This window comes from Nostoc sp. ChiVER01, assembly GCF_034531155.1.
In the GTDB taxonomy this organism is placed as follows: Bacteria; Cyanobacteriota; Cyanobacteriia; order Cyanobacteriales; family Nostocaceae; genus Nostoc.
This window is the reverse complement of sequence record NZ_JAVRBS010000003.1, coordinates 439,685-495,608: the sequence shown is the minus strand read 5'-3', so window position 1 is coordinate 495,608 and position 55,924 is coordinate 439,685. Positions and strand designations below refer to the sequence as shown.

Genomic DNA, 55,924 nt, shown 5'->3' with positions numbered 1-55,924 from the left:
CCACCATTGAGAATATCATTGCCAGCACCACCACGCAGGACATCGGCGTATTGTGAACCAGTAAGTTCAAATCGCTCAATATTGCTGTAGCTGAGTAAAGTAGCGGTATTTACACGGCTGAAGATGGCATTCTGTCCATTAAATCCGACATCAACACCAGCCCCATTGCTCAACTGGCTGTAGTCTGCTACTAGAGTATCAGTACCAGCACCACCATCAACAATACCATCTGTATCAGTTATGATGTCATTGCCATCTCCACCATATAGGCTATCGAAGCCAGCGCCGCCATATAGGTTATCGTTGCCAGTTCCACCATCTAGGATGTCGTTGCCAGCTCCACCAAGTAGGTTGTCATTACCTTCATCGCCATAAATTTTGTCGTTCTGAGATTTACCTGCTAGGTAATCATCACCTCCTTTTCCAGAGAGCAACCAAGGTTGTCCATCATCGTCAGCTATAAATGTATTGTTAGTATTATCACCAGTGTATGTTCCCATTTGAATTTCTCCTTAATTCTTGAAAATAATGTTTTTGATGAGGCGATAGACCTCGTTTTAAGTTGGGAAATGTCCTGTTTTTGGGTAGTTTTCCCTTTCGTTTTTCAGGACTCCTCTACTTTAGGTTTGTAGCCCGATCGCGTCGATGAGGATAAGTTATGGAAAATTAAGGAGATAATTAAGTCGAATTCGTCTAAAAAATTAAGGTTGAAGCAGAGGACAAGCACGGTATCTGTAAAACCTCTCTCTGTATATCTCTCTACGGTGTACTTATAACCAATACGGTTCAGTTAAAAGTTATCGATGTAGATAACTGGTCTTTGAAGACCCGATAAATCGCGTCTCTACAAATGGTCTATTTGTCACATTGTTTTTTGCAATTGGTATAACTATTTTGACCTGCACGTTGATTGCATCGACCTGCATATCGATTGCATCGAACTGCACATTGATTGCATTAACTTGCACATCGATTGCATCGACCTGCACATTGATTGCATCGCCTTGCACATTGATTGCATTAACTTGCACATCGATTGCATCGACCTGCATCTTGATTGCATCGACTATTGTTTGTGTAATTTATAACTCAAATCTCGAAAGCACCTAAGACTTTGAGGACATCTTTTTGAGCTGTGGTGATTCCTGTTACGCCTGTAATGTTGGTTCCTTGATAAGGTCTGTCAGGATTGAGTGTTTTTAAAGATTCGCCCGTTTGGGCATCCCAAATCTGAATAGTTCCGTTTTGGCTGCCGCTAGCGATCGCATAATGTTCTGTATATTTACCAAATGCAATATGCGATCGCATTGCATGAGGCATGACAGGCAGCACTTTCAGGCAAACCCCTGTATGCCTATCCCAAATTCTCACTGTTTGATCTAAGCTGCTACTTGCCAAAATATCACCTTCTGGACTAAAAGCAACTGACCAAACACTATTACTATGTCCCTGAAAAATATTGAGGCATTCACCTGTATTAACTGACCACAGACGAACTGTTTCATCTTCACTAGCGCTACTGAGGATTTGCCCATCTGGACTAAAAGCGATCGCTTGGACTCTACTAGTGTGTCCTTCTAAAATTTGGAGACATTCACCAGTGGAAATCGACCACAGACGAATGGTTTGGTCTTCACTACTGCTAGCGACTATTTCACCATTGGGGCTAAAGGTAACACACCAAATCCAACTGGAGTGGCCTTGCAATATGTTGAGGCATTTTCCTGTACTGACAGACCATAAGCGAATGGTTTGGTCGTCACTGCCGCTTGCTAAGATTTGTCTATCAGGACTAAAGGCAACTGATTGCACCCAATTTACATGACCTTTCAAAATTTGTAGACATTGCCCAGTGCTAGCTGACCAAATCCGAACGGTGCGATCGGCGCTGCTACTGGCTAGCAAATCTCCATCTGGGTGAAACGCTACGGAAGTTACCCAGCCACTATGTCCGGTGAATTTTTTTAGACAAATCCCGGTATTGACATCCCATAATCTTACAGTTTGGTCTGTGCTGCCACTAGCAATTTGACCATCTCCATTAAAAGCAACTGAAAATACAGAGTTACTATAGCCTTTTAAGGTTTTAAAGCATCTACCTGTACTGACATCCCATAGTTTTACAGTTTGGTCTGTGCTACCACTGGCAATAGTTTGACCATCTGCATTAAAAGCAACTGAAAATACAGAGTTGGTGTGTCCTGGTAAAATATTCAGGCATTGCCCTGTATTATCCCAAATTCTCACAGTTTGATCGTCGCTGGCGCTAACCAGCATTTGGGCATCGGGACTAAAGACTACTGATCGGACGCGATCGCTATGTTCTTGTAATATATTGAAGCACTTTCCAGTACTAACTTCCCAGAGTCGAATTGTGAAATCGGCACTGCCACTGGCTAGGGTTTGACTATCTGGACTAAAGGAAAGTGACCAAATGCGATCGCTATGTCCTTCTAAAATGCGATCGCATTCTCCATTAATTTTCCAAAGTCGAATTGTGAAATCGGCGCTGCCACTTGCTAGAGTTTGACCATCTGGACTCCATGATACTGAGAGAATTCGATCTGTATGACCCGACAAAATTTTCTGACAGTCCCCAGTGTTGATATTCCATAATCTTATTGTTGGTTCATCGCCTCCACTAGCAAGGATTTGACCATCGGCACTAAAGGCAACTGACCAAATTGAACTTGTGTGTCCTGACAACGTTCTCAGACATTTACCAGTGTTGACATCCCACAGCCGAATCGTTTTGTCACTACTGCAACTTGCTAACAATTGCCCATCTGGACTAAAAGCAAGCGACCAAACCCAACCTAAATGTCCAGCAAAATTGACAACAAGTTTCCCAGTTGCAACTTCCCAGAGACGAAGTTCACCTTCTGCATCCCCCGTAGCTAATAATGTTCCATCTGGGCTAAAAGCAATACCAGCAAACACCATACCAAAGGTTTCAGCAAAAATACACTGACTCAAATCAGAAGATTCAAAATTAACATTATGCAAATTCACATCCTGTAAATAGGCTTGCCAAATCGTTAAATTTGAAAAATCGTAGTTAGTTAAAGTTGATTGGAGTTGACAAAGTAAATTTAAAATATTACCGCCTGCATATCCAGTTTTGAGTGACGATGTACCTCGTAGTTTGGTTAAACATTCACTGAGCAGGTTCTCAATTGCGACTTTTTCGCTAACTTCTATTAATAAACGATCTAGTAATAAGCGTTCAAGAATAGGCTTCAGGATGAAACGAACTTGTGTTTCTCGCACATAGTCTTGTGCAGTAGCTTTGAGTAACGCATGAGTTTTGAATAGCAGATTTTTTTGATTGGCATTCGCTTCTAAACCTGCCAATATTTCTTGACAAACTTGAGCAATTAATTTCTCGGTGACATATTCCATTACCATCGGCTGAAGTGAAAATGTCCGATGTTTTGCAATCAGTGTCAGCTTGTTTTTCTCAATTAGAGAGCGCTGCTCTAACGATTCTAGAACTTCAATTAAGTTCTGTGGTGATATAGGTGGAAAAATATCTGATCGCAGTTCTGCAAATGAAGTAGAATCACGATAGGTAGCCAGCCAATAAATAACTGTTTTTTCAGATTCAGAAAGCCGATCAAATTGTTGAGAAATTAGATTGCGAATATTACCAAAAACTAACGTTTCCTGTTTAAGAAAATCAGAAATACTGCCATCAAACAAGTTTTGAATCGTTGTTGCAATAATCTTCAACGCTAAGGGATTTCCTGCATAACCTTCAACTAGCCGATTCCATTCTTCTGTTGAACCTTGAAAATTACCTTTTAACTGTAAAAGTTCTTGTGCTTCTGTTTTCTGCAATCCGCCCAATTGAAAAGCTCGAACAGGTAAGCTTGCTCCTTCTAAAAGGCGAACTTCTGAAGGCTGATCTCTACTTGTTAGAATTAAACAGCTCTGATGGCGAATTTCTCCAATTTGTCTAAATATTTCGCCATAAGCTTCATAGCCTTCGATATAAGATGATTTAGATTTATCGTTGTGCTGTAAGATGGTTTCAACATTATCAAAAATTACTAAACAACGCTGCGATCGCAAATAATTCAGCAGACGCGAAATTTTGCCTTCAACGGTTTCTGGATAATCAATTTCTTGCTGATTAGATAAGAATTTTAATAACTCTGTTAATATCTCTTGTACTGGTGGCGCATTTCGCAGACTTCGCCAAATCACCCATTTAAACTCGCTCTGTAATTGTTGTGCCAGCTTTATAGAGAGGGAAGTTTTTCCCATTCCACCCATTCCTAACAAAGCTATAAGCCGACACTGATCAACCAAAATCCACTGCTGCAACTGAGCTAATTCTGTTTGCCTTCCGTAGAAAAAATCAACATCGATTGCATCTCCCCAATCTTGATGGGAAGTATTTGCTTCTGCAACTAGCAGAGTATCAGCAAATTTTGTTTGCATTTTTTCTTCAATATTATCAAAGATATTTTCTTGAACTTGATTTGATTGGGTAGTTGTATTCTCTATTTTAAATCTACGCTCAATTGCTGTTCTAAAACTTGTTTTATTAACTTTTTCTGCTAAAACTTCTGAAAGGAGTTTCCATAGTTTCGGGCCAACATCATGTTTTAAGTAAGTTGGAGAATAACCATAAATATCGGCAATGCGATCGTAACTTTGGCGTTCCAAAGACCAAGACTCACGCAACATAGCTTGTTGGAGATCGCTCAAATGAATTCTTGACTTGGCAAAAACGAGAGCGTCTGTAAATGCGAGTGCTTGCTCAATATCCATTGCTGCGATCGACAAAAGTTAAATATACTTTAAATTCTATAAGTAGAATGGCATAATTCATTTATCAGAGAATAACAAAAATAATACGCAATATTTTACAAATTCTTTACACAAGGTTTATGGTTCAGCCATTAATTAGTCGAATTTGGGAATCATTTTTACGCTTACTGTTGCAGAGGATTACTCTTGTACTCACAATTATGTTGTGTGGAGCGATCGCGATCGCAATTTCTAATATGTCTGCGCTTTCGTCGAGCTTAATTGAATCCCAAGCAGTTCAAAATGCTGCCTTGAATATCCAATCATTAACTCAAGCATTTGACCTCTACAGCGCCGCAGCCGCAGAGCGAGCTAAAGCCGTACCTGGAATTACCGTCACCCACGCTTACCTCAATACCAAAGGCGCAATCCCCCTACCCTCAACTTTTGCGATCGAACTTGGTGAGCAAATTAGTGAAAAAAATGCCGAAATGTCTGTACGCCTGTACAGTAACTATCCATATCCTTGGCGCAAAACCACAGGGGGAGCAAGAGACGTATTTGAGCGCGACGCACTCAACTTCTTGAGAGAAAATCCTCGTCAAAAATTTTATCGCCTTGAGAAGCAAAATGGAAACACCACCTTGCATTTTGCACAAGCCAGCCTTATGAAACCAAGTTGCGTAACTTGTCATAACACAGATATCAATAGTCCAAAGAAAAACTGGGAAGTAGGAGATGTTGCTGGAGCCTGGGAGATTTCTCAATCTCTCGATAATTTAATGACCAAAACCAACCAAAGTCTCCAAGGAACCTTTGCCATGTTAGGCGGTATGTCAGTCTTAGGAATCTCAGGATTGACACTTGTTGTTGGGAAACTCCGAGAAAACGGCAGAAATCTAGAACATCGAATTAGAGAACGAACCACAGATTTAGCAGAAGCCAATACTGAATTAGAAAAAAGAAACCAATTAATTCGCCAAGTTTTCGGACGATATTTAAGTGATATGGTTGTCGCTAACTTGTTAGAAAGTCCTGAAAGGTTAAAACTCGGTGGTGAACGACGCAAAATTACTATTCTCACCTCTGATTTACGAGGCTTCACTGCGCTCTCAGAACGCTTTCCGCCAGAAGAAGTAATTTATATTCTCAACCTCTATTTGGAATACATGGCGGATGTGATTAATCATTACCAAGGTACTATTGATGAGTTTATGGGGGATGGCATTCTGGTATTATTTGGTGCGCCGATCGCTAAAGAAGATGATGCTCTCAGAGCCGTTACCTGCGCCTGTGCCATGCAATTAGCAATGGGTGGCGTTAATCAAAAGATGAAAACCCTCGGCTGGCCACCATTAGAAATGGGGATTGGTATTAACACAGGTGAAGTTATAGTCGGCAATATTGGTTCCGAGAAGCGGACTAAATATGGAATCATAGGTAGTCAAGTAAATCTCACTTATCGCATTGAGTCGTATACTAGTGGCGGTCAAATTCTGATCTCAGAGCAGACTTTCAAAGAAGTAGAGTCAAGCGTCAAAATTATTGAGCAAAAGCAAGTTCAGCCGAAAGGTGTGAGCCAACCAATTACTATTTACGAAGTATATGGTGTGGGCGGACGATACAATCTTTATTTACCCAAAGAAGAAGAAATATTTTTCCCTGTTCCTCAAGAAATTCCGTTTATATACACTATTTTGCATGACAAGCAAATGGGTAACCCGGTTTTTTCAGGACGTTTAATTAAACTATCAGCAAAAGGAGCCGAATTACAAGTAGATATCCCTAATGAAGTACCTCATAAGTTAACTAATATTAAAATTAATCTTTTCATATCTCAAAACTCAACACAAGTGAGTGAAGATATCTATGCCAAAGTCTTAGAAAAACTAGCAAACACAGGAAGTTTCTATATTCACTTTACGAGTATTCCTCCAACACTAGTAACTCAGTTAGATAATCTCTATAAGATGATTTCTCAAAAACCTAATTAAGTAGAAGACAAATTAATGCACCGTAGCATAACTTTTCTTGCATTTAACAAAGATACAGGTTGCATTCATTATATAGCAGTCCTAAATTATTTGTGAAAATTATATATCTCTTTCTTCTTTCTTCCCTTTGCGTCCTTCTCTAACGAGACGCTACGCGATGGCGTTCTTGGCGGTTCGTTTCCTTATCTATATTTTTCACCTCTCATCATAAAATTAAACCACTAACTTCTAAAATCCCTCTGCGGGTTCATGAAAACTGAAAGTATTTTTTGTAACTTTGTAAACGCATACTGCCATTTTCGTATCTGTGCGTAAATCCTCATGGCTAAAGTTGAAGAATTGACACCCCAGCAACTCTCCGAAACAAACCTGAAACCACGAGGGAGAGTTTATCCGAGTCCTATCAATTGGCGCGACCAATTTTTGTACCAATTGATATTAGATAGATTCAGTGACGATAATGAAAATCAAAGGGAACTTTTTGACCGCAGCAACCCTTCAAAATTCCAAGTTAAAGACAAAGCCGACTGGATGGCAGCAGGGACAAAGTTTGTTGGTGGTACTCTTAGAGGAATTAAGAGTAAATTGGACTATTTGCAGCGATTGGGAGTAACAACGCTGTGGATTAGTCCACCTTGGCAACAACATTCTGAATTAGAAGCTTATCACAGCGATCGCATCCAAGACTTCTTAAATATTGACCCCCACTTTGGCACTCGTCAAGATTTAAGAGATTTAATTGATGCTGCCCACGATCGCAGGATGTATGTCATCCTTGATGTAGTATACAACCAGAACGCTGATAACTGGTTTTACAAAAATGATGCGATCGCAGCCTTAGCAAGAGTTTATCAATATTGGATTGCTCTTTCTGACTGCGATGGCTTTAGGGTAAATAGCCTCAAGCATGTTTCTCCAGAAGATTCCCGCAAATTCTGCACTGCAATTCGTGAATACGCTGAATCTATCGGTAAAGACAATTTTTTATTAACTGGGGAAATGACTTCCGGTAGTATGGCTGGTGCGTACATAGACATTATTGGTCGCAACCTCAGTGCTGTATTAGACAGCGTACATGCTCCTAACGAATTGACTGCATTTGCAAAAGGGTTAGTACATCCAAAGCAATTTTTCGATTTATATAGCGAAAAAAACCTGGCTGGAGAATACCGCCAAATTGGGACATATCATGTCTCCATTTTGGATGATTATGATATGTCATTCCGTACTCATAAGCAACGATTTGCCGCAAACAGTAATGTACTTAATCTTTATGAACAAGTTGCTCATGCTGTCGGTGTGCAATTAACTACGCCAGGAATTCCTGCTATTTATTATGGAACAGAACAGGCTTTTGATGGCAATGAAGGCTATCACGATAACAGCATAGAAGGTGGCAGGTTTGGCGAAGATAGATATATCAAAGAAGCAATGTTTGGCGGTGCTTTTGGCGCATTTCAAACAGCAGATTGTCATTTCTTCGATATTGACCATCCTACCTATTTGCGGATAGCTGCGATCGCTCGTATCCGCAACAGTCAAGATAAAATTGGTAAAGCATTGCGCCGTGGACATCACTACCTACGCGAAACATCCTTTTATGACTCCCCTTTCTCGATTCCCGGACAAGGTGAATTAGTTGCTTGGTCACAGACTTTATTTGACACAGAAGTGTTGATGGTGCTGAATACTAACGGCTTAGAAAATCGCGGTGCAGAAGTGACAGTAGATACTTATATGCATCCTCCAGACTCGACTATGACCTTTTTATACAAGAGTGATTGGAGTGATTCATATTTACGCTACCCTCCGCGCGGACAAACTGTAGCTGTACAACATCATGACGACCGTCGCGCAACTGTGCGAATTGATTTGCCTCCTTCAGGAATGGCAATTTTGGCGTAAGCAAGCACTAGTATTTGGGCAAAGCTTTGGAATAAAAAACCTGGTTTAAATTTATAAACTTTTACCATCAGCTTTGCCCCAAGAATGAGTAAATATCTCGTTTCTAATTTTTTATAAAAACTAGTATTTCCCGAAATTCGTCACAGGTAAAATATAAATGTGCGTCAAGTCCCTATCCGCTAACCGCAGAACCTACTATGAATCAAAAAACCTATCAACTTCCTCTAACCTTTGAGCAAATTCTTAATCTTGTCCTACAATTACCAGCACAAAAACAAGAAGAACTTATTCAAGAAATAAAGAAAAATTCTTCAAAAAATAAAGATGAGGATTTACTTAGTGTTTTTGAAAGAATCGGCAGAAATGCTCAAGCTAAAGGACTAACCGAAGAAATGCTAGAAGAACTACTTGCCGATGAATCATAAACTAATTGTCATTGACACAAATGTTTTACTTAGTGCTGCACTGAGTCCTGATGGAACAGCCCGTAAAGCCCTAGATAAAGTCTATAAAGAATTCTTTATTGCTCAAAGCGATGAAACTTATCAAGAATTAAAGACACGAATTTACAAACGTAAGTTTGATAAATATATCTCAGATGAAGAACGGCAGGATTTTTTGGATGTAGTTAAAAAATACAGCAAATTTATAGAAATAAAATCTCAAGTAAAAATCTGTAGAGATCCAGACGACAACAAATTTTTAGAACTTGCTAAAGATTCCAGCGCCGAGTTTTTGCTTACAGGAGATCAAGACCTTTTATCACTCAATATCCTAGCCGAATATGAAAACCAGATAATTACTCCTAGAGACTTTCTTGACCTTGGTTAATTCATGAGGAAAATCAACGATTACAATACAAGTTAAATTAAGGCTTAACTCTTTGTCAAAGCTAATTTTTTTAACGAACCGCCTTATTACGGTACTTATTCATCCCAAAGACTTATTTGTTGGGGACAAAATTAAACATATACCATATTGCAACTATTCTACAATTACAACACCCTGCACTTTAGGAGTACAGGGTGTAAGACAGCTATATTTTGTGTGATTCCCAGTTTCTATTTACCTCAAAGCCAATCTCGATAAGCTGATATTTCATTTACGCTGATTTCAAACGGCATCCCCTTGCCAAATGGCGGATAAACGCGGATTTTACCGTTGCTAGCAAACCGCTCTAATCTATTACCTAACTGAGCAATATTGCTGACTATATGCCAGTAAGATACTAAGTCAGGACAGTCAACAATTAATGTTAGAATACTAGCATTTGTTGTGACATACCACTGGCAATTAGATAACAGGACTCGCGTAATGCGATCGCAGGCTTGATAGAAGCATCTGCCTGTAGACTGTTCTAGCTCCATTTGCAGCATTCCATCCTCTTTTGTTACCTCAGATGGCGGTAAATCATCGGGAGGAAGCTGATATAGTTTAGAAGACATAATTTCGCACCTCTTGGTTGTAGCGCGTCAAACTCTCCAGGTTTTTTTGCATATCCGAAGACGAGGGTTTGAGTGCTAACGTACCTAAATTTAATTCGTCTTGAAATTTCTTGATTTTGTCTCGACAAGTCTCCACATCACCGATAATTGAGTTCTCAATCAAATAATCTTCGTCGAAACAAATGTTTGTGCGATCGAATGGTTTTTGGTTGGGATTCGCACTATTTTGCAATACTTCAGCCGAATTAGCTGTCATTTTCTTGCTAAATTGGCGGATGAAAGGTAATGCCTCACTCACTGCCTCATCAAATGTTTTGCCAACATAAAAAAAGCGTGCCAACACGAAGTTTTCTGCACCACTAGAATTTAAGGCTCGATATTTAGCAACAGTATCCTTTAATCTCTGTAGGGAGAATGGCGGCCCACCCATCAAGCTGAAGGAATGTTTAGCAGCAAACTCGATACCATCATCACCACCAGTGGCAACATACACTGGTATTTGACTCTGCAATGGTTTTGGGTAAATTGTTAAGCGATCGCATTGATAATACTTGCCATTAAATGATACATCAGTTTCATATAAAAGCTTTTGAACCAGTGCGATCGCCTCTAGCATCCTGGGACGGGATTCACTTGGGAGTGTCGCAAAATGCTTGTTTTGTTGGGGAAAGGGGCCGCCTTTGGCAACTCCAAATAATAATCGTCCATTGCACAGGTGATCCAGAGTGGCGATATCTTCCGCTACCCGAATCGGGTTATGGAATGGCAGTAATACCGCCGCAGTGCCTAATTGGATAGTTGAAGTCAGCCCCGCCAAGTGTGCCATTAACAGCAACATAGAGGGGCTGAGATTGGATTCACTAAAATGATGTTCACTCACCCAGGCTTCTTCAAAACCTAAACTTTCTGCCTGTTTTATCAGCGTGACTTGCTCAAAGATGGCACGACGAGCATCTTGGTGATGATTATCGTAATTGCAGAAAATTCCAGTTTTCATTACTTGCGTTAATACTTTGTGCTGGCTATTCTTGTGGTCGATAGGTTCGTAGTAAGCACTAAGCGTGCTTAAATTTTTGAGGAATAAAGTTTTCACCACAAACACCTTTACTCCTCTCAATTAATGCGCTCAAAGACTAATTTGCAACCCACTGCAACTCCAACCATAGACGTGGGTTATTGTGTTTGATATTCGACATCGGGTCGCGCAATAATCGTTTGGCATTCATGCAGACTACCTGTACTAGACCCATGTTGTCTGCTACTTCTCTGAGTATTTCTTTATGAGCTTGCACACAAGAAATCATTTCGTCAGAGCAATAAATTCCTATATATTGCAGGCGTCTCGCAGGTCGTCCCCAAAAACAGGTAATGACTTTCACATAACACCCGTCTAGTAATTCTCCAACTTTTGGGTAGTATTCGTTGAGGACTCTTGTGAATTCTTTGGCTAAGATATCTTCAGCAATCATTGGAACTGATATTTCTGTAGCGTCCATCACGCTATTTAATATAACATAATTTTATCAATTAAACATTACAAAATAGCCTAATAGGCTTAAATAAAATATTAAATACTACAAAAAAAAGAGGCATACATTGTTTAGTATTACCTCAGATTCGCGTAAAGCATCTTTATATTTAAATATGAAAGTATTGGTTGGAATACCCCTAGTCTAGGCGAATATAATTCGCAGCTATACGACATACATTTGGCTTTGTATAAAATTGTAGGTTGGGTTAAGTAAAGCACAACCCAACATTTCCGGGGCTTTGTTGGGTTTCGTTCCTCAACCCAACCTACTAGCTACTAGCGCTTAACCCAGTCGCTTGTTTTCTTAGTCAGCATAGGCGAACTTGGTTTGCAAGACTAAGCACGATTTATAATCTAGAAGGATATTTGCAAAAGGAAGATGCACCTAAATACTCTAATATCGAAAATTATGAATTCAAATAAAATGCATTTAAATAGCATATTTTAATATTGAATTCTAAATTTTGTCTTTTTAATTATTATCGAGCATTACGTTCACAAACTAATACCTCTGCTATAATATCCGGCACATTTACAAAGTCTGTAAATCCTTCATAATCACGGATTGGTGATATAAATGTATAGTTTGGATCGCACACTCCATTGTCATATACTTGAATAAACCATCGATCGGGAAATCCTTCTACACCTAATTCTACAGTGTACCAACTCTCGCCAATCAAACGAGAGTTAAAGATTGTAAACCATTCCCGATTCTCTTCTGAAATATTCCAATCTGCCATGAGCAGTTCTAAAGCTATCTGCCCTGCATCCGTTGAAGTCAACAGCATTTTTACTCCTTATTTGCAGCTTCAGTGTTTGCAACTTCAGGATTGGAAACTTCCGGGTATAAACCCAGTTCTTTAGCTAGCTCACGCGCTACAAAAAATAAAAACTTAGCACCATCTTGATTGCCTTCATGAGCAAACATAGTTGCTACTTGTAGCATTGTCTCTACAAAACCAGAATCAATTAATTCTGGCTTACTTTCCAAAACTTCTGGTTCTTGACCATTAGGACATTTAAGTAGCTCATCAATCAGATTGAAATACAGTTGTTGGCGTTGTTCTGACATAGTAAGCTTCTTAATTTTAGTGAGTTAATTGTGAATTAGTTACTGTTCGATACTGTGCTGCCATAGTCTTTCCAACATTTCAACTTGTTCTTTTAAAACAGCAGCACGATGAACAAGATATCTGTCGTAAAAAAGAATCCCTAACCCAATACAAATAGGGGTTAGCAAGAAGAACCATTGTAGGATCGTGGCAAATTTATATTGTTCAGCAACAGTCAGCATTTGATGAATCACATTACGGTCAGAGGATTGGATGCTAGTCTGAGGGGAATGTGTACCCTCTGTCCGGGGAGCCAAGATAGGAGCATTTCTACTAGTCTTGTTAACTTCGCAGGCTAAATTCTGGGATTTTACTAACTCCAAATGTCGCTCCCAAACTATGCCAAATACTACTACTCCTGGAGAAAGCACTACTAAGGTAACTACGCAAACTGTGAGAAGATTTAAAAGTTTTGCTTTCATCTCGGCTCTCCCTTGCTAGGTAGTATGCACTCAGCAAGAAAATATCTTTTGCTGTTTATTTTAAGTAGCTATACATTTCTACTTTTCAAACAGTTTTGATATTAAAATATGTGTAAATGGTAGTTTTACAATTGTTAGTTGCCAGTCATTTTTACAATTATCACTGACTACGGACTACTGAAAAGTTACCAAGCTTTTCACAAAACGTAGGATTAATCAGTCAGAAATAACGCGCTTAGATTTAGAGAACCTGATTTCATCCTCCTCTCAAAAGAGAGATTAAGAAGTCCCCCCTAGTTCACTAAGCTTTCGCCCAGGAATGTTGGGGGGTAGAGGGGAATCTCTGCGTAAATCCTATACGATTTATATCAGCCGCTCTCCACAAAACAGTTTACCCTAGCCCCGTTAAGATTATTAAATTCATTAGAATAGTACTCAAAGTCTGTAATCCCTGCCTGATAAGTATTGCAAAAATTAATTGGGGTATGGGTGCTAGTGTTTTTAGGATGGGGTTCTAGTGTTTACGAGGTGGGGCGCTGGTAGTTCTGTACTCAACCTCAAAGCAGTGTAGGCAAGGATTAAGGACTGTTTATAATGCATTTTTTAGAAGACAAAAACTGCACTCAAAAGAAAATATCAATGTCTTTTGATAAAGATAGACTAATAAATTAGAATAAACAATTAAATGTTATGCAAGTAAATTATATTTCTATAACATATAGAAGAGATTGAAAATAATGGTAAAAATTATGCATATATACAGAATTTATGCCCAATAAGCAATAGTCAGCAATTCCAAATGGTAAAATATAAGTATGGCAAGCTAGCCCTCTGCTGAAGTGAGAATCAAGGGGAACATCTGAAAAAGGTTCTTCCTAAACTTTCATATTTTGTAATTTAGTTAGAATACATAGTATATGCACTCATTGACACTAAACTGCAAATTAAATACACAAAAGCTTATTGTTATAAGTAAATACTCTGTACTAAGATTTAGGATTTTAGGAGCTAAATAATGCGGATTGCTCAAGACATAACAGAACTAATTGGACGAACTCCTTTAGTTCAACTGAACAAGATTCCTCAAGCTGAGGGAGTAGTAGCAAGGATAGTTGTCAAATTAGAAGGGATGAACCCAGCAGCTTCGGTGAAAGACCGCATTGGGTTAAGTATGGTACTCTCAGCAGAAGCAGCTGGTTCAATTGAGCCTGGAAAGACTATTTTGGTTGAGCCTACTTCTGGTAATACAGGAATTGCTCTAGCGATGGTAGCAGCAGCGCGTGGCTATCGTTTGATTTTAACAATGCCAGAGACGATGAGCCAAGAACGACGGGCTATGCTCAGGGCTTATGGTGCTTCTTTGGAATTGACACCAGGCGTTGAGGGAATGCGGGGAGCTATTCGCAAAGCTGAAGAAATTGTGGCTAATACTCCTGATGCTTTTATGCTGCAACAGTTTCGCAACCCTGCCAATCCTAAAGTTCACCAGGAAACCACCGCAGAAGAAATTTGGACAGATACAGACGGGGAAGTTGATATTGTCATTGCTGGGGTAGGTACTGGTGGGACAATTACTGGGGTTGCAGAAGTACTTAAACAGCGTAAGAAGACTTTTAAAGCGATCGCAGTTGAACCCAGCAATAGCCCAGTTCTCTCCGGTGGTGAAGCCGGGCCACACAAAATTCAAGGTATTGGTGCCGGATTTATCCCCGATGTTCTCCGCCTAGAATTGGTTGATGAAGTAATTAGAGTCAGCGATGAACAAGCGATCGCTTATGGGCGACGTTTGGCAAAAGAAGAAGGCTTATTGTCTGGGATATCCTCTGGTGCAGCTTTGTGTGCTGCAATTCAAGTAGGTAAACGTCCAGAAAATGCCGGACGTTTAATCGTGATGATTCAGCCTTCCTTTGGTGAACGTTACCTCAGCACACCCATGTTTCAAGACTTGTCTTTAGAAACTGCTGGGGTGCGGTAAAGAGACAAGAGGGACAACGCAGTAATGAACTTCCTGTCCCTCTCATTTAGCCCTAGCGTTTCATTCGGTGCAAGTCCCTTGTTAGCTTTGCCAATACCACATAAAAATTGCATGGGCGCTCGTGTCGCCCACCCCACAAGAAATGTACAATTTCAGATTATGCTGCACTAGATGTGGTTTAGCTACCATGCAAAACTCAGCTTACTGGCATGGCGGTAAAATCGTTAGCCTGGGCGGCCCGGACAGGACTCATTAGTACGGGTAATAGACCACCTAGCCCCTGTAAATCCTCTCTCGAAAGAACTGGGAGGAATAATCAGCCCAACCGTGCCGTTAGCTGTCCTACCATCTAAATAAATGTAGCGGGGTATAATAATGCCATTCGATCGTATTACGAAGTAGGTACCTGTAAAAATTATAGACCACGTAGCCCCTGTAAATCCTCCAGTGTAAGTAGGAGCCAGCCCAACCGTGCCGTTAGCTGTCCTACCATCTAAATAGTCGGGACCGGGTGTAGTGCCACAGGAGCGTATTGTGTAGTAGGAACCTCTTTTAACTATTTGCCACCTAGCCCCTGTAAATCCTCCAGTGAAAGTAGGAGCCAGCCCAACCATGCCGTTACCTGTCCTACCATCTAAATAGTCGGGACCGGGTGTAGTGCCAAGGGATCGTATTGTGTATATACCATTTGTAATTACACCATCTGTACTTTGTGCTTGCATAATCGTCTGAGTTTGTACTATACAAGCAATTCCGGCAACAAAACCGATCGCTACCTTTACAATTCGACGCCGAGAGAAACTATTAAACATACTAAACTCCTACAAATTAAGGATAGAGCCGAGATACGCACCAAATAGGACACGATTTTAATAAACTAGAACTTACGCCTTGACAAAATTTTGATTGTGTGGTGCTTACCATAGTAGACACAGATACCTCAACTTTGTCGGAGTTTTGAACTAGCGAGGACATCAGCCCTCGTTCTACTTCTTATATAGGTGTAAGTGAAATCAATTTATTCACTAGCGGAAGATGAAACGTGGATTGTAGATAGCTGAAGCTTTTTGCAGCCGCAGTGCAATTGACCCGCAAATACAGACAATAGATCTGTCCGCGTTCATTATGCATAATCCGATCTTTTTGTACAGTGCATAAGTTCTATAAACTAGCCCTTTCAAGGTGGTGAAATTTGAAACGAAGATTGGTTATTTCGACCTTCAAAAATCCCCAAATCTGAGTGGAGGATTCAAGGTGCTAGCACTGGAACAATGTATCTTCGTTTGTCACCTTGAAAGGGCTAGTTCTATAAACGTAAAGAAAAATCTAAGAGGATGTTTGAAAAGTATTTTTGGTAACATCAAAGCCTCGAAAACCTAACCCCCTAGCCCCCTGACTCTAATCCCCACTCCGTGGGGATACTGAGTTTCCTACAAGGCAATGGGGGTTTCAAAGCCTCTCTCCTTGTAGGCTATCCCTTACCCGGATCTTTCTTAACATTTGACAGAGTATTCATTCACATTTTTATAACCCTTATTCGTTCGTCGTTAATTCTTAATAAAAACCTAATTTTAGCGAGAATATTAAGAGCCAACTTGTCAAGTATGCCTGACACCTCAATGTTCAAGATGCTTGCAAAACAAGGGTTATAAAATTGTAATGAAAGATGTGACTAATAGATAGCCTTGTAGGAGAGAGGAATGGAAGCGAGGTTTTTAGTATAGATTTTGACTTTTCAAACATCCTCTAACGGCGCAGTAGGTAAACGCCCAACTTCCTTACATCGGCAGCGTAACACAAAGTGCAAAAGCTGCTCAAATCTGGTAGATATAGTCAGTATTAACTTTCGCTATCCTAAGCCATACTATCTAAACCGATGATAGTAGGTCATTGGTTTACATTGTACGTACCTGTTAACAGATAAAATAATACGCGTATTGAAAAAAATCATCTATTTAAGTTAACAAATTAAAATATTAACTATAAAGTTAATTTTCTAAGTAGATTTACTTGTAAATATTGGAAAAGTAAGGATCAACTTTATTTAATTGATACTCTCCTAAAGCAGGCAGTCTCCATCATAATTGATGCGTATGATAGTAGTTTTTTAGGCGATCGCACACCTTTAGAGTATGCAATCGCCTAAATCATTCCGACTACGCCGCGACTAACTCCCGTTCCGATACTAGTTCATACTCCAGCAGCCTCCGCCATTCCTCAGCAGAACAATCCCGCACTATTAGTTAGGGGCTGGGGGTGGGGTGTGAGGGACTTTTGCAAGAAATCTAATGTTTACAGTTGCCTTGTTTTTGGTGTTGTTGAGAACCGCGATCATGATTATGGTCTTTACCGTGGGAACAGTTTTGCAAATCTTGCTTCATAAGCTTGTCGCTGATTTCTTGCAAGGATTCATCCACAGCTTGTAAGCCAATCCAAGCATCAATTTTTTGTACATCAAACCCTACCTCGCGTTGTTCGCCTATTTCTAACAAAGGACGGCGAATCAACAACGGTTCTTTCAGCATCAGCGCCAAAGCAGTTTGTTCATCCACTTTTTCAGGAACCACCTCACCAGATTTTACCTTTGGGGCGGAAAGATTAAACCATTCGGCTATGGGGCGATCGCCGAAAAATGAACGCAACCGCTCAACTGTCCAAGGTTCAGTTAACAGGTTGTATGGTATCACCTCATGACCAGCAGCTGTTAGCAAAACTTTTTGCTTAGTACCACCTTTACAGCCTGGTTTGCTATAGAAAATTACTCTTGCCATTCAACTACCTCGCTGTAAAATTATTCGTTTTTAAGGGCGCACATTTGTGCGCTCCTACCGTGTGATGCTAAAAGTTTTTAGCACTACACTTAACCGGGTCAAACTCAAATCTCTCACTCGGATCAGTTTCGCCGTAAATGTTAAAAGTCACAGTTGGTTCATCACCCATTGCTTCTACACTGTGAATTGCATCAGGAGTAAAGCTAATAATATCCCCTGGAAATAGAGTTATCTCTCCCGTCTGTTCAATTTTGTCCTGAGATTCTGGGCTAGGAGTGTGTCGCCAAAAAGTATTTTTTTCCTGACCTTTTAACACCGCCACAACTCCCCACGTCCCATGATTATGAATGGTTGATCGGGTTCCCGGTGCAAATGTTACTGTCTGCACTGTTAACGGAAAACCCAATTCATCGTATAGGAGTAAAACAGAGGTTCCAGTTTTGGGCGAAGGTTCTAAATATTGACTTCGCACCCAGTAGGAATTTACTATTAAACGCCTTACAAGCATTCGGATTTCTGGCAGACGACTGGTTTGATCGTCCACACTATTGAGAACATCTTCGATTTCAGTTAAAAACCGATAAACACGATAGTTTTCTCTCAATAAATCCCATGCTCTTACAGCTTTACAGGCTTGATAATGACCGTCCCCCGTTAGCAGCCAATCCTTACCTTTCATAAGTTTTAAGTTGATAGCTGAGAAGATTGGATGATGATGATCGGAGAGACATTAGGAATATTAGTACCTCCAGGAAGTTGAGTAGGTATGGTGATAGGAGGAATGATAGAATTGCTATCAGTAGCTGCTCCTAATAGGGAGTATGAGGAATATGATGTGGTAGATAACCAATTGTTCATGATTGTTCACTAAAAGGGAATTGGGAATTGGGAATGGGGAATGGGGTATGGGGTATGGGGTATTCTCGTTATCTCCCCACTCTATATAGACGCGATGAATCGCGTCTCTACAATGCACATTGTCTTGTCGAGATGTGCATTGATTGATTAATCATCTTCTTCTGCTGGACGTGTCAAAATATCCAGGAGAATTCCGGCTCCAAAATCATGCTTTTCGTCTATCTCTTTGACTTTGGTGCTGATTTCTTTCGCTTCCTCGATTGCTCCTAACTTTGCTAGTACTAATCCAGAAGCAGCATAAGCATTTAAGTACAATCGAATTTGTGGGTCTTCTTTGCGATTGACTAATATCGGCTTAAGTTGCTCCCAGTCATCAGGCAAGTTTTCTATTTCTTTAATTTTATCTAATAATTTAGTTGTTGTTTGTAATGCAAGAGAATAATTATTCTTATAATAAAAAAATCTATATGCTGCTACCAAGACATCTGTATTATCACCAGTTTTGGCTAAAGCTTGTTGAATATATTTTTCTGATTCTGATGTGTTCTCCCAGGTTTGTGCAGCTAAAATTAATAGATTTTTGATGTCCTCTGGAACCTGGAACCATGAGAATTTATTTGTATTAGCTTGCATATTGGTAACTGGGGAGTAGGGAGTAGGGAATGGGGAGTGGGGGAAATGAGGGTGTGCTACATACCCTATTTAAAACAAAGTGAGAACGTAGACTAAGGTAAAAAGAAGAATAGCAATAGGGAGTAGGGAGTAGAAATATTCACCACTCCCTACTCCCCACTCCCCACTCCCCTTTAAAACAAAGTAAGAACGTACACCAAGGTGAATAAAACAATCCAAATAATGTCTACGAAGTGCCAGTAAATTTCTGTCATTTCGATGAAAGTATGATTGGTTGCAGAATATTCACCGGGAAGACGCGATCGCCACAATGCACGTAATATCAATAACAGTCCCACAAAAACGTGCAAACCGTGGAATCCAGTCATGATATAAAAGCAATTGGCAAAAACGTTGGTAGTCAGTCCGTATCCTAAAGTTGAATATTCATAAACCTGACCACCTAAGAAAATTGCCCCCATGATTGCGGTAATTGCGTACCACAGTTGCATTCCCTTAACGTTATTCTTTTTAATCGCCGTATCACCGAAGTGAATGACGAAACTACTAGACACCAGAATAATGGTGTTAATCGTTGGTACGAGTAGTTCTACTTCGCTTCCTTCTGGAGGCCAAACTGCTGTAGTACCCCGGAAAAACAAATAAGTGGCAAAAAATCCCCCAAACATTAGGGATTCAGAAGCGAGGAACGTCAACAATCCCCAGACTCTTAAATCTGGATGTTCTTCGTGTCCTGCACTGTGATCTTCGCTTGTGGTTGTAGCTATAGTCATAGATTTTTTGACAATACAATCTACTCTGTCTGTTGTGGAAGCTTGAATAAAGAATGAAGTCTGAACCAGCTAATACCAATTCGCAATTCGCAATGGGCTACGCCCCACTCCGCTAATAACGCAATTAAGAAACTTAGATGCAGCAAGACTTTCCTGATTTACATCTGTTGCTTCATTTTGGAGAATTGGTATAAATTTCTATTCTTTATCCAAAATCCTTGTTTAGCCAAACTCTTGAATTATTCAAGAATTTTCAAAATTCCGAGTTTCGTTTTCTGAATTCGGGTATCCGTTCATTGAATTCGGGCATCCGTTTATTGAATTCGGGCGTCCGTTCATTGAATTCGGGCGTCCGTTCATTGAATTCGGGCATCCGTTTATTGAATTCGGGCATCCGTTTATTGAATTTGGGTGTCCGTTTATTGAATTCGGGCGTTCGTGTTCCAAGCTTGAAGTTTCGTATTCCAAGCTTGGAGTTTTGAGTTCTCAAATCTAATGACTAGAAGTTTTAGTGACTTTGAGTGCGATCGCATTACTCACTTTATCTACCTAAGCATTAGCTTCCGGCGTTGCAGATGGCTGTATTTCAAGCCTGTTATCATGACCGTAGTCATAAGGGCCATGAGTTACAACCGGCAACACTTCCCAGTTTTCAATTGCAGGTGGTGAGCTAGTTGTCCATTCTAAGGTCAAAGCTTGCCAAGGATTATCACCAGCCAAAGGCCCTTTCAGCCAACTGTAGATCATGTTGATGGTGAAAGGAATTACCGATATCGCCAAAACAAATGAACCAAAGGTACAAATTTGATTGAGGTCGATAAATTGGGGGTCATACATTGCCACTCTTCGCGGCATTCCTTTTAAACCCAATTCGTGCATGGGTAAAAAGGTCAGATTAGTACCGATGAAAGTCAGGGCAAAGTGAATGCGTGCCAAGTTTTCATTCAGCATTCGTCCGGTCATTTTGGGGAACCAGTGATAAATACCGGCGTAAATGCCAAACACGGAACCACCAAACAGAACGTAATGGAAATGTCCTACTACATAATATGTGTCGTGGACGTGAACATCAAAGGGGGCTGTTCCCATTGTCACACCACTTAAGCCACCCATGACAAACATTGACAACAAGCCAATGGCGAAAAGCATCGCACCTGTGAAGCGGATTTTACCACCCCAGAGGGTAGCAACCCAGGCAAAAATCTTCACGCCAGTGGGAACTGCAACTATGAGGGTAGAGATAGTGAAGAACATCCGCATCCAGCCGGGTGTACCACTGGTGAACATGTGGTGTACCCAGACGAATAAACCGACAACGCAGATGGCTACACTAGAATAAGCGATCGCTTTATAACCAAAAATTGGCTTACGCGAGTGAACTGGAATTACCTCCGACATGATACCGAAGATGGGCAGAATCATTAAATATACTGCCGGGTGAGAATAAAACCAGAATAAGTGTTGATAAATTACAACGTTACCGCCTGCATCTGGTTTAAAGAAGGAGGTACCAAAGTTGAGGTCAAACAACAGCAGCACTAAACCGGCTGCTAATACAGGTGTGGAGAGAAGCGCCAGTAGAGAGGTTGCCAAGATTGCCCAGCAAAATAGGGGTACTTGATCCCATTTCATGCTAGGAACCTTCATCATCAAAATGGTGATCACAAAGTTCAGTGAACCCAAAATTGAAGAAGTTCCCACCAAGACGATCGCAAGTATCCACATAGTTTGAGCAATTGGTGCTGTTACCAAACTCAAAGGTGGGTAAGCTGTCCAACCAGATTGGGAACCGCCAAAAATGAAACTACCTAATATGAGTAATCCGGCTGGTGGATTTAACCAAAAGGCGATCGCATTCAGCTTCGGGAAAGCCATATCCCTAGCACCGACCATTAACGGCACCAAATAGTTACCAAACCCCCCAATGGCGCTAGGAACAATCCACAGGAAGATCATAATCGTCCCGTGATTGGTCATGAAAGCGTTATACAAATTGGGATCGAGTACGTCTGCTTCTGGTGTTGCTAATTCGACACGGATAGCAACAGCCATCAGTCCGCCGATGAGATAGAACACAAACGCCGTCACTAAGTATTGGATACCAATAACCTTGTGGTCAACATTAAATGTAAAATAGTCCTGCCATTTCCACGCCTTCGGATGGGAAGCGTGGCCAGCCACCATTTTCGGTTTCTTTTCTTCTGGTGGAGTATTCCGAGGAAATTCTACCTGTGTCATATTTTTATCCTTTGTCCTTTGTCATTTGTCTTTTGTCCGTTGTCATTTGCCAGTAACTAATGACCAATGACCAATACTTCGGCTACGCTCAGTACAAGTGACTAATGACCAATGACCAATGACTCTAGAGTTGCTGCACTAATGCCCATATCATGGGTGTGAGGAGCCAGAAACTCTGATGTTGATAAGTCGGCTGGATTAATTGCAACCACTTGATTGAGGTTTTCCCGTTGAGCAATTTGGTTTTCTGTCCGCCAGCTATCATATTCTTCTGGTGTGTGGACAATTACTTGTGTCCGCATTGAACCATGATAACCACCGCACAACTCAGCACAAACTACGGGATATGTACCTGGTTTTGTAGCGACAAATCGTAGTTCGGTAGGGATACCGGGAAGTGCATCTTGTTTCAAACGGAAGTTTGGTACCCAGAATGAGTGAATTACATCTTGTGCTGAAAGGTTGAGTTGGACATCAGCACCGACGGGTATGTGCAATTCCCCAGAGGTAATGCCACTATCAGGGTAGCTAAATAACCAGGCATACTGTATGCCTTTGACATCAACAACTAAGTCGGCTGGTTTGTTTAGAGTTTGAGGAGACGCGCCAATACCAATTGTTGGGGCAATTGTCGGGGCTGTTGTTGCTTCAGTATCGCTTAATGTGGCTGCGATCGCACTCCCCGGTATATGAGTAGCATGAGCTGCTGAATGAGGATGACCCGCAGGCTCAAAGCCGCCCATTCGGTTAAAAACATCTACACTGTAGATGCCCAAGAGGAGGACAATCACTGTTGGAATTGCTGTCCAAAAGACTTCTAAGGGAACGTTGCCTTCTACTCGCACACCATCGGTATCATCACCGCGACGGCGACGAAACTGAATCAGAAAAAGTACAATTGTTCCTTCTACCACTAAGAAGAGTGCGATCGCAATGGTAAACATGACGTTGAAAAAACCGTCTACCAAAGGTGCTTGTAACGATGCTTGCACCGGCATCAGAGTGTGATTCTGACCAATCCAAATACTAGTTGCTGTAACTACTATCCCAGCAACCAGAGTCCATAGTGAAACAGGAACTTGTTGCATACATGCTACCTGTGTAAACAGTCTTTAAAGATGTGATTTTCTGGTATTAGGTATTAGGCGCTGGGCATTATTATCTATTCCCCATTCCCCATTCCCCATTCCCTATTCCCTTTTCACTTATTAACTTTCTAACGTGCAGCCATAAAAAATGGGGGAAACTTCCAGATTTTTTCCATATCTTTCCCCCAGAAACTTACAAATTATATTTCAACTCCTATGAAAAAGGTAGCCCCCTGCTCCCAGAAAAGCTAGTTGTTCCAAGAGGGCACTGTTAGACCTAATATTGATTAGGCTATATTAGCAGCAAGTTTAATTTTGTTAATAACTGACATTTTGCGATTTACGCATTTGTTTACCGTGAACTTTCTATTAGTTGCAGTAAATATTTAATATTCCCCTCAAGTTACCTTGCCTAGCACATTTGCGCTTTATACAAACAGTGCCTCCTTGAATGAACAACAATTTTGACTAACTTCAAAAACCTTAGTTGTTTAATGCAACATGGGTGTAGCAATTTTTGGGGCAAATCCGTGAACACGCTTCACAACCAATACAGTTTTCTGGAGAAGTAACTGCCATTACTTTCCGTTCAATTTCATCATCATCTTCATCATCTACAAATTCGCCTTCTTCATTGAGCGCCTTCAAACCCAAAACATTGTAACCGCATACTTTAACGCATCTGCCACAACCGATACATTTGTCCTTATCAATTTCTTGAGCAAATTTTGGTGTCCAAGCCTTACCGCCAAATGTCAAACCTGTTAGCTGTGCCATGAATAATCCTTCGGCAATTTTGCCTTTCAATCTGTTTGTGCATTAATCATCATATTATCCTAATCTTTTATTCGTTTATATTCAAAAATTACTTTTTAGTCATTAAATTTCGATGACTTTGAACACAAAATTATATTGTTTTTAATTTCAAATTATAGATAAGGATTATTGATAATAATTGTCTAGTTGTAGGGAGCTAAAGTATCTAATTACTACTGTGTATGGATAATTATTATTTCTACAAGATACAAATATCTCTATAAGAGTGATGATATTTTTTTTCAATTATTTTTTGATTATTCAGATAAATATATCTAAATAGTAGTAATTAATACAAAAATAAATGTTCGTGAGTTACATTTTTATATATGCAATATGTATTTTAAAAGCCAACAATTTTGATTTTATTTTAATTAATCTATTTAGATAAATGATGACAAAAGAGATTATTCTTTTACATCAAGAAAGTAAAGTTAATTATGAAGGAACTGTAAACTTGGTAGCAGAATATTATCATGCATTAAATATTAAAATTATTAACAAATCAGATGAAATGTGATTACAAAAAGCTTAAATGTTTTCTAAAAGCACTTTATGGGTAAAGGAGAAATGTTCATTGAAGTAGATTTTCAACAAATATTAAGATTTTCTTTAAGCTCGATACGAACAAATTAATCATTATTTTTATGAAATGTATAGTTAATAAATAAGTTTTATCCGGCTCGGTTTTAAAGCCTTAAATAGCTTCCAATTGGATGCAAACTCAAAATATGGATGTGGGGAGTGAGTATGGTGAGAAAAAATTATTCTCGCCATAAAGATATGTGGTAGCGAGTCATGAATAAACAGGACTCATACAGGGGAGACCTGAGCCAGACATCTCAACGATTAGAGTGGGAAAAGAGCCAAATGCCTTATACAATTCCTAACAACAGTTGCGTTGGATGTGACAACTGCCGCCCCCAATGTCCTACGGGTGCAATCAGAATAGAGGACAATGAATACTGGATTGATCCTGGTCTTTGTAATAACTGTGAGGGCTTTTACTCAGAACCGCAATGTGTAATAGCTTGTCCAACTAATTCTCCGATTCCTTGGCAGTCGAAAAAGGGGAGATGCAAAATAGAACCGAGAGATGCTAGCAGTTTAGATTTGTTTTCTAACGGCAAGAATAATCCATTTGCTTCAGCGATCGCTATTTGGGAAGCTTGTAATGTATTAGCACAACGTACATCGCTACATTGGGAAACCGATGAAGAAGGCTATATAAGTTACAGCCGACAAATCAATCAGGGACGAGGTGCGATCGCTTTTCACATCCAAGATCCATTTAAAGTTAACGACAAGGCCACAGATTTAGCAGCAGTTGAGGGGATTGACATTAGGGCCGCTTGCATACATCTAATTTTTGCCGCTTATGCTACAGCCTTAGATCAACCTTGGGAGCAAGAATTTGCGATCGATGAGCGACAAATTGAGAAATATTTGGGGATGGAGAAACGCAAAGATTTAAGTAAAGCAGCCAAACTAGCTTTAATGAAAAATCTTGTCCAGCAAGCTTGTTCCCTAGTTATCTCCATCGACTGGCCTCAACAAGGTCGAATTAACGAATTCTCTATTACAGGTAGCCGCTTATGGCACTTAGTAGATATTCAGCACCACTTTCAAGAAGACAATCTTGGATGCAAATATCTTATTGGGTTAACTTTTAAAGTAAAAGCAGGCTTATGGGCACAATATTTCTTAAACAAACAAGCATGTAAAGAGCGAACCGCATTCTATCAATACGGCAGTCTCCCCAAAACGCTGCTAACCACAGTCATGAGCATTTGGCAGCAACATGAAGGCGCAGTCCGATTAATGCTGTGGTTGCTGTTTAAAACCAAAATGGGTAAAGAACAACGCATTACTATTCCTACCTTGCTGCGTATTGCTTACGGAGAAGAAAAAGTCGCCCTTGCATCCAGACAACGGGAAGAACGCAAACGTCTACTGCGAACTTTTGAAAGCGATTTAGAAATTCTCAATCACTATGGAATGAAACCACTTTTCGATCCAGTTACTTACCCACCAGAAATTCAACCTTTATGGGCGAAGTTAGTTGATCTTCCAGAAGATCCAGATGAAGCATTAGAATTTTGGACTAATGACGGTGGTGCTGAAACTCGCCTCACAGACACAGGCCCCCGTGGGAAATGGAATCTCTTAATGAATGCGCGGATTTTAGCTTTTGAACTCCCACCAGAATGGGAACAGCAAATCTCAGAATCGGAAAAAAAGAAAGCAAGAACTGCTAAAGCCAAAAGGAAGCCTAAAGCTACAAACGATTTGCTGGGTGAACAGATTTTGCAGGCGCGAAAAAATTTGAATCTCTCCCAAAGAGAATTGGCAAAGCTTACAGGTAAAAGCCAAAGCTGGATTCGAGATATCGAAAATGGCCGTTTAAAAGCCAAATTAGAAGACCAAATACTTTTACGAAGAGTCTTAAATATGGGTCAATCTTGATTTGGAATTTCAACGCAGAGGAACGCAGAGGGAAACGCAAAGGTACGCAGAGATTTTGTTACGAATTTGTGCAGCGTTATACTAAATACAGTAAGACTCCGCGTACCTCTGCGCTTCCCTTTGCGTTCCTCTGCGTTTAAAACCTCTCCTTTTTTAAGTACTATAACTCATCACCTTACTAGAAGTAACCCAAAGACTACCGACAGCATATTTAGTAACTACCAACTCTCGTGTAGCATTGCATGAACTCTTCAGTTGTTGAGTTTTGGTTTCATCTCTCACAAGTTTAGCCTGATAAGTGTAGAGAGAACCAGAAGGTTGTTCAAAACTTAGCTCACCCAGAATAGTATTATTATCTAAACTTTGCTCTAAAATTTTGCCTGCAACTTTGTAATTAAACCAATCCCATCCATTACAAAGCATTAGTTCTCTTTCCAAAACCTGAAGTACAGCAGGCAGAATTCCCCAGCCTCGATAAACTTTATTTAAGCATTGAATATCGCCAGTACGAGTCAAAATCGATCTAAATGAATCTATATCTATACGACCGTAATATCTTCCTTCTGGCAAGTCTATAATTGTTGGTGCAAACCGATGTCCGCCAAAGTGCGATGATTTCCAAATTCGCACATTATCCAAGCACAAATCAGCGTTCCTTGATGTTACATTGAAGTAAAAGGGAGCGCCATATCTGGCACAACATTTATCATGGCTACCGTGGGTACAAACTAAAATATCTTTAGTTGTACTCGTTTCTACCTCAGAATTAGAACTGATACCCCATAACCATTTTTGGACAACTGCTGCTACTTGCTCAATATTTAGTAGCTTAAACTCTTTTTTATGATATCCATTACTTAGCCCTTCTTTTTTTTGATAAATCAACAGGGTAGTGTGGTTTACTTTGTGTGATTGATCATTGGCAATTAAGAGGAATCTAATCGGTAGTTTTGCACGCTTCACTTCCTCTACCAAAACCCTCAAATTTTGGGGTACCCATTTGGAATTAAAAGCTTCTGACGTCCAAGGTAAAGGACACTCAACTAAAACATAAGTTTGAGAATTGGTGGCGCTACCAATAACATCTTCTCCTACTTGCTGTGAATCGTCAGAACAAAAAAAAGTATTCATCTCGCTGTACTCATTAGCGTATTTTATGGACGAAAGGTATTACAAAATACAATTGTGTTCCTAGTTACAATATCCTTGGCTAAAAGAGATAATAAAAAAGAACAATATTTATTTCCTAGTTAAAACTAGGTATCCACTTTATAACATCATTACTGATCGAGGTCTTTCCGGTTAATAAAGTCTCCACAATAGACATAAACAGCATCAAAATAGATTTTTCCGTATGCGCGGCGTTAGTTTTGTATCTATTTTTATTGTTATTTGGTATCTTATAAATTTTCACTTGCTGAAGCTCGGCTTTTCTGAAGTTGGTTTCTTTCGCAAAATCAAATATGTTCAATCTTTTGCGTAGATGCATTCGCGCAGCGTCTCCAAGAGTTGCAGCTTGTCGTCAGACATCGCTTGGAGAGTAACAGGCAATCAACTTGCTTACAATATAGATGTAGCTGATATTACAATCAAAAATATTGCTAGCAGCAACATAGTTATTTAAAGTTTTGCTGAATTTTTTTATATAGCTAGTTACAGTTGTTTTTACATATTTACATATAAAGATATAATTTTATGTTGTTTTTGTTTAATCATATTCCTAAAAGTAGATGCGAGAACACCTGAAAAACAGGTAACAATTTGGTAACCCAATACTGTTTTAAAACTTTTTATCTGCTTTTAATGTATTTATCCATCATATTGCAAATAATTCTCAATTAGCTCAGAAAAAATAAAGACAATTACATTAGGGGTAAATGCTTTGTGCCCCGTACTTAATGCACGATAAGTTAATGAGTAAAACTAGTGACTAATTATTAGCAGCGTCACTAACATCAACATTAACGAACCTGGTATATTTACCTTTTATCTAATCTAACTTCCTGAAGCTTATGTCAGGGTTTGATTATATGCCTCTACTTTGACTGTAACTGAACTCAATAATAAATGCAAGTATTTGAGAATCCTTCTAATTCTCTTATCGTTTATTGCCTCTAGAAGGTTGCTTAAATCAAGGTCAATGCTTATTTGATAGTGGAGATAGCTGACTTGAACAAGTATTGATTCTTTCAATACAATAGATAAAGTTTTGTAAGTGTGACAAATTGTTGACAGTAAGGGTAGAGTTATGTGCCCCTATTAATTCTAAGATTTTTAAGTATGGCGATCGCATATTTCTTTTTTCATGGAGAATTGAATCATTTTTTACCACGGCATCATAAGCAGGTGAAAATTTCCCACTTTTTTGAGGAGAGAGCCTCAATTAAGGACATGATTGAATCGTTGGGTATCCCTCATCCAGAAGTTGCTTTTATCAATGTTAATGGTGAATATGTAAATTTTTCTTACATAGTTTCGGATGGAGATACTATTAATGTTTATCCAATTTCTGCTAGGGGTACTATTATAGCAAAGGTTTCTGTTATTCCAGAACCGCTCAGTATTATCCGCTTTGTTTTAGATATTCATTTGGGGAAGCTGGCGACATCTCTACGACTTTTAGGTTTTGATACTTTATACCGTAATGACTACGAGGATGAGAAATTAGCCGAGATATCCTATAGCCAAGCAAGGATTCTCTTGACTCGTGATAAGGGTTTATTAATGCGTAGTTTGGTAACGCATGGGTATTACGTTAGAAATACCAACCCTCAAGAACAAATCTTGGAAGTCCTACAACGCTACGATTTGTTCAAATTAATCTCACCATTTAAACGGTGTTTGCGTTGCAATGGATTATTAGAACCTGTAGATAAGCAATCCATCGTTGACAAGCTACCAGAAATAGTGCGATCGCAGGTTGATGTGTTCCAGCGTTGCAAAGACTGCGATCGCATTTATTGGAAAGGTTCGCATTATGAACGATTGCAACAGTTTATTGACAAAGTACTCAACTCACAAAACAGTGAGTAACTTAGTAATGGCAATATTTAGCTACCTGAAATATTGGCACTAATTATTTGACTACCCCCAATTCTAGGATCTTCATCTTCGTTATTTAAATCATCAGGAGTGGGGTTTTGCTTACTCTCTCCGGTTACTTCTTCAGGTTCAATGGGATCTGTTTCTTGAGCTTTATCAATATCAAGAGAGACAGGAGTTTCTTTCGCTTGAGAGAAATCGATAAGTGGATTGGGTTCGGAAGTCATGAGTTGCTAAATTATACAGTTTTCTTTAGTGTTGAATTTATTTTGCTTACAAACATCTTTCTTGAGAAATAAACTACCTATTATATAAAGATAAAAAACAATGACATTAATTTTAGCTCTCGATTTTGGCGGAACTAAATTGGCGGCAGCAACGGTAAATGTCGGTTCTAGAAAGTGGTTGCGTTATGAACGCCGTCTCTCGCCAGCGAATGCAAATGCTAGTACTGACTTGGAAATTATGCGATCGCTAATATACTCTCTGTTAGAAGACACAAAACCTGCTGCGATCGGTGTCAGCTTTGGCGGCCCTGTAGATTCTTCCACGGGGACGGTGCGACTATCTCATCATGTGGCTGGATGGGAAAATATTCCGCTTAAAGGATTGTTGGAGGAGGAGTTTAGCATTCCTGTTGGTGTAGATAATGATGCTAACGTTGCTGCTTTGGGTGAACATCGTTTTGGTGCAGGACAGGGGTACGATAGCCTGTTTTATATAACTGTCAGCACTGGCGTGGGTGGTGGTTGGATACTCAACGGGCAGCCTTGGCGCGGTACTGGTGGGATGGCTGGGGAAATTGGACATATAGTTGTAGATCCTGCTGGGCCAGTTTGTTTGTGTGGGAAGCGGGGATGTGTGGAACGTTTGGCTTCGGGGCCTTATATGGCGCAAAATGTTAGGGAAATATTGGAGAAGGAACCGCCAAGTCGCCAAGTACGCCAAGGAGGAGAAGTGTTGAGGGGTTTGGTGGGGGATGATTTAACGTTGTTGACGGGGCAGTTGGTAAGTGAGGCGGCGGCGGCTGGAGATAATTTGGCGAAAGAAGTTTTGCATAAGGCTGCTTGGGCGCTGGGTGTGGGTATTGGCAATGTGGCGAACTTGATGAATCCGCAGCGCTTTGTGTTGGGAGGCGGTGTGACGAAGGCAGGGAAGGATTTTTGGCAGGTGGTGCATCAAGTGGCGCGGGAGACGGCTTTACCAGAAGTTAATTTTGAAATTGTGTCGGCGATTTTGGGGGATGATGCGCCGTTGTGGGGCGGTGTAGCGATCGCTTTGCTCGCAAATCCCCAATTTGCAAATGAGTGAGGCGTGGAGCGTATAAATGCAAACAGAATTAATTATTTTTGATTGTGATGGAGTATTAGTAGACAGTGAGAAATTAGGCAATCGCGTTCTTGTGGAATTTGTCGCTGAGTTTGGACTTGCAATGAAACTTGAAGAAGCTATTTTGTTATTTAAGGGTTGCAAAATGGCTGATTGTGTCGCTGTTATTGAGCAAAAACTTGGAAAAAAGATGCCACAAGATTTTGTAACTCAGCTTCGTACCCGTACTGCTGAGGCATTTGAGCGTGAACTACGTCCTGTAGAAGGAATAGAAGCAGCTTTAGACAAGATTAATCTACCTATTTGCGTTGCTTCCAGTGGCCCACCAGAAAAAATCAAGTTAGCTTTGCGTGTAACTAACCTACTGCCTCGATTTGAAGGACGTATTTTTAGCTCATATAAAATTCAAAGCTGGAAGCCAGCACCTGACTTATTCTTATATGTGGCTAAAAATATGGGAGTTCAACCTGCATCCTGTACGGTTGTAGAAGATAGCGTTTTGGGTGTACGTGCAGGTGTTGCTGCTGGTATGAGAGTTTTTGGTTACACCGAGCAAAGTCAAACCGCTCTACTTGAGGCATCTGGAGCGCGTGTCTTTTACTCTATGTACCAACTGCCTTCTTTATTATACTATTAAACTTATAATTATAAGTTTAATTTAAATATTACGAAATTTATCTTATTTCCATCCTAAATCAAAACCAAATTATCCCGGTGAATCACGGTTTCCACACCCGCATAGCCTAAAATTGCGGAAATTTCCCGCGAATGACAGCCGCGAATCTTTTGCAATTCATCGCTGTTGTAATTTACAAGTCCTCTAGCAATTTCGTTACCGTTGTTATCACACAATTGCACTGCATCCTGTGTGCGAAACTCTCCTTCTACTACTTTAATTCCAGCTGCTAATAACGATTTTCCTCCTAGAGAAATTGCCGCGATCGCACCTTCATCTAAATACAATTTACCCGCAGGTAAAAGTCCGTAAGCTATCCAACGTTTACGTGCTGAAGTTGGTTCAGGTTGCGGTTCAAAATGCGTCCCAATCAGTTCACCTTGGATAATTTTTTCTATATTCTGGGGAAATCGCCCTTGGGTAATTACGGTACGAACTCCAGCCGCGATCGCAATTCTCGCAGCCGAAATTTTTGTCACCATACCGCCAGTACCCCACTGAGAACCTTGAGAACCTGTTTGTATTTGTAATTGAGCTAATTCTTTAATGCTACTCACTAAAGCGATCGGCCGCGCATCTGGTACGGAACGCGGATCGGCTGAGTACAATCTATCGACATCGGTAAGCAAAAATAGCCAATCTGCTTCTACTAGGCTGGCAACTAATGCCGAAAGGGTGTCATTATCACCAAATTTTAGTTCATCTATGGCTACGGTATCATTTTCATTGACTATCGGGATAACTCCCAGCCCCAATAGTTCCTGAAAAGTATTGTAGGCGTTGAGATAGCGGCTGCGTTGTACTAAGTCGCTGCGAGTCAATAATACTTGAGCGATCGCTTGTTGCAGAGTAGTAAATAAATCATCGTATATCCGAATTAATCTGCCTTGCCCAACTGCTGCTACAGCCTGTTTTAGTGCGATCGCTTTGGGACGTTCAGTTAAGCCCAACCGCGCACAACCCACTCCTACAGCCCCAGAAGAAACCAAAATCACCCGGTGTCCTTGGCGTTTTAAATAACAGAGTGTTTCTGCCAAGGTAGCGATGGTAGAAAGTGCTAATTGTCCCGTTTCTGGTTGAGTTAGGCTCGAAGTACCGATTTTGACAACAATTGTTTTAGTCATTGGTCATTGGTCATTGGTCATTGGTCATTTGTCATTAGTTATTGGTCATTAGTAACTGACGAATGACAACGGACAAATGACAAATGACTAAAGAAATTGTAAAGCGCCAATCCTTCTATAGTGAAGGCTGACGCTTTACGGGTTTATATTTATTTTGTATACTGTAGGGTCTTTTTTGGCTGACCCCATGTTATTAATAGTTATAATCCCCGATTTTTGGATTCCAATAAGATTCTTTAACCATTTCTTTAGATTTACTTTCCTGACGATTTGTCAACTTTTGTGAATCTTGCTTCTCTTGGGGGTAATAGAGGCTCCAAGTATTTCAGATATCCAAACTTCAAAGTTGCGAACAGGATGAGAGCGCAGGGCTGCGTCTGCATGGACAATCGGTTCAACTAGAATGGTAAACATCCCCAAGCGATTACCTGCTATAACATCGGTAAATAAGCGATCGCCTACCATCCCCACTTGATGCACTGGTAGATCCATTCCCCTGAGTGCTGCTCTAATTTTGCGTCGGGAGGGCTTGGCTGCACCTAAGTAATAAGGTAGGTTGAGCGATCGCGCAATTCCACCAATTCGCGCTTCACTCAGATTGTTACTCACTAAACACAATGCAGTACAGGAGCGAATTTGCTCTACCCAATCTTGTAGTTCTGGGGAAGCCAGCCCTACTCTAAAGGGTACTAAGGTTTCATCTACATCCAATACCAGCCCCTTCAGTCCGTATTTTTGGATAATATCTGGTGTTAGGTTCAACACTGAACCTTCTAAAATCAAGTCAGGCTGTAAAAGATTGTTCCAGGCCATAGTCAATAGTCAAATTTAAATAGCTCAGACAAATGAGCATAACCTAATATAGTTTAGTTAGTCGAACTCGATTCTGGGATATCTCCTTGAACACTTTGAGATAAAATCCCTAAAATCTTATCTATCTCTTTGATGTAATAATTATTCAAATCAATAAATATATCGTTCTCTTCTAACTTTAAAAACTTCCAAATATCCCCCGTCGTTACCGCGCCATAAATTTTTCTAATATCATTTCCTTCTTGTTGATTAAACAATTGTGCTGCCAACATTGTTGCTGCACATTGACCTAATCCACTTTTAATATTTTCATTTTTCGCTTCAATAATAACCACTACAGGCACATTAATTGTTAGTTGCTCTTTAGCACGGCTGATGATAAAATCACAATAGCCATTTAGACCTTTTTCAGCATCTACATTAAAATCTGTTCCTGAAAATAAACTAATTGGATAATTAGCCCTACGTCTTACCTCCAACAATATTGGAATGATAATCATTTCTGAACGAGCTTTTTCAGTATTAATTGCTAAAGCCAGTTCTGCCGTTTCTTCCAAAGAATTTATGAGTTTCTCGCTTGGCTGTAAAGGTTCTATGTCGGCACATAAATCAGTTTCTTCATCAATGTGGATGCTAAATGACTTTTTAAATTTACTTAATGTAAAGTCGCTATAAGCCATTTTCAGCACCTCATCCCAATTTTTGATTTTGCGGAAAGTTGTAAGAAGGGTTTCCTCCTGTGGCAAACTTTTAAAGATGATAATGGAATTAAAATCCCTAGCAAAATGCTTTTTTCAGAATCTTAAACAATACTAACTGTCCCAATTTAATGTCAATAATTCATTGCTTCCACATTAAATGGGACATGGTAAAAGGTTTAGCTAGATTTTGATTACAATGAAAACTTTCAATTAAAAAATTCAAAATGAAAACGTTACATTTTGAATTTTTAATCTTATTCTACTTCATTAAAAAGATGTTCTTCTAACAGAGGTTGCACTTTGCGAAACTCTTCTGGAGAAAGTAATTCAGGTTCACCTGTTTTTGTTATCCGTGCAAAAAATAACAGGGGATCGAGAGGTGTATAAATTGCATACTCCTGATCTTCATCATAGAAGCTAGCGAGTAGCTGTAATTGCTCCGGATCTAAATCCGCCTCTTCATCCTCGATTTCTAAAGTGAAAAGTTCTGATTCTTCAACGGGTGGTAAATCACCTGCAACAGTCAGAGCGTAAGCTGTATTCTTTAATATCAGGTTCTGCTCAGATAACACAGCTTGGGCAGTGGCAAAAATTTGCTCAATAATCGTGTCATCTTCTACCAGAACCGCTTCTTCTTCCTCACCGTCACCTTCCCAAGAAAAAATTTCTACAGGTGAGTCTACAGGAAGAAGTAAAACGTATTCTTGTTCATCGACTTCGAGGGAATGCTCAATGTAACATTCGAGCGATCGCCCTTTATCATCGGTTAAAGTGATGGAACCCGCATGAGCGTTATCATTTTCTTCAGGAAAAGGAGAGGAAAACATAGCCGAAATGTAGAAAGAAATTTAATAAATACCAGCAAGTTTTAAAATCGCTTACCTATTTAATGACATATTATGTCAACTAAATAGCTTTATAAGTAGATAACAACTGCTGGCTAATCGTTTTCAGAATATCATGTTAAAAGGTATCAATATTCAATAGCCGCAACTGAACTGTGGGAATTAGCACGCTTAACATCGAGCCATTGTTGTAAAATCAAAGCGGCTGCCTTACGGTCAATCAAACCTTTATGGCGTGACGGGGAGCGGTTCTCAGCTATCAACAGTTGTTCTGCTTGAAATGAAGTTAATCGTTCATCCACATATTCCACAGGCAGCTTTAGTGCTTTAGCAAGTCTTGTAGTAAATTTCTGAACTTGACGCGCTTGAAATCCTAGTGAGCCATCCATTGAATAAGGTAAGCCCATCACCAGGATTTGCACCTCGCGTTCATTAACTATTTGCCGGATTTGCTCGACATCCTGCTCAAAAGATGTGCGCTCAATTGTGGTAATCCCTGTTGCAATTAAACCCGTGCGATCGCACCCTGCCACACCAATGCGCTTGCGACCAAAATCTAATCCCAACGCTGAAATAAAAGGTTTTAGTTGCTCTTGGGATATCACAATTAATTCTCCTGCTGTGCATCTGCTGATTCAGAAATCGGTGATGCTTCCATGCTAGGATTTTTTACCGAAAAGTTAATCGGTTCTGACTTGCTTGGCAGTGGTTTATCTGACGATGGCAGTTGTCCCGGTTGTATCCATGACATCCCACCTGGTATAGGTTTACGTGCTGGTTGTAAACCTTGCAGCATGTCAGTCCACTGGATTCCTTCTAAGGAGACGAATTTAGACTCCCGTAGCTTGTGCCATACAGAGCGAGACATAACTAATGTATGTTCTATGCGTTTTGCCCCAATTCGCTCCAAATATTCTTCTCGCTCTGCCTGATAGTCTGAAGAAGCAAGTTGTAACCCTTGTTGAGGAAAATCTTGGGCAATACGAGCTAGCTGAGATAATAATTCTGGATACAGCCAAGTATAAGCAGGATGAACCGTCAGCGTTGCAACGTGGGGAACTTCACCCTTACGGTCAAGTTGCACCTGAAAATAGCCGATCGCAGCTTTGCGTTGCGGTTCAAATACGTAACCACTCACTACTTCTGTTTTGCTTACCCATTGCATTACTGCATCAGTTAAAGCACCAAACAAACTGGTTTTAAAGTCGCGGGTATTACGGTCAAAAACCTGACGAACCAAAGGTGGCATAGATGCCGTATCTAGTTGATATAGCAACTGGGCATCAGCATTACTTACTGGCAGAAGGTTTGGTAAGTCTGGCTCTGCTTGTGCTAATTCAGCCAGTAATTCTGGCCCAATTTCCCAGTACGTCATTTCTGCCAGACGCTGGAATCCATTTTGCCGATATAGCGCCAGCGCCTCTATGTCATTAATATTAACTTCCAGTAACCAAGTCCGAGCTTCCAGAATCGATTCAAAGCAATGACGCAAAAGTTGTGAACCAGTTCCTTGTTTATCGATACCACGCTCTAACAGCACTTGATCGATGCGCCAAGTGCTGCGTGTCCGGTTAAAGGGTGACACTTGAATCATCCCTAGAAGCATCCGTCCTTGCTCTGCTATGTAGGCACAGAGACGATACTGTAGCGGGTTAGGAAACCAACTCAAAAATTTGAGTAATCCATACCAGCGACGCAGCATGAGCATCTGGCTGATGGCAAAACCTGCTCCCTTGGGAGTGAGGGCTGAGAATGACTCTTGAGTTATGCGCTCGATTCCGTCCAGATCCCGGAATTGGACTGGTCGGATAACAACGCTGAGGTTTCTGGGAAGTAATGAAGTCATTTTTATTCGAGCCGCTATTTAGCCTTAACTAACTGCTCTTCAAAGGAACTGCTGCAATAGCAATAAAATAATATTAACTGCTTTTTGCCCCTTACTATTGCGCCAAAAGGGTGATTTTAGTAACTTAATACTTAAAAAAGCAGAAAAAGCAGACCTTGTGAGAACACCATTGGCATTAACCCAACAACATCTGCCTTATATTTTATTGGAATTTTGATTAAAATTTGTATATTTTTATAGCCCTTGTCGAGAAACTAGCTTTTCAAAGTGGGCTTGGGTTTGATGGAGTAATTGCTGGCGACTATCTACCAGTGTTTGCTTCAGGGTTGGAACAAGATTACGAGCTTGCAGAGTCATGTGAAGTTGCAGGTTGGCGACATATTCACTGAAATCTTGATTCATTTCATCTGCGCTTGCATTCGTTAATAAATTTGATTCCATTGCCACTGTGTTCTCCTGTATTAATCCTATGCTGTCTCTCTTCATGACCAAAAACTATCACGTTGTTTGCACTAACTTCTTAATTTGCAATGAAGTTTAACGCTTCTTACAGATAGTGATCGCAGTAGGTTTGGGTTCAAGGTGGAAGATTTGCTCTCAAAAGGCAATCGCCAGAAAAGCAAACGTTTTGTCAATAAGCAATACTACTTAAAATCTCGCTATAATCAGGCTATACTATGAAATTGGAGTTGAAAACACAATTTTTGAGCAGGCGATACCTACGGCGGGCTATGCCTACGCGTAATTTTGATAGGCATCTTTTATTTTTACTCCATTGGTTCAGTACAAGAGTTAACTTCATACCTCTGCTTGTTTCAGATTGTCAGCATAATTTCTAATTGACAAAAGTAAAATCATCTTAATCTTTCACTGATGGGACGCTATTGATCCATGTAAGTGAATTCTGACAATAGTAACGCGGATTTTTACCTATGTAAGCGATCGCTTGGGTGCATCCCAGTTTTTATTCTTCCACCAAGAATAAATAAGTAAGACCAAAAGATTGTTACAGAAATATGAGGTAGGGGAGTAATTAGACACTATCAAGGGAGAATAAAGTGATCAATACTAGGTGCATCCATGACTCCCGAAGAACATCAACAGGTCATAGAATACTCTGGTGCAATAGCGAAGATACTGTACAAAAACGCCAATAGTGAGCAAATCAAAAGCTTGGCAAAGATAGAAGAAGTAGTACGTTCTCAAATGCAAGAATATGTCATGCCAGAAATAGGGGTTTTTTTATCGAAAATGTCACGGGAGAAAGCACAGGATATAAACGAAAAGTAAAAAGTATCATTGGAGAGCTACCAATTACAAGTTCTCAAGCACAAAAGCTAGAACTCTTGCCTCATAGCCAACTGAGCCCATATTTAGAAGCCTGTTGCCTCCGAACTAGCGCTTCAGTATCATATCAACGAGCGGCAGAAGATGTTAAGTATTTGACTGGGGTTGAAGTATCGAAAAGTGTTCAGCAGCGACTTGTACACCGTCAAAATTTTGAATTACCTTTATCAGAGTCAATAGTCGAAGAGTTGAGTGTAGATGGTGGAAATATTCGTATTCGTACACCAATTGGACAACCTTGTGACTGGAAAGGTTATAAAGCTGTACGTCTGCACAACTTGGCTGCTCCCGCAGCCTCGTTCCAAGAAAATAATCTTGTAGTCAATTGGGTCAACAGTCAAATTATGGCTCCTATACTGACCTGTATTGGAGATGGACATGACGGAATTTGGAATATTATTCGTGAATTTACTCCCCCTATTGAACGCCGTGAAATACTCGATTGGTTTCATCTCATGGAAAACCTACATAAAGTAGGTGGTTCAATCAAAAGAAACAACTTGGCAAAAAGTTTACTTTGGAAGGGCAAAGTAGATGAAGCAATCGCTTTATTTGCTGACTGTAAAATCAAACAAGCTCTTAATTTCTGTGTTTACATTGAGAAACATCGACACCGTATAGTCAATTACCAGTATTATCAAGCTGAACAGATTTGCTCAATTGGTTCTGGTGCTGTTGAGTCCACTGTTAAGCAGATTGATCGTCGAATTAAAATTTCTGGGGCACAATGGAAAATTGATAACGTTCCTCAAGTCCTTGCTCACCGTTGCGCCTATCTTAATGGATTAATCTTTGCTCGCTAAATAAAAAGTGGGATGCTCCCGATCGCTTTTATGTCCCAGCAAGAAACCGCTACGCCAACATCTGATGCCGAACTGCTATGACGACTCACAAAAGTGATCGCTTCTCTTTCTTGAGCAAGCCCGCAACCTCCTCCACAAATCCCCAAATTAAAAAACACGCGAAAACGCGTAGCGCTATTTTATTAATGAACTGCCTTTTTCATACAATTTATCAATAGAAATGCCAGTTTTTTTATATCTAAAACTATAAATAAAAAATGGTTCTTCGGTTCATTTTATGGAACAGAATAATAAATAAAACCTAAAGATAGCCTATATTTATTGCTGTGACTTGGTTTTCGGTTTTTGAGACTTTCTATAAAACTGCGATTTTAATGCTATACCATAAAACCAACGCAAGAACCTAAAAAATCTACTTCTAAAAATATGTCCAAAATTTTCATACTATTAATTAAATGGACACCCGTGGGTGTTGGTGCATATTTCGCATTGAGTTTTTTAATTAATAGCCAATGGATTCTAGCTGTAATTACTACAATAGTAACTTTGGGATGGGTGGGGGTTATGAACCGTATTGGAAAACGTCAACGCTTTCAGCCACTTTTCCCCGAATATGACGAAAAAGAACTTATTAGTTGGGAATCGATTGAAATATTTAATACAAGCAATAGTGAACATTTATCACTTGGTTATCCAATAGATTTCCTATGTTGGGAGATTGCCCAGAAATTGGGTTCACGAGAAGATATTGAATACCAGTATCAGGATGATATTATTACAATTAGACTAAATAACTCTTCAATTAGAGTAAATAACTCTTATAGTAACTATTTGAAAGTTTCACTAACTTTTACAGATCAAGTTGTCTTTGAAACGCAGAGGCAAGAGCAGAGCGTTAATGAAGGGACTACTACAGTTACTATTTTTAAAGTATTTCATGTAGGCACTTGGATTGACCATGTAAATAGTTTTAAAGCTAGAATTAAGCAAGTTTATGCCGAAGAGGCGGAAAAACGTCAACAAGATTACTTGCGCGATCAACAGGAGCGATTTGGAAGGATTGATTAAGACAGTGAGCATCCCCAAGCGCAATCGCACTTCTCCCACCCTTTACGAAAATGTAATAGGTTATGAAGCAGTCGCACAAGCTGCACAAACTGCCGATTCTATAAGGTAGAGAAATAGATAGTATAACTTTACGCACTCTTGTATGTATTGTGTAATGTCGGACGATCGCCCAAAACAAAACCCCCAGTAAGACTACTGGAGGTTAGTTATTTTTTGAACCATAGTCACCACTTCAAACACTTTGATAATGCTAGGAAAACAATGAGTGAGAATTTCCATTCCAGACTTGTTACTCTTTGCTCGGCAATCTTTTGGTGACTCTTTCCAATGCCCATTAAAATCTCAAACCAACACCACCTTGTACAGAGATAGCTGTACCACCGCTATCACGGTAAGCATCAAAAGCAATAATGGCGTTGCCAAAAAGTACAGTATTGCTATTTGGGATCATGTAATCAATGCCTGGTTGTAAAGCAAAACTAATTTTGTCGCCCACAGGAGAAGAACCACCACCACTAGCCAACACTAACCCAGCACCCAGGTAAGCATCAGCTTGCCAGTTAAGGGGTAAATCGTAGGAAACCGTTGGTACAATTGCCGTATTATTACCAATTAACACTTGGGCACGCAGCGAAAGTGGCGCTTCCAAAAGCTTGTAGCGACCGGCTATAACTCCCCCCAATTGGATACCATCAGTAAAACCAACAGTGGGGCCTATACCGACATAACTGCCATAGGCTACTTGCCCTTGTGCTGGTTTAGCACTTGCCAGACTCAAGACCAAGCCAGCACCCAAAACTGAAACCAAATATTGAATACACTTCATAACCAACTCCTCACACCAATCTGTCATTTGTCATTTGTCATTGGGTATTGGGCATGGGGCATTGGGCATTGGGCATTGGTTATTCGCCTTGTCTTTCTCATCTTCCCCTGCTCCCCCTGCTCCCTCTGCCTCTCCCCTCCACCTGCCCCCTGCCCCTCTGCTCCCCCTCCCATTCTACGGGCAACTAGAATGAATACCTCCTTGAGTACAAATGTATGCTATTTGCTTAGGATCTAAATTTTTGGCTTGAGAAAAATCAACCCCTTGGACTACGGCAGATACTGAGCCTAAATCTGGGGTTTGTACAAATTGATCGGCTGGATCTTGTTTAGTAGGGGCGAGAATTGCTCCTTTAAAATCTGCTCCAGCAACATTTGCCCCACGTAAATCTGCAAGACTCAGATCGGCATTTTGCAAGTTAGCGTTTTCCATCTGGGCAGAACGCAAGACAGCACCAGCTAGACGAGTGGCTCGGAGGTTAGCATTACTGAGATTAGCACGATCCAAATAGGCTCCTGATAAATCTGCCCCTTGCCAATCAGTGTTCGTTAAGTTAGCAAAGGATAATTGTGTTCCGATGGCAGTGGCGCGACCTAAACGGGCAGCGTACAGATTGGCTTCGTTCAACTTAGCGTCACCTAAATCTGCTCCAGTCAAGCTGGCTTTTTCTAAAACAGCGTTTCGCAGATCGGCTCCTACTAGTTGGGCGCTGTTGAGTTTAGCCTCATATAGACGTGCATTGGATAAGTTGGCTCTGTTGAGAGTGGCGCGGCTCAAATCGGTACGGTTCATTAAGACGCGACTGAGATTAGCATCAGTAAGATTGGCTTGCTGCAACTGAGCTTGGCTTAAATCAGCCATCACATCGTCGTAGGTATCCCAACGTCCATCTTCACCCACATCTCGAAAGCGGCTACCCTTAAAGCTGGCTTGATTAAGATTTGCAGATTTAAACTTAACTCCTGACAAATCAAGGTTGTCTAGTACCAAATTGAAGAAGGAACTTCCTGGAGTCCCGCTTTGACCTAATTGGGTGCTACTAAGGTCAACGCCCTCGATTTTCCCGCTATAAACAGAGAGAATCTTGTTAATTGTTCGCTGGTTTCTTTGTAACCGTCCTTGCCGTAATTCCCGTTCTTGGGTTGCAGTACTACCCACAGCGTCTAGTTCGCTAACCAAAAACTGATTCTTATTTTTTAATTCCGGGATGGCTTTGGGCCCGACAGTTGTCAAAGCTTGTTGAATCGTATCCAGGATGCTGGGGTTGGTTTCGCTAACCAAGAGATTCGCCAGAAATTTGATAGACTCTGGGTCATTAAGACCACCTATAGCCAAAATTGCACTTTGGCGTTGTTCATTAGTTGCCCCAGAGTTGGGAGCTAATTGTTTGACAAGTTCAAGGAACTGTTGGCTATTGATTTTCTCGGTTGCTCGCTGGGATTGTTGAATTTGGATATAAACTTGAGTACCGATTAAAGTTGCCAATACAGCAGTCATACTCGTAAGCCCTACCCCAAACAAAGTCAGATTAGGATTTTGCTGTATTCGTCGCCAGATATTGGGCGACTGATTGGTTTGGGCTGCCGCTAATTCTTCTCCCTCCTGCCATTCTTCTGCTTCATCATTACCATCAGCAGACTGAGCTTGTTTGTTATTAGCTAAGAGTGAGGATGGCAAGGGGCGAGTCGCATCTATTGTATAAGTGCCTGCAAGTTGATCATGCAATGCGCGACGACCCCGGCGCGACGGTAAGCCTATCCCTTCACCGACAATCATTAACAAAGATAAAAATGTGAATAATCCTAAATTAGGAAAAGCAAAGCTGTAGCGCCACAGCAGATAGGCGATGGAAACGGGTACAGTCCAACGCCCAACTCCTTCTCTAATCACCACTGCCCCTAAACCAGGTGGTTTTCCTTGCCCGTTGACAACCCGCACTTTTAACCAACGTTTAGGAATTGTGCTACCAGTCTTAGCCAGTAAATACAATTGCCACCATGAGAGAGTTACAGGTGCTAACAGGGCGATTGTCCACAAAATATTAGTCGGCCATGCCACGTTACGGATGCCATAGCTAACAGGTAGAGCCAGGGGTCTAGCGATCGCTCTTTCTGTAACTACCAACACGGGGTTAAGGGGTACTCGGTTTAAATCGCTTCTAGAATCGGCATAGACACCAATGCCGAAGGGAATCAACCCACTTGTAACCACTAGTGTAATTTCAGCCGCCCAAGCAGCAAACCGCCTACTTGCTAGTAGCAGCGAATTAGCTCTTTCTGGTTGTTTAGATTGACCAGATTGATTACTTCTTTTAACAATTGGTGTCGTCATCGCATAATTTCCTTTGACATTATTTATACGCCGCGATCGGCACAGTTAAAATAGACTAAGCTAATCGGCAAAAAGTGAAATAGAATTTTGGAGCTATAAGTCAGGAGCCTTTTGTATCATGGCTCCTGACTTTCATAACTACAGGTATGCAAAGTAAATGCATATCTAGCTTATTACTTACGTTGAAAGCTACTGGACACAAAAATTTTGTATCCAACATACACTAACACTGCCAAAAGTGCCAGACTAATTACAGATGCAACCAGTTTAAACACTGCTTGCAGCATTGCCAAGCCTACTAGCACCGTCACACCCGAAACTACCAGCTTTTTTGTTCCAGATAAACTGTTGAACCAAATCTGAAATCGCTCCAGTTGCAAATTAAATTTGGCAAAAACAGATGCCTCAGTCTGTCTTTGTTCTTGTGGTTGGGGAACCACTTCCGGCGAAGAATTAATATCTGCCTCTAGCTTATTGAGGCGACGCTGCAAGTCTTCTTCTCTTTGAGGATTCATCAATCTTTTCTACCTCAGCTAGGTCACTTATTCCACAACAGACCAACCAAATTATATTTTTGGTGGTTGTCTTAGTGATTTTAGCTAATGTCTGTGTATGCAATACCTTTCTAGGCACTAAAAATTATGATGATTTTTGGAATCTTAACGTACTACGGATTGAAGTATAAAATGTAGAGTAGAAAATTTTAGTGTAAAAGCGCCACCACTATATAAATAAACTTGCATAGTTAATGGTCTTTATACCCATCGGATCTTCACAAAAAATCCTTAAATGAATGGTATTGCTTTATACGGCAGATTTTGGAACCAAGATAGATTGTTGCCGTCTATTAAATCAGACGATATAACAATACTGCTCTAAAAAAATTTGGAGCATTAATAAAAATGAAAACGCTTAGGCTACTTACAATTGTTCCTACAGCTTTGGCGATGAGTTTGGTTTTCGCCCAGACTAATCTGGCACAGACACCAAAAATCCAAATTAATCGGAATCTCCAAGCAGATCCACTGATTTTGAAGGGAAAGTCTGGGGGAACTGTCAAAAGTAATTGTGGCAATATTACCACTGAACCTAATCACGTTATCCAGGTTACAGAATCACTACCTTATTTGCGATTAACAGTAGAGAGTGAAGGAAAGCCAACGCTATTGATCGATGGGCCTGGGGGGCGTTTTTGTGTAATGGCAGATAAATATTCTGGAGGCAAGCCAGAACTTTCTGGTTTCTGGCAAGCAGGAACATACTCGCTGTTTGTAGGCGACCAGTCCCAAGGAAATCCAAACTTTAACTACATCCTCTCAATCTCGCAAGAAACAAAGAAATAGTTATTGGTCATTAGCAAAGGACAAATGACTAATGACTAATCTTCCAGTGATTTGCCTGGGATTTCGACAGCTTTGACATCAATTGTGCCTTCTGGTGTGAAGCGTTGAAAATGACTATTTTGTACCAACAGTGACTCTCCACAGTTAGGACACTGCAATTGACTGTTATTTAAACCTGTAAATTCATATCGACAGACGGGACACTGATCAGCAACTAAGTTACGTTGCAGCCACCAACGAAAGCCAAAAAAAGCCACAATGGGTGCTAAAAACAGCAACCCGACAATAATTAGTAACGAATTAACCAGCCAACCCAAGCCCAGTGATGCTAGCAACCAAATAACTGCCAGCAGGGTAAGCCAAGGGCGGAGATTTAAAAGATTCAATTGAAATGACTTAAAGCTCATTTTTTAAATATTGTCCTGCTCTCCTTCTAGGATAGCGATTTTAGTCATTTGTTATTGTCATTTGTCATTTGTCATTTGCACTCAAATAGACTTCACTACTGAGGATAGAAGAATTTTTTGTAAGTGCTGTTGAAAGGCATCTATGCCAAACATAGCGATCGCTTGTTCTCGTAGCCACTCTCCATTACATCGCTGATCATTCCCTTGAAGCATTTCTATACAAGCCGTTGCTACCGCATCAGGACTGCGGTGCGGGACTCGCCATCCCAGTTTACCATCTTGCAAAGGATCAGCTGAACCATCGTCGTCACCGGATAATACAGGTACTCCACAAGCCATTGCTTCTAAATAAACTATGCCAAAGCCTTCTTGTGAAGGCATAATATAGGCATCAGCAAGGCGGTAATGTTCCATTAATTCTTCTGTGGCAACAAAACCAGCAAATACGACGCGATCGCTCACACCTAAATCTTCTGCAAGTTTAGCTAATCGCGGTTGGTCATCACCGCGACCAATTACTAAATATTTCACTTCTGGGAAAACTTGAGCGATTTGTGGTAATGCCCGAATCGTTACATCTACACCCTTGTAAATATCCCCTGACCATAACCGCGCTACTGTCATTAACACCTTAGCATCAGTTAAGCCATACTTCTTTTCTAATTCTGGCTGCTTGGAACCAGGAGTAAATTTATCACCGTCAATTGCACAAGGCATCATTTGTACAATGTTCGGGTTTAGATTATTGGCAGCACAAGCGCGATCGCGGCTGTAACGACTAATTGTCCAAATTCCAGCTGCTGATGTCAGGGCGCGACGTTCTTGATTTTTGAGCGGTTCCCAGACTTCTTTGCCGTAAGTTAGCACTGTGTAAGGAATCCCCAAGGGCTGGCAAAGAGTTTGTATTAGTACTCCTAAGTTAATGTGACCGCAAAAAACTTGTTCTGGACGGTTTAGCAACAGACACTTAAGTAATGCTGCTGCCATTTGCAATCTCCCCACATAAGGAGACTGATTTTTAAAGTAATGAAATTTTAAGTTCTTGTCTTTAAACGGATTTAAGCTATCAGGATTATCTCGCAGCAAAAAGACTTCCGCTTTGTAGACTTGGCTCAATCCCAAATAAGCGCGAAAAATATCTTTTATATATGATTGAATACCGCCTTCGTGGGCAAAAATTTCTAAAAACACGAAGACATGATTAGTTTTTTTGTTAATTTTATCACCTAACTTAAGGTTTTCTGTCACTGTAGTGATATGCATGTTAGGTTATTTACACTTGCGGTAAGGGTGCGATTGCACCGCTTTTTAACCGCTCTAAATCTGTTTTTACCATTGTTTTCTACCAGTTATTAAATCCAGGGTTCCCAATGGGCTATTCCATGAATCGGTTACAAAATTGGGAGCCGCCAAATTGTAAATTTCTTGAAGACGGCTGACAAATATTAACAAGGGAGCTAGGATAACTCGAATGTTATCTTTACTGTATTTCTTAATTTTTTTTATACAACAATATTTTTTGGCACTTTATAAAATGCTCATAATAAATGAGCGTTTTTACATAAAAAACATATTACCCCAATCCAGATAATATTGAGAAAGCAGTATACTCTTATCAATCAAATAACTATTTATTTAGTCGAAGACCCCTGCCGCTCGTGCTTCTGTTTTGATGTGAGTGGCATTACTTCTCTACCTTACGCCTTTGCTCAAAACCCAAAATTGGCATCAGAAGTATTCTTACTTTTGTGCTTCTTGAGAGTATTTGACGATGAGAAGGCAATTTCTACCATCTGCACCACGTTCGTATACAACCCGATCAGCCAACCGCCGCAGGAGAAACCATCCATAACCGCCTACTTGCAGTGTACCTGGTTCTGGTTCTGCGATCGCATCAGGATTAAAAGGTTTTCCATAATCCCAAATTCTGATCTCTAGTCGGTCAATCCATAGATAAATGTTAATCTCAATGGTTGTTTCCGGGGGTAAAGCATGATGAGCGTGGCGAACAGCGTTAGTAAAGCCTTCTGCTAATGCTAAATTTAGGCGATCAAGTTGTGTTTTTGACCAGCCAAGTTGAGACAAATGTTGCAGACAAAATTGCTCGAACCATTCTTGCACCTGGTTTAGGAGACTGAGTTCGCTCTTAACCGTCAGATGGTCTTGCTGCACTATGCTAAACATTAACTGTGACTTAAATATAAGTAAACCCAAGTTGCTAGTTATTAAATTTTGCACTATTCGCAAAATTTCTTTGATATAGAAAAATTTAAATTGAGATAATCTATGTCCCAAAAGACAAAACATGAAGGATTTTGGCATTTCGAGAATTGTAACTAGCAACTTACGTTAAGTAAGTTAAAAATGTTTGTATTTGATGACTTTTGGTGATTTTAAATTTTGGAATAGCTTTTCCATCCAAAACTTCAGATTCCAGATGCAATCTAAATTATTAAAATTGACGCCTGTAAATTTTTTTCAAAAGCACATTTGCATCTGCTTTTGAAACTCACAGGCGTCAAAGCACTTTGTGGTGACTAATTTAGAATAGTCCCAAGGTTAAAGATTTATCCAATGGCAAGGCAGCACCAATACCCAGCCACAAGGTGACAAGGGTACCAAAGAGGAACACTGTGGTTGCAACTGGACGACGGAAGGGGTTTTGGAACTTGTTAACGTTCTCAATAAAAGGAACGAGGATTAGCCCCACTGGTACGGAACCCATTGCTAACACTCCTAAAAGTTTGTTAGGAAGCGATCGCAAAATCTGGAAGACTGGATACAAGTACCACTCTGGCAAAATTTCCAATGGTGTAGCGAAAGGATTTGCTGGTTCACCGTTCATAGCGGGGTCTAGCACAGCTAGAGCTACAATCGCAGCGAAGGAACCCATGATCACGATTGGAAAGACATAAAGTAGGTCATTAGGCCAAGCGGGTTCACCATAGTAGTTGTGACCCATGCCTTTAGCTAGTTTGGCTCTTAACTGAGGATCGCTCAGGTCAGGTTTCTTTTGTGTTGACATATTGAAATTTGCTCTCCTGCTTAACTTAAATTAAAGCATTTGTGAAAGCTATCAGCTACTAAACAACCCTAACCTTGCGGCTAACAGTATTTGTCTATTTCCGGTTAGCCGCTTGGAGGGTGTCTACAGCTTTAGCCTTCAGATACAGGTGTTTGTTTTTTGAAACTTATGTACAATTAATTTCTTGTGTTTCATAAGTTTAAAACAAACAACTTCATCTGGGAACTGATAAATGTTGCCGAGGGCTAATAGCTGAGATTACAAAGGCCCGGAAATGCCTTGTTTGCGGATCATCAAGAAGTGAAACAGCATGAAGACTGCAATCAACCAAGGCAGTACAAAGGTGTGTGCACTATAGTAACGAGTTAGTGTTGCTTGACCAACACTTGAACCGCCGCGCAGCAGGTCGGAAATCAGAACGCCAACTACGGGAATTGCTTCTGGTACGCCGCTAACGATTTTCACAGCCCAGTAGCCAATTTGATCCCAAGGTAAGGAATAGCCTGTGACTCCAAAGGAGACTGTAATCACAGCCAAGATGACACCACTTATCCAGGTCAGTTCGCGGGGCTTTTTGAAACCACCAGTCAGATAAACCCGGAAGGTGTGCAAAATCATCATCAATACCATCATGCTGGCAGACCAGCGATGAATGGAGCGAATTAGCCAACCGAAGCTGACTTCATTCATGATGTACTCTACAGAGGAGAAAGCTTCAGTAACTGTTGGTCTATAGTAGAACGTCATCGCAAATCCAGTGGCAAACTGGATGAGAAAGCAAACCAGGGTAATTCCACCCAAACAGTAGAAGATGTTGACATGGGGAGGGACGTACTTACTAGTAACGTCTTCGGCGAGTGCCTGAATCTCTAGGCGTTCCTCAAACCAGTCGGAAACGTTGGCCATACAATCTCAAGTTCCTAAAAGTCGGTTGCGGTTGATAAATCTCGAAGTTCTGAATCGGCGACCCAAATTCTGATGGACTCAAGCTTCGGCATCCTGTAAGTTTGCCTTTAGGTTTTCCCGTTCGATAAAGGAAAGGGGTTGCCACAGACTAGGGTAGCAGCAGAATTGTCTACGGACTTCTCATAAGCCACCGTTCAGACTTCTCTCCCAATTAGCAATTTTGGGATTTTAGTAAAGGCGAGTTTTCTTTGCTTATCAGCTTTCAGCGTGCTAAGAGTCTTCAGAAACTTTACACTCTGTAAAGAAGGAATATATTGCGATCTCTTTACGCCCCTGCACAGAAAAAGGTGGACACAAAGTAGATTTTATCCTTTGATGAGTGGATACAACGCATCAGTTGACTGAACAACTTGATGAGAGGAATGCACCACTTCTATAAAAAAAGTAACATAATCGAGAGATAGATTTCATCAACAACAGAGCAAGTGAGCATTTCTAGGCAATTTGGGTTGAGGTGGAATTGATAATGGGGTTCATGAACAAACAAGTCTTTCGGGTTGGATTTTCATTGTTAATGGCGTTTTGGGTGGCATTGGGTACGCTCACCCAGCCGGCGATGGCTTTAACGTCGGAACAAAAGCTGGTTTCGGAAGTTTGGCGAATTGTTAATCGCACTTATCTAGATGAGACCTTTAATCATCAAAACTGGGCGGCTGTGCGGCAAAAGGTTCTAGAGAAGCCACTAAAAGACTCAAATGCCAGTTATGAGGCAATTGGGAAGATGCTTAAGAGCCTTGACGATCCTTTTACCCGCTTTTTAGACCCAGAACAGTACCGCAGCTTACAGGTCAATACTTCTGGGGAACTGACTGGAGTAGGATTACAAATTGCTCTAAATCCTGAGACTGGGAAGTTGGAAGTAGTGGCTCCAATAGCAGGTTCACCAGCAGATAAAGCGGGAATTAGACCACGCGATCGCATTCTCAAAATTGAAGGCATTTCCACAGAAAATCTTACCCTAGATGAAGCTGCGACTAAAATGCGCGGCCCGAGTGGCAGCCTTGTTACTCTCCTCATAGAACGAGACGGAGAGGCAGAAACAGAAATTAGACTGACACGCGATCGCATTGCTCTTAACCCTGTGGTTTCAGATTTACGTGTTTCTCCTGAGGGTACGCCCATTGGCTACCTTCGTCTGACTCAATTCAATGCCAACGCCTCAACGGAATTGGCACACGCTATTTCTAGTCTAGAAAAAAAAGGCGCTGATGCCTACATTCTAGATTTACGAAATAATCCGGGAGGGTTATTACAATCAGGGATTGAAATCGCCCGTCTGTGGTTAGACTCTGGTACTATCGTCTACACTGTAAACCGACAAGGTATTCAAGGTAGTTTTGAAGCCTTTGGGCCACCTCTGACGACCGATCCTCTGGTGATTTTGGTGAATCAAGGAACTGCCAGTGCTAGTGAAATTCTGGCTGGCGCCCTCCAAGATAATGGTCGCGCCCAATTGGTAGGCGAAACTACTTTTGGAAAGGGCTTAATTCAATCTTTATTTGAATTATCAGATGGTTCGGGCTTGGCAGTCACAATTGCTAAGTATGAAACTCCTCAACACCGGGACATTAATAAACTAGGTATTAAGCCAGATAAAGTGATTTCCCAAGAGCCAATTAACCGCGAACAGATTGGCACGGAAGCGGATCTGCAATATCAAGCAGCAATGGAACTTTTGAAGAAAAACTCCGTTGTGGCGGGGAAGGTGTAAAAAGTTAGGAGTTAGAAGTTTACCTTGTTCCCAGTCTCTTACTGGGAACAAGCGAATAAATTCTTATCCGATAGCTCTTGAACGTGCTGCTGCCTATAAATGCCAGCATATCCAGATCGTAAATGCTTTTAGGTAAGCTCTATTTTAGTGCGATCATTCCTCCCATGACGAATTTCACCCTTTATCTTCTCTTCTATTCAGTCTGAAAAATCACCATTAAAACCAGGTTTTCTAAGTAAGGCAACAGCTTTTTGTGCTGAACTTGCTTTTTGTCAGTAACTATGAGATATTCTATCTGAGATTTAAAATACTATATTGCTATCGACTTACTGTAAATTGCTGGTAAGTACTAGAATATATAAGGTTTTTTATATGAATTTAAGTTTTTTCAAAAAGCATCCACTGTTGTTTGTCATAATAATTTTCTTTGGGCTTTTTTTCAGTAGTACAGTAGTTGCTGCCAACTTAAAATTGTATTTAGCTGCTCATAACTCTCGGTCACTACAATCAGCAAATCCTCAAGCTATTACGATTGCAGATCAACAACTACCTGTGAATAAATTACTAAAATTGATCCAGCAACGATTGCTAATTGCACATGATGTAGCCAGGTGGAAATGGAATCACAAACGTCCTATTGAGGATCTGAAGCGAGAACAAGAGTTACTATTAAAGGTTAGGCAACAAGCAAAAACCCATAGTCTAGAACCCGATACAGTTGCAGCATTTTTTAAAGCACAAATAGAAGCAGGAAAACTCATCCAAACGGTTGATTTTCAAAACTGGCAAAAGCAAGGCATTAAATCTTTTCCTAATGTGCCAGACTTAAACCAAACATTGCGACCAGCGTTAGATAAATTAAACACAGAATTTGTCTTTGCTTTAACAGAACTGACTCCTGTTCTGGGTTGTCCGCAGATACGAAAATTAATTCAGTCACGTTCTCAGGTGATTATTCAGGGAGATGGTATTGATCGGCAAGTGCAGAGCCTAGCAATTTCACCCCTGCTGAAATTTCAAAGCGCTTCTTGCAAAGTAGTTTCCTTGCCTTGAGCGTGGCCAGCATGTTTTGTACATCTTCAGAAGTTGTTTATAAACAACAGTAAAAATTTATAACGGAATTTCAATGATAAATTCTGTCCCTTCACCTTTAACAGAGTTAAAACTTAATTTTCCACGGTGGGTTTCTTCAACGATTTGACGAGCGATCGCAAGTCCTAATCCTGTCCCTTTACCGACAGCTTTAGTCGTAAATAAATGGTCAAAAATCTTTTGTTTTACTTCTTCGGTCATTCCCTTACCATTATCAGCAATGATAATTTTTACCAAATCTTCTTCTAGAGAGGTTGTAATTACAATTCGATTGCAATTATCCTGAATATCCTCAAAACTACGTCCATTATTCGATTCTTCCAAAGCATCAATAGCATTGGCCAAAATATTCATAAATACCTGATTTAATTGACCAGGAAAACATTCAATTTGAGGTAGCTTTCCATAGCTTGTAACTACTTCAATCGCTGGACGCTGTTCGTTCGCCTTCAGACGATGTTTCAAAATTAAAATCGTGCTATCAATACCTTGATGTATGTGAAATGGCACTTTATAATCTCTATCAGCACGAGAAAAAGTGCGGAGGCTAGTGCTAATATTTTTTAATCTTTCACACGCCATAGACATAGAATCAATCATCTTAGGCAAATCTTCTAAGGTATAATATAAGTCAATTTCTTCGGCATGTTCAAGAATTTCTTCGCTTTTAATGGGTAAAGTTTCTTGATAAAGTCTAAGATGTTCAAAAATATCAGTAATAGTGGGTTTAGCTTGTTTGAGACTGGCAGCAATGAAACCCAAAGGATTATTCATTTCGTGAGCTACACCAGCAACTAAATTGCCCAGTGCTGACATTTTTTCACTTTGGACTATTTGTAATTGGGCATTTTGTAGGTCGTTTAATGCTTGTTGCAAATCAAGTGATTTTTGCTGCAAGGCAAGTTCTGATTGTTTGCGATCGCCAATATCTCGCATCACAACTACTGCACCGATTTTATTACCCGAAGAATCAACAATTGCTTGTCCGCTTGCTAATAAAATTCTTTTAGAACCATGCTTTGGTGCAATCACCATTTCGGCATTTTCAACGATTTCCCCAAGTAATGCGCGAAACAGAGGAATTTCCGTTTTTGATAGGGGTGTTTGTCCATCCGGTTGATAAAGATCGAAGTGTTCTGTCCATTCTTCTGCTGGTAATGATTCTACTGGTAAGCCATGAAACTCACGAGTTGCTTTGTTAAATAGAGTTAATTTACCACTGGCATCACAAACAACAACCCCATCGGTAATATTGTGAATGATGGCATTCAAGAACTCTCTTTCTTTGGCTAGAGATGCTTCGGCCTCTTTGCGTAAGCGCAGCTCGTCGTAGACATCGCTAATATCAATTACCACGCCATCCCATAGAATTGCACCATCGGCTTGTAGCTCTGGGCGAGAAGCAGCTCGAACCCATTTGACGGTTCCTGAAGGCAGGATAATGCGCCATTCTTGCTCAAATGGTGTGAAATTTTGGGCAGAGTAGGCGATCGCTTCTGCAATAGCTGGTTGATCGTCAGGATGATGCATGGCATTAACACTATACGTTCCTGCCATCACTGACTCTGGCTCTAACTCATATAAGTCAAAACAGCCAGAGCTAACATAAGGTGTTGAAGTTGAACTTTGCAGACTGCAACCGGGGGAGAAATTCTGTCTCTTGGAAAGCCGATCCAGACAAAATGGTGGGATGCTCTGCCAAACCTAGTAAATTTGAAATCACTTGCCAATAAATCAGACAGTAATTAGCCGTTCCCAATTGCTTCAGTTGCACTAAAGCATGGTAGTAAGTGCGTGTATCTTCTTCTAAGTTAGCAAGGGGTTGACCGCACCAAGAAGAAATTAAACAGAAATTGTGAACCGCATATCCAGCATATTCCAGGTTTCCAACTTCTAGCCCAAGGGTATAACTCTCACTCAAGAGGGGTAGCATTTCTTTGAGGTGAGATTTGCGGTGGAGGATATAACTTCCGAGCAGGAAAAATACTTCCAGTTTACTTTCTTTATCATCGAACTTTGCCGCCACATTCAATGCCAACTTTCCAAACTGTGCAGCTAAATCTATATTCTGCATATTACAAAGAACTATACTGTAACAAGCATAGTTAGTAGCAGAAACAGATATATTGCCGTGCCGCAGGAATAATTTGACTAACAACATTATCGCGGTATGCGCCAATAATGAATAGATAACCGCCATTGCTCTGAGACATCAACAGCTTCAGCAAATTAAGCGATGCCGAATCTGCCCATTGCAAATCATCGAGAAACATCACCAACGGATGCTCTGGTGTAGTGAAGACTTGAATAAACTTTTGAAACAGCAGATTGAAACGGTTCTGTGCTGCACTACCCGATAATTCAGCGATCGCCGGTTGTTTGCCAATAATCTGCTCTAGTTCAGGAATCACCTCGATCAGAAGTTGCCCGTTCTCGCCAACTACCGCTAAAATCTTGTTCTGCCATTGCTTTAGTTGAATATCGCTTTCACTAAGCAACTGTCCTATCAAATCACGAAAGGCTTGCACAAAAGCAGATAGAGGAATATTTCGGTTGAACTGGTCGTATTTTCCTTTAATGAAGTAACCATTCCACCGGACAATCGGCTTATGCACTTCATTAACAACTGCGGTTTTGCCAATGCCAGAGAAACCTGCCACCAGCATTAGTTGGCAGCCACCGTTGGCAACATGACCAAATGCTTCCAGTAACGTCTGTACTTCCGATTCGCGTCCGTAGAGTTTTTCGGGAATGAGAAAGCGATCGCTAATATCTCGCTGTCCTAAATCAAACCAGCTATGTTTGCCTGTTTCTCGCCACTGTTCTAGGCAAGTAACGAGGTCATGTTTAAGCCCTAACACACTCTGATATCGGTCTTCGGCGTTCTTTGCCATCAGTTTACGGATAATTTCACCCAGCATCAAAGGCAAATTGGCGTTAAAATCGCAGGCTAAGGGTGGAAGTTTCGCAATGTGGCAATGCACCAACTCCATTGGTTCCTGTGACTCAAAGGGCAGTTGTCCACTTAGTAGTTCAAAGAAAGTTACACCTAATGAATAGAAATCGCTGCGGTAGTCAATGCCCCTGTTCATCCGCCCAGTTTGCTCTGGCGACAGATAAGCTAGCGTTCCCTCCAACCCGTTAGGACTTTGGATCTCTTGGGTTGCTCGTGGTAGAAGCGATGCAATACTGAAGTCAATCAGCTTAATTTGTTTGGTGTCTGGGTGAATTAAAATGTTGGCTGGCTTAATGTCTTTGTGAATGACGCGTTGTTGATGTAATTGGTGTAGCGTGTCTAGCAGTTGCAGAACAATGGGTAAGAATTGCTTTAAGGTCAGTGTTTTTCCTTGAGTAAATTGCCGCAAAGAAATACCACCAAAGTCTTCCATTACCAGGGCATAGCCATTATGATAGGCTTCCAGGCTGTAGGGTTTGATAATGCCAGGGATATCTAAGTTTTTAGCGATGCCTGCGGCGGTAAACAACACATATTGGTTGCGAAACTGTACTAATTCGCTAAAAGTTGGGTATTCTCGTTTTAAGAGCTTGATGACAACTGGTAGGCGATCATATTCTCGTACTGCCCGATACACTTGGGTACGAGAACCTGAATACAGTTGCTCTGAGATTTGGTATCCAGCGATCCTTAAAGTTCCATCAGCTTTTGCGCTCATAAATTTTTACGGGAATTCCTGTGTACTAAAGTTAGAATTCCCAGGACAATATCTTGCTTAACAAATGTTACAAAACTTGCATTTGTCATTTGTCATTGGGTATTGGGGATTGGGGATTGGGCAAGAGAGAGGGAGTTAAAACTTAGACTTTGAGCCTCAAAAGGTCA

At 40.6% G+C, this 55,924-nt stretch carries 50 protein-coding genes and 2 pseudogenes; 14 read left to right on the top strand and 38 right to left on the bottom strand.

The features are described 5' to 3' along the window. The 3 genes from RMY00_RS06760 to RMY00_RS06750 all read right to left on the bottom strand — a co-directional run. A partial coding sequence (locus RMY00_RS06760; RefSeq protein WP_322646792.1) for a calcium-binding protein occupies positions 1 to 500 on the bottom strand: 500 nt, incomplete at its 3' end. Between the two features lie 297 nt (positions 501 to 797). Further along, positions 798 to 1,052 (bottom strand): hypothetical protein, encoded by a 255-nt coding sequence (locus tag RMY00_RS06755; protein ID WP_322646791.1) that lies wholly within the window; start codon positions 1,050 to 1,052, stop codon positions 798 to 800. Positions 1,053 to 1,089: 37 nt separating this feature from the next. After that, the gene (locus tag RMY00_RS06750; RefSeq protein ID WP_322646790.1) at positions 1,090 to 4,779 is read right to left on the bottom strand and encodes an NB-ARC domain-containing protein; all 3,690 of its coding nucleotides are present in this window, start codon (positions 4,777 to 4,779) and stop codon (positions 1,090 to 1,092) included. Between the two features lie 119 nt (positions 4,780 to 4,898). Here RMY00_RS06750 and RMY00_RS06745 point away from each other — a divergent pair, with 119 nt between their 5' ends. The 4 genes from RMY00_RS06745 (at position 4,899) to RMY00_RS06730 (ending at position 9,488) form a co-directional block, all read left to right on the top strand. After that, positions 4,899 to 6,752: an adenylate/guanylate cyclase domain-containing protein gene (locus RMY00_RS06745; RefSeq protein WP_322646789.1), complete on the top strand. Its 1,854-nt coding sequence runs from the start codon at positions 4,899 to 4,901 to the stop codon at positions 6,750 to 6,752. 321 nt (positions 6,753 to 7,073) lie between these two features. Further along, a complete protein-coding gene (locus tag RMY00_RS06740) occupies positions 7,074 to 8,657 on the top strand; it encodes an alpha-amylase family glycosyl hydrolase (RefSeq protein WP_322646788.1) in 1,584 nt (527 codons plus the stop codon). A 197-nt stretch (positions 8,658 to 8,854) separates the two neighbouring features. After that, entirely contained in the window at positions 8,855 to 9,082 is a 228-nt protein-coding gene (locus RMY00_RS06735; protein WP_322646787.1) for a hypothetical protein, read from the top strand. Beyond that, complete coding sequence (locus RMY00_RS06730) at positions 9,072 to 9,488, top strand: putative toxin-antitoxin system toxin component, PIN family (protein WP_322646786.1); 417 nt, start codon at positions 9,072 to 9,074, stop codon at positions 9,486 to 9,488. The genes RMY00_RS06735 and RMY00_RS06730 overlap by 11 nt, the downstream gene beginning before the upstream one ends. 239 nt (positions 9,489 to 9,727) lie before the next feature. On the opposite strand, the gene RMY00_RS06725 is transcribed toward RMY00_RS06730, so the two are convergent. The 6 genes from RMY00_RS06725 to RMY00_RS06700 all read right to left on the bottom strand — a co-directional run bounded on the left by RMY00_RS06725 (position 9,728) and on the right by RMY00_RS06700 (position 13,170). Beyond that, positions 9,728 to 10,102: a hypothetical protein gene (locus RMY00_RS06725; RefSeq protein WP_322646785.1), complete on the bottom strand. Its 375-nt coding sequence runs from the start codon at positions 10,100 to 10,102 to the stop codon at positions 9,728 to 9,730. Continuing rightward, a complete protein-coding gene (locus tag RMY00_RS06720) occupies positions 10,092 to 11,099 on the bottom strand; it encodes an LLM class flavin-dependent oxidoreductase (RefSeq protein WP_322646811.1) in 1,008 nt (335 codons plus the stop codon). The genes RMY00_RS06725 and RMY00_RS06720 overlap by 11 nt, the downstream gene beginning before the upstream one ends. Positions 11,100 to 11,235: 136 nt before the next feature. Beyond that, positions 11,236 to 11,598, bottom strand: coding sequence for a hypothetical protein (locus tag RMY00_RS06715; RefSeq protein ID WP_181374248.1), 363 nt, complete (start codon positions 11,596 to 11,598; stop codon positions 11,236 to 11,238). A gap of 514 nt (positions 11,599 to 12,112) precedes the next feature. Further along, the gene (locus tag RMY00_RS06710; RefSeq protein ID WP_322646784.1) at positions 12,113 to 12,424 is read right to left on the bottom strand and encodes a hypothetical protein; all 312 of its coding nucleotides are present in this window, start codon (positions 12,422 to 12,424) and stop codon (positions 12,113 to 12,115) included. Positions 12,425 to 12,426: 2 nt separating this feature from the next. Beyond that, positions 12,427 to 12,708, bottom strand: coding sequence for a hypothetical protein (locus RMY00_RS06705; protein WP_100900566.1), 282 nt, complete (start codon positions 12,706 to 12,708; stop codon positions 12,427 to 12,429). Positions 12,709 to 12,747: 39 nt separating this feature from the next. Next, positions 12,748 to 13,170, bottom strand: a complete 423-nt coding sequence (locus tag RMY00_RS06700) for a hypothetical protein (RefSeq protein ID WP_322646783.1) — start codon at positions 13,168 to 13,170, stop codon at positions 12,748 to 12,750. Between the two features lie 1,015 nt (positions 13,171 to 14,185). On the opposite strand from RMY00_RS06700, the gene cysK reads away from it, so the two are divergent. Further along, the gene (gene cysK / locus RMY00_RS06695; RefSeq protein WP_322646782.1) at positions 14,186 to 15,145 is read left to right on the top strand and encodes a cysteine synthase A; all 960 of its coding nucleotides are present in this window, start codon (positions 14,186 to 14,188) and stop codon (positions 15,143 to 15,145) included. 224 nt (positions 15,146 to 15,369) lie between these two features. Here the strand turns inward: cysK and RMY00_RS06690 are convergent, their stop codons facing one another. The 9 genes from RMY00_RS06690 to fdxB all read right to left on the bottom strand — a co-directional run bounded on the left by RMY00_RS06690 (position 15,370) and on the right by fdxB (position 24,283). Then, positions 15,370 to 15,957: a hypothetical protein gene (locus RMY00_RS06690; protein ID WP_322646781.1), complete on the bottom strand. Its 588-nt coding sequence runs from the start codon at positions 15,955 to 15,957 to the stop codon at positions 15,370 to 15,372. A gap of 1,473 nt (positions 15,958 to 17,430) precedes the next feature. Continuing rightward, the gene (locus RMY00_RS06685) at positions 17,431 to 17,916 is read right to left on the bottom strand and encodes an ArsC/Spx/MgsR family protein (RefSeq protein ID WP_322646780.1); all 486 of its coding nucleotides are present in this window, start codon (positions 17,914 to 17,916) and stop codon (positions 17,431 to 17,433) included. Between the two features lie 67 nt (positions 17,917 to 17,983). Then, positions 17,984 to 18,595, bottom strand: coding sequence for a cupin (locus tag RMY00_RS06680; protein ID WP_322646779.1), 612 nt, complete (start codon positions 18,593 to 18,595; stop codon positions 17,984 to 17,986). Between the two features lie 5 nt (positions 18,596 to 18,600). Next, positions 18,601 to 18,774 (bottom strand): hypothetical protein, encoded by a 174-nt coding sequence (locus RMY00_RS06675; protein ID WP_322646778.1) that lies wholly within the window; start codon positions 18,772 to 18,774, stop codon positions 18,601 to 18,603. 147 nt (positions 18,775 to 18,921) lie between these two features. After that, a complete protein-coding gene (locus RMY00_RS06670; protein WP_322646777.1) occupies positions 18,922 to 19,407 on the bottom strand; it encodes a hypothetical protein in 486 nt (161 codons plus the stop codon). Positions 19,408 to 19,580: 173 nt separating this feature from the next. Further along, complete coding sequence (locus RMY00_RS06665; RefSeq protein WP_229468424.1) at positions 19,581 to 20,180, bottom strand: cytochrome c oxidase subunit 3; 600 nt, start codon at positions 20,178 to 20,180, stop codon at positions 19,581 to 19,583. Between the two features lie 549 nt (positions 20,181 to 20,729). Continuing rightward, positions 20,730 to 22,418: a cytochrome c oxidase subunit I gene (gene ctaD / locus RMY00_RS06660; RefSeq protein WP_322646776.1), complete on the bottom strand. Its 1,689-nt coding sequence runs from the start codon at positions 22,416 to 22,418 to the stop codon at positions 20,730 to 20,732. Between the two features lie 101 nt (positions 22,419 to 22,519). After that, positions 22,520 to 23,506, bottom strand: a complete 987-nt coding sequence (locus tag RMY00_RS06655) for a cytochrome c oxidase subunit II (RefSeq protein ID WP_322646775.1) — start codon at positions 23,504 to 23,506, stop codon at positions 22,520 to 22,522. Positions 23,507 to 23,989: 483 nt separating this feature from the next. Next, on the bottom strand, positions 23,990 to 24,283 hold the full coding sequence (gene fdxB / locus RMY00_RS06650; RefSeq protein ID WP_109012311.1) for a ferredoxin III, nif-specific: 294 nt from the start codon (positions 24,281 to 24,283) through the stop codon (positions 23,990 to 23,992). Between the two features lie 909 nt (positions 24,284 to 25,192). On the opposite strand from fdxB, the gene RMY00_RS06645 reads away from it, so the two are divergent. Then, positions 25,193 to 26,788: a helix-turn-helix domain-containing protein gene (locus RMY00_RS06645; RefSeq protein WP_322646774.1), complete on the top strand. Its 1,596-nt coding sequence runs from the start codon at positions 25,193 to 25,195 to the stop codon at positions 26,786 to 26,788. A 153-nt stretch (positions 26,789 to 26,941) separates the two neighbouring features. Here RMY00_RS06645 and RMY00_RS06640 read toward each other — a convergent pair whose 3' ends face one another. After that, a complete protein-coding gene (locus RMY00_RS06640; RefSeq protein WP_322646773.1) occupies positions 26,942 to 27,919 on the bottom strand; it encodes a sucrase ferredoxin in 978 nt (325 codons plus the stop codon). Positions 27,920 to 29,068: 1,149 nt separating this feature from the next. Here RMY00_RS06640 and RMY00_RS06635 point away from each other — a divergent pair. Further along, positions 29,069 to 29,821, top strand: coding sequence for a Mut7-C RNAse domain-containing protein (locus RMY00_RS06635; protein WP_322646810.1), 753 nt, complete (start codon positions 29,069 to 29,071; stop codon positions 29,819 to 29,821). Positions 29,822 to 29,838: 17 nt separating this feature from the next. On the opposite strand, the gene RMY00_RS06630 is transcribed toward RMY00_RS06635, so the two are convergent. Further along, the gene (locus RMY00_RS06630; RefSeq protein ID WP_322646772.1) at positions 29,839 to 30,057 is read right to left on the bottom strand and encodes a hypothetical protein; all 219 of its coding nucleotides are present in this window, start codon (positions 30,055 to 30,057) and stop codon (positions 29,839 to 29,841) included. Positions 30,058 to 30,157: 100 nt separating this feature from the next. Here RMY00_RS06630 and RMY00_RS06625 point away from each other — a divergent pair, with 100 nt between their 5' ends. Next, on the top strand, positions 30,158 to 31,141 hold the full coding sequence (locus RMY00_RS06625) for an ROK family protein (RefSeq protein WP_322646771.1): 984 nt from the start codon (positions 30,158 to 30,160) through the stop codon (positions 31,139 to 31,141). A gap of 16 nt (positions 31,142 to 31,157) precedes the next feature. Next, on the top strand, positions 31,158 to 31,796 hold the full coding sequence (locus tag RMY00_RS06620; protein WP_322646770.1) for an HAD family hydrolase: 639 nt from the start codon (positions 31,158 to 31,160) through the stop codon (positions 31,794 to 31,796). 53 nt (positions 31,797 to 31,849) lie between these two features. On the opposite strand, the gene proB is transcribed toward RMY00_RS06620, so the two are convergent. The 7 genes from proB to RMY00_RS06585 all read right to left on the bottom strand — a co-directional run bounded on the left by proB (position 31,850) and on the right by RMY00_RS06585 (position 37,605). After that, positions 31,850 to 32,959: a glutamate 5-kinase gene (gene proB, locus RMY00_RS06615; protein WP_322646769.1), complete on the bottom strand. Its 1,110-nt coding sequence runs from the start codon at positions 32,957 to 32,959 to the stop codon at positions 31,850 to 31,852. A gap of 273 nt (positions 32,960 to 33,232) precedes the next feature. Then, the gene (locus RMY00_RS06610) at positions 33,233 to 33,772 is read right to left on the bottom strand and encodes a YqeG family HAD IIIA-type phosphatase (RefSeq protein WP_322646768.1); all 540 of its coding nucleotides are present in this window, start codon (positions 33,770 to 33,772) and stop codon (positions 33,233 to 33,235) included. 53 nt (positions 33,773 to 33,825) lie between these two features. Beyond that, positions 33,826 to 34,452, bottom strand: coding sequence for a hypothetical protein (locus RMY00_RS06605; RefSeq protein WP_322646809.1), 627 nt, complete (start codon positions 34,450 to 34,452; stop codon positions 33,826 to 33,828). Positions 34,453 to 34,727: 275 nt separating this feature from the next. After that, complete coding sequence (locus RMY00_RS06600) at positions 34,728 to 35,300, bottom strand: DUF3727 domain-containing protein (RefSeq protein ID WP_322646767.1); 573 nt, start codon at positions 35,298 to 35,300, stop codon at positions 34,728 to 34,730. A gap of 146 nt (positions 35,301 to 35,446) precedes the next feature. Continuing rightward, on the bottom strand, positions 35,447 to 35,923 hold the full coding sequence (gene ruvX / locus RMY00_RS06595) for a Holliday junction resolvase RuvX (protein WP_322646766.1): 477 nt from the start codon (positions 35,921 to 35,923) through the stop codon (positions 35,447 to 35,449). A gap of 2 nt (positions 35,924 to 35,925) precedes the next feature. Then, positions 35,926 to 37,164, bottom strand: coding sequence for a GNAT family N-acetyltransferase (locus RMY00_RS06590; protein WP_322646765.1), 1,239 nt, complete (start codon positions 37,162 to 37,164; stop codon positions 35,926 to 35,928). Between the two features lie 234 nt (positions 37,165 to 37,398). After that, on the bottom strand, positions 37,399 to 37,605 hold the full coding sequence (locus tag RMY00_RS06585) for a hypothetical protein (protein WP_229457894.1): 207 nt from the start codon (positions 37,603 to 37,605) through the stop codon (positions 37,399 to 37,401). Positions 37,606 to 38,244: 639 nt separating this feature from the next. Between RMY00_RS06585 and RMY00_RS06580 the strand changes: the two genes are divergently transcribed. Beyond that, positions 38,245 to 39,314 (top strand): ISKra4 family transposase gene (locus tag RMY00_RS06580; protein WP_322646764.1). Its coding sequence is split into 2 segments (ribosomal slippage): positions 38,245 to 38,401 and positions 38,401 to 39,314, totalling 1,071 coding nucleotides; the frame shifts between segments, so codons are not numbered across the junction. 465 nt (positions 39,315 to 39,779) lie between these two features. Then, positions 39,780 to 40,382, top strand: a complete 603-nt coding sequence (locus tag RMY00_RS06575; RefSeq protein WP_322646763.1) for a hypothetical protein — start codon at positions 39,780 to 39,782, stop codon at positions 40,380 to 40,382. Between the two features lie 334 nt (positions 40,383 to 40,716). Here the strand turns inward: RMY00_RS06575 and RMY00_RS06570 are convergent, their stop codons facing one another. The 3 genes from RMY00_RS06570 to RMY00_RS06560 all read right to left on the bottom strand — a co-directional run bounded on the left by RMY00_RS06570 (position 40,717) and on the right by RMY00_RS06560 (position 44,054). Further along, positions 40,717 to 41,208: a hypothetical protein gene (locus RMY00_RS06570; RefSeq protein WP_322646808.1), complete on the bottom strand. Its 492-nt coding sequence runs from the start codon at positions 41,206 to 41,208 to the stop codon at positions 40,717 to 40,719. 174 nt (positions 41,209 to 41,382) lie between these two features. Next, positions 41,383 to 43,539, bottom strand: a complete 2,157-nt coding sequence (locus RMY00_RS06565) for a pentapeptide repeat-containing protein (RefSeq protein WP_322646762.1) — start codon at positions 43,537 to 43,539, stop codon at positions 41,383 to 41,385. A gap of 173 nt (positions 43,540 to 43,712) precedes the next feature. Next, a complete protein-coding gene (locus RMY00_RS06560; RefSeq protein WP_322646761.1) occupies positions 43,713 to 44,054 on the bottom strand; it encodes a hypothetical protein in 342 nt (113 codons plus the stop codon). A gap of 387 nt (positions 44,055 to 44,441) precedes the next feature. On the opposite strand from RMY00_RS06560, the gene RMY00_RS06555 reads away from it, so the two are divergent. Beyond that, on the top strand, positions 44,442 to 44,882 hold the full coding sequence (locus RMY00_RS06555; protein ID WP_322646760.1) for a hypothetical protein: 441 nt from the start codon (positions 44,442 to 44,444) through the stop codon (positions 44,880 to 44,882). Between the two features lie 35 nt (positions 44,883 to 44,917). Here RMY00_RS06555 and RMY00_RS06550 read toward each other — a convergent pair whose 3' ends face one another. The 5 genes from RMY00_RS06550 to petB all read right to left on the bottom strand — a co-directional run bounded on the left by RMY00_RS06550 (position 44,918) and on the right by petB (position 49,220). Further along, positions 44,918 to 45,289, bottom strand: a complete 372-nt coding sequence (locus RMY00_RS06550; protein WP_109012294.1) for a hypothetical protein — start codon at positions 45,287 to 45,289, stop codon at positions 44,918 to 44,920. An 81-nt stretch (positions 45,290 to 45,370) separates the two neighbouring features. Then, entirely contained in the window at positions 45,371 to 46,552 is a 1,182-nt protein-coding gene (locus RMY00_RS06545) for a glycosyltransferase (protein ID WP_322646759.1), read from the bottom strand. A 477-nt stretch (positions 46,553 to 47,029) separates the two neighbouring features. Next, complete coding sequence (locus tag RMY00_RS06540; RefSeq protein ID WP_109012771.1) at positions 47,030 to 47,473, bottom strand: ATP-binding protein; 444 nt, start codon at positions 47,471 to 47,473, stop codon at positions 47,030 to 47,032. Between the two features lie 358 nt (positions 47,474 to 47,831). Then, positions 47,832 to 48,314: a cytochrome b6-f complex subunit IV gene (gene petD, locus RMY00_RS06535; RefSeq protein WP_273768441.1), complete on the bottom strand. Its 483-nt coding sequence runs from the start codon at positions 48,312 to 48,314 to the stop codon at positions 47,832 to 47,834. Positions 48,315 to 48,572: 258 nt separating this feature from the next. Next, positions 48,573 to 49,220 carry a cytochrome b6 gene (gene petB, locus RMY00_RS06530; RefSeq protein ID WP_100900603.1) on the bottom strand — a complete coding sequence of 216 codons (648 nt, stop codon included), beginning with the start codon at positions 49,218 to 49,220 and terminating at the stop codon, positions 48,573 to 48,575. A 526-nt stretch (positions 49,221 to 49,746) separates the two neighbouring features. Here petB and ctpA point away from each other — a divergent pair. Together ctpA and aroQ are read left to right on the top strand one after the other, a co-directional pair. Continuing rightward, positions 49,747 to 50,991, top strand: a complete 1,245-nt coding sequence (gene ctpA / locus RMY00_RS06525) for a carboxyl-terminal processing protease CtpA (protein ID WP_322646758.1) — start codon at positions 49,747 to 49,749, stop codon at positions 50,989 to 50,991. A 372-nt stretch (positions 50,992 to 51,363) separates the two neighbouring features. Then, on the top strand, positions 51,364 to 52,044 hold the full coding sequence (aroQ, locus tag RMY00_RS06520; RefSeq protein WP_322646757.1) for a gamma subclass chorismate mutase AroQ: 681 nt from the start codon (positions 51,364 to 51,366) through the stop codon (positions 52,042 to 52,044). A gap of 57 nt (positions 52,045 to 52,101) precedes the next feature. Here the strand turns inward: aroQ and RMY00_RS06515 are convergent. The 3 genes and pseudogenes from RMY00_RS06515 to RMY00_RS06505 all read right to left on the bottom strand — a co-directional run. Further along, positions 52,102 to 53,700: pseudogene (locus tag RMY00_RS06515) on the bottom strand (ATP-binding protein); the annotation flags it as partial. Then, on the bottom strand, positions 53,684 to 54,157 hold the full coding sequence (locus RMY00_RS06510; protein WP_322646755.1) for a hypothetical protein: 474 nt from the start codon (positions 54,155 to 54,157) through the stop codon (positions 53,684 to 53,686). The gene RMY00_RS06510 and the pseudogene RMY00_RS06515, both read right to left, overlap by 17 nt. 64 nt (positions 54,158 to 54,221) lie before the next feature. Then, positions 54,222 to 55,757: pseudogene (locus RMY00_RS06505) on the bottom strand (ATP-binding protein); the annotation flags it as partial. Positions 55,758 to 55,924 lie beyond the last annotated feature (167 nt).

What these genes read in the sequence shown, in the direction of transcription:
- RMY00_RS06555 (WP_322646760.1), top strand. Translation starts at nt 44,442, where the DNA reads ATGAAAACGCTTAGGCTACTTACAATTGTTCCTACAGCTTTGGCGATG.
- RMY00_RS06570 (WP_322646808.1), bottom strand. Translation starts at nt 41,208, where the DNA reads ATGAAGTGTATTCAATATTTGGTTTCAGTTTTGGGTGCTGGCTTGGTC.
- RMY00_RS06730 (WP_322646786.1), top strand. Translation starts at nt 9,072, where the DNA reads ATGAATCATAAACTAATTGTCATTGACACAAATGTTTTACTTAGTGCT.
- RMY00_RS06690 (WP_322646781.1), bottom strand. Translation starts at nt 15,957, where the DNA reads ATGTTTAATAGTTTCTCTCGGCGTCGAATTGTAAAGGTAGCGATCGGT.
- RMY00_RS06740 (WP_322646788.1), top strand. Translation starts at nt 7,074, where the DNA reads ATGGCTAAAGTTGAAGAATTGACACCCCAGCAACTCTCCGAAACAAAC.
- RMY00_RS06700 (WP_322646783.1), bottom strand. Translation starts at nt 13,170, where the DNA reads ATGAAAGCAAAACTTTTAAATCTTCTCACAGTTTGCGTAGTTACCTTA.
- RMY00_RS06630 (WP_322646772.1), bottom strand. Translation starts at nt 30,057, where the DNA reads ATGACTTCCGAACCCAATCCACTTATCGATTTCTCTCAAGCGAAAGAA.
- RMY00_RS06705 (WP_100900566.1), bottom strand. Translation starts at nt 12,708, where the DNA reads ATGTCAGAACAACGCCAACAACTGTATTTCAATCTGATTGATGAGCTA.
- RMY00_RS06755 (WP_322646791.1), bottom strand. Translation starts at nt 1,052, where the DNA reads ATGCAGGTCGATGCAATCGATGTGCAAGTTAATGCAATCAATGTGCAA.
- RMY00_RS06600 (WP_322646767.1), bottom strand. Translation starts at nt 35,300, where the DNA reads ATGTTTTCCTCTCCTTTTCCTGAAGAAAATGATAACGCTCATGCGGGT.
- petD (WP_273768441.1), bottom strand. Translation starts at nt 48,314, where the DNA reads ATGTCAACACAAAAGAAACCTGACCTGAGCGATCCTCAGTTAAGAGCC.
- aroQ (WP_322646757.1), top strand. Translation starts at nt 51,364, where the DNA reads ATGAATTTAAGTTTTTTCAAAAAGCATCCACTGTTGTTTGTCATAATA.
- RMY00_RS06655 (WP_322646775.1), bottom strand. Translation starts at nt 23,506, where the DNA reads ATGCAACAAGTTCCTGTTTCACTATGGACTCTGGTTGCTGGGATAGTA.
- RMY00_RS06545 (WP_322646759.1), bottom strand. Translation starts at nt 46,552, where the DNA reads ATGCATATCACTACAGTGACAGAAAACCTTAAGTTAGGTGATAAAATT.
- RMY00_RS06605 (WP_322646809.1), bottom strand. Translation starts at nt 34,452, where the DNA reads ATGGCTTATAGCGACTTTACATTAAGTAAATTTAAAAAGTCATTTAGC.
- RMY00_RS06645 (WP_322646774.1), top strand. Translation starts at nt 25,193, where the DNA reads ATGCCTTATACAATTCCTAACAACAGTTGCGTTGGATGTGACAACTGC.
- RMY00_RS06685 (WP_322646780.1), bottom strand. Translation starts at nt 17,916, where the DNA reads ATGGCAAGAGTAATTTTCTATAGCAAACCAGGCTGTAAAGGTGGTACT.
- ctaD (WP_322646776.1), bottom strand. Translation starts at nt 22,418, where the DNA reads ATGACACAGGTAGAATTTCCTCGGAATACTCCACCAGAAGAAAAGAAA.
- RMY00_RS06680 (WP_322646779.1), bottom strand. Translation starts at nt 18,595, where the DNA reads ATGAAAGGTAAGGATTGGCTGCTAACGGGGGACGGTCATTATCAAGCC.
- RMY00_RS06735 (WP_322646787.1), top strand. Translation starts at nt 8,855, where the DNA reads ATGAATCAAAAAACCTATCAACTTCCTCTAACCTTTGAGCAAATTCTT.
- RMY00_RS06670 (WP_322646777.1), bottom strand. Translation starts at nt 19,407, where the DNA reads ATGCAAGCTAATACAAATAAATTCTCATGGTTCCAGGTTCCAGAGGAC.
- RMY00_RS06610 (WP_322646768.1), bottom strand. Translation starts at nt 33,772, where the DNA reads ATGGCCTGGAACAATCTTTTACAGCCTGACTTGATTTTAGAAGGTTCA.
- RMY00_RS06585 (WP_229457894.1), bottom strand. Translation starts at nt 37,605, where the DNA reads ATGGAATCAAATTTATTAACGAATGCAAGCGCAGATGAAATGAATCAA.
- petB (WP_100900603.1), bottom strand. Translation starts at nt 49,220, where the DNA reads ATGGCCAACGTTTCCGACTGGTTTGAGGAACGCCTAGAGATTCAGGCA.
- RMY00_RS06750 (WP_322646790.1), bottom strand. Translation starts at nt 4,779, where the DNA reads ATGGATATTGAGCAAGCACTCGCATTTACAGACGCTCTCGTTTTTGCC.
- RMY00_RS06625 (WP_322646771.1), top strand. Translation starts at nt 30,158, where the DNA reads ATGACATTAATTTTAGCTCTCGATTTTGGCGGAACTAAATTGGCGGCA.
- RMY00_RS06550 (WP_109012294.1), bottom strand. Translation starts at nt 45,289, where the DNA reads ATGAGCTTTAAGTCATTTCAATTGAATCTTTTAAATCTCCGCCCTTGG.
- RMY00_RS06675 (WP_322646778.1), bottom strand. Translation starts at nt 18,774, where the DNA reads ATGAACAATTGGTTATCTACCACATCATATTCCTCATACTCCCTATTA.
- fdxB (WP_109012311.1), bottom strand. Translation starts at nt 24,283, where the DNA reads ATGGCACAGCTAACAGGTTTGACATTTGGCGGTAAGGCTTGGACACCA.
- RMY00_RS06725 (WP_322646785.1), bottom strand. Translation starts at nt 10,102, where the DNA reads ATGTCTTCTAAACTATATCAGCTTCCTCCCGATGATTTACCGCCATCT.
- RMY00_RS06590 (WP_322646765.1), bottom strand. Translation starts at nt 37,164, where the DNA reads ATGACTTCATTACTTCCCAGAAACCTCAGCGTTGTTATCCGACCAGTC.
- RMY00_RS06640 (WP_322646773.1), bottom strand. Translation starts at nt 27,919, where the DNA reads ATGAATACTTTTTTTTGTTCTGACGATTCACAGCAAGTAGGAGAAGAT.
- RMY00_RS06620 (WP_322646770.1), top strand. Translation starts at nt 31,158, where the DNA reads ATGCAAACAGAATTAATTATTTTTGATTGTGATGGAGTATTAGTAGAC.
- RMY00_RS06715 (WP_181374248.1), bottom strand. Translation starts at nt 11,598, where the DNA reads ATGGACGCTACAGAAATATCAGTTCCAATGATTGCTGAAGATATCTTA.
- RMY00_RS06720 (WP_322646811.1), bottom strand. Translation starts at nt 11,099, where the DNA reads ATGAAAACTGGAATTTTCTGCAATTACGATAATCATCACCAAGATGCT.
- RMY00_RS06510 (WP_322646755.1), bottom strand. Translation starts at nt 54,157, where the DNA reads ATGCAGAATATAGATTTAGCTGCACAGTTTGGAAAGTTGGCATTGAAT.
- RMY00_RS06665 (WP_229468424.1), bottom strand. Translation starts at nt 20,180, where the DNA reads ATGACTATAGCTACAACCACAAGCGAAGATCACAGTGCAGGACACGAA.
- RMY00_RS06560 (WP_322646761.1), bottom strand. Translation starts at nt 44,054, where the DNA reads ATGAATCCTCAAAGAGAAGAAGACTTGCAGCGTCGCCTCAATAAGCTA.
- RMY00_RS06745 (WP_322646789.1), top strand. Translation starts at nt 4,899, where the DNA reads ATGGTTCAGCCATTAATTAGTCGAATTTGGGAATCATTTTTACGCTTA.
- ctpA (WP_322646758.1), top strand. Translation starts at nt 49,747, where the DNA reads ATGGGGTTCATGAACAAACAAGTCTTTCGGGTTGGATTTTCATTGTTA.
- RMY00_RS06635 (WP_322646810.1), top strand. Translation starts at nt 29,069, where the DNA reads ATGGCGATCGCATATTTCTTTTTTCATGGAGAATTGAATCATTTTTTA.
- cysK (WP_322646782.1), top strand. Translation starts at nt 14,186, where the DNA reads ATGCGGATTGCTCAAGACATAACAGAACTAATTGGACGAACTCCTTTA.
- proB (WP_322646769.1), bottom strand. Translation starts at nt 32,959, where the DNA reads ATGACTAAAACAATTGTTGTCAAAATCGGTACTTCGAGCCTAACTCAA.
- RMY00_RS06710 (WP_322646784.1), bottom strand. Translation starts at nt 12,424, where the DNA reads ATGCTGTTGACTTCAACGGATGCAGGGCAGATAGCTTTAGAACTGCTC.
- RMY00_RS06540 (WP_109012771.1), bottom strand. Translation starts at nt 47,473, where the DNA reads ATGTTTAGCATAGTGCAGCAAGACCATCTGACGGTTAAGAGCGAACTC.
- RMY00_RS06565 (WP_322646762.1), bottom strand. Translation starts at nt 43,539, where the DNA reads ATGACGACACCAATTGTTAAAAGAAGTAATCAATCTGGTCAATCTAAA.